Here is a 56,084-nt window from a genome sequence, read left to right as displayed (position 1 = left end):
AGCTCGTCGACGCCGTCGACCAGCTCGTTCTCGTCGAGCACGTGGTGGATCGGCTGCGGCTTGCCGGCGGCGCCGAACATCTCGTCCAGCGACAGCAAGGCGTCGTTGCAGGGGTGGTAGGCGTAGTGGCAGGTCGGGCGATATTGGACCTTGCCCTTCTTCGAGCGCACGGTGAAGAAGTCGGCGATCGAGATCGACTCATTATGCGTCACCAGCAGGCCGTATTGCGGGCCGGGCGTCGGGCACCAGCTGCGCACGCGCGTGTTGGCGCCGGGCTGTTCCAGAAAGATTGCCGCCTTGGAGCCGTGCTTGTGCTTCTTGCCGTTCTTCGGCATCCAGTTTTCATGCGTGCCCCAGCCGAGCTCGGCCGGCTGCAGGCCCTCCGAGATAAAACCTTCGACTGACCAGGTGTTCCAGAACACGTTCATCGGCTTCGGCTTCTTGGTGCGCTGGGTGTCGCGCTCGGCGATATGGATGCCCTTGACGCCGGCCTTCTTCATCAGCCTGGCCCAGGCCTCGCGGTCTTCCTGCGCGGGCTCCGAAAAGTCGAGACCAAGATCGGTGGCGAGGTTGACCAGCGCCTTCTTGACGAACCACGAGACCATGCCGGGATTGGCGCCGCAGGTGGAGACCGCCGTCGGGCCGCCCGGCTTATCCTGCTTTTCCTTGATCATCGCCTCGCGCAGCGCATAGTTGGTGCGGCTGGCATTGTCGGCCTCGGCGTCGAAATAGAAGCCGAGCCACGGCTCGACGACAGTGTCGATGTAGAGCACGCCGAGCTTGCGGCACAATTTCATCAGGTCAACCGAGCCGGTGTCGACCGACAGGTTGACGCAAAAGCCTTGGCCGCCGCCATTGGTCAGAAGCGGCGTCAGCAGCTTCTTGTAATTCTTCTCGGTCACCGCGTCCTGCATGAAGGCGATGCCGCGCTCGTCGAGCAGCTTGCGGTCGGTGTCGCGCGGGTCGATGACCGTCATGCGCGACTTGTCGAACTTGAAATGGCGCTCGATCAGCGGCAGCGTTCCCCGTCCGATCGAGCCGAAGCCGATCATCACGACAGGGCCGGTGATTTCACCGTAAACGGGCCAGTTTTCGTTCGCCATTTTTTCGCACACTCCTTCAAACACGCGCAAAACCGGGGCCTTTTGCCCGACGGCCAAGCGCTACACCACAGATCATTGTCATAAACCAGCGAAAAGCACCAATCGCCGGCCAGGCCAGGCTGGCACCTTGGTTAAGGCGTGCAGGCCATGCCGCTGAGGAATTCGACCAGCCGGTCCCGGTCCGCGGTCAGGCCCTTATAGTCAAGTTGTTGCTGGTCGAGGGCCAGGAGCTGCTCCGCGAAGGAGACGGCGAGGGCTGCCCGGTCAGGATGGCGGATGAGCAGCTTGAGCGGATCGAGATGAATGCGGATGGTGAAGAGGATGTCGCGCGACAAGGGAAGCTTGCGCAGCGTCTGGCGTTCGACGCGGATGAAGGCGCGGGCGTCGACGTCGCCGTCGGCGAAGCGGCTCGGGCGATTCGTGGCGCGGTCGGTGCGCTCGACATTGGAGAGCGGATGATAGAGCGCATCGCCGGCCTGGATCGACCAGTTGAAGCGCTCGACCGCCTGGCCCTGCAGGCCGTCGAACATACGGTTGATGAGCTCGGCCGGCCGCGTGCCGGGTCCGAATCCAGGCACCGGCTCGTGGATCTCCTGCAGCGGCTTGCCGAATTTCTCCTGCAGTGACCAGGACGAAGGGAAGCAGAGCGAGCCGGCGGCGAGCCGCCAGCCGCGCTCGTCGCGACGCATCAGGATCAGATCTTCCTGGACGAGCAGCGAAGTCTTAGCCAGCGGCGCCTCGCGCAGGGCAGGAGGCAGCCTGTCGCTTGCCGTCTCGAAACCGATCGGCTCGACGTCCACTCCGCTGCGGCGGTGCGTGCCGGGATGCGCGGCTTCGAGATGCGCGACGAGCAGGTCCAGCACTTCGCGCTGAGCGTCCCGGGTGCCGTCTTCCTCGACAAAGACCTTTTCCGGGATTTCCGTGTAAAGCCGTTGCTTCTCGGCCAGATGCGGCAGCAGCAATTCATCGACCTCGATCCAGCGGTCGAAGTCGAGCGGCTTCAGCCCGATAGTGAAGAGCTTCGAGGACCCGTCATAGGGCGTGTGGATCGGGTGGCGAACGGTCATGCCTGTTTGGGTGCTATCCATTTATGTCTCCGGCGCGGTCAGCCAAGCCGCGCCGGGATCAGCCCGCGCAGCGAGTTGCCGACGAAGATCGCCTTCGCCGCCTTCAGGTCGTCGAAGCTGTAGATCGCTTCCACGGCGCGGCCTTCGTCCAGAAGCGCGCCGCGCAATATTCCAGGCAAAAGGCCGCAATCGAGGCGGGGCGTGGCAAGCGGGCCGTCGCCGAAGTCGGCGAAGAGATTGGTGATCGTGCCCTCGCAGAGCTCGCCGCGCTCGTTGGCCAAAAGCACTTCGTCGGCGCGGGTGGCGAGATATTCGGCGCGCGCCTGCGTGTAGACCTGGCGCAGGCTTGTCTTGTGGCGCAGCAGCATGTTGGCCGAATCGATCCGTGTTCGCGCCAGCTGTAGCCGCCAGACCTTGTCGGCGGGCACCGGTTCATAGACTTGAGCCGCGACCGTCGCTTCGCCATTGCGCTGCAAGGCAAGGCGCACGCGCAAGGCAAGCTTGTTCCCGCCGACGGTGTTCGAAATCACTTCACCGATCCGTTCAGGATCGCAGACGAAGCCGAGTTCGGCGGCGGACGCATAAAGCCTCGCAAGGTGGCGCTCGAAGCGCAGGAAGCCCGAGCCAGGCTCCCAGCGCATGGTCTCGATCAGCTCGAAGCCGGCACCGTTCCCGTCGCGAAGCGGGCTTTCAACAGACACTCACGATACTCCTCCTCGGCGGTCGAATCGAAGACGACGCCGCCGCCGACATTGTAGACGGCCTCGCCGTCGGCAAAGAGCGAGATGGTGCGGATCGCCACCGAAAAACGCATCCTGCCGTCCGGCGCGATCCAGCCGATGGCGCCGCAATAGACGTCTCGCGGTGCGTCTTCCAGGTCGTGCAGGATTTCCATGGCGCGGATCTTCGGCGCACCGGTGATCGAGCCGCAGGGAAAGAGCGCGGCGAAGACCTGGCGGATGCCGATGTCGGGCAAAAGCCGCGCCCGCACGCGGCTGACCATCTGGTGCACCGTCGGATAGGTCTCGATGCGGAACAATTCCGGCACGTCGAGCGTGCCGACTTCGCTGATCAGCGAGATGTCGTTGCGCAAAAGGTCGACGATCATCCGGTTCTCGGCCTGGTTCTTCTCGTCGTTGCGCAGGAAGGCCTTCAGCCGTGCGTCCTCGGCCTTGGTCGCGCCGCGTGGCGCGGTGCCCTTCATCGGGTGCGTCTCTATCATGCCGTCGGCATCGATTTCGAAGAACAGTTCTGGCGAGCGCGACAGGACGATCGGGTCGCCGAGCGAGACCAGCGCGCCGTATTTCACCGGCTGGCGTTCCGTCAGCGCGTCGAAGGCCGCAAGCGGATCGCCGGACCACTGCGCACGGACCGGGAAGGTGAGGTTGCCCTGGTAGCAATCGCCCTTGCGGATGTGGTTGTGGAGGCGCGCGAAGCGGCTTGCATAGTCGTCGGCGGACCAGGCTGCGCGGGCATCGAAGATCGGGCCGTTGCTTGCTGACGCCCGTGACTGCGGGATCTCCTGCTCGTCCGGCGCATCGAAGACGCCAAGACAGACCAACGGCGCGCGGCGGCCTTCAGGCAGCAGCGGCACCAGTTTCGGCTCGAGCAGGTAACCTGCTTCGTAGGAGAGATAGCCCGCCAGCCATTTGCCGGAGTCGGAGGCGGCCTGGGCCCTTTCAAGCGCAGGCCCGAACTCTTCAGCCTCGTGCGCGACGATGATCTCATCCGGCCGATCGAAGACCAGCTGACGAGCGGTCGCGTCGTTGCGGAAAATGGCTGCGGGCAGGGACATGAGCCTCGGATGCGGACAAAAGCGCCGTCGACCGCTCTATATGGGGGCTCACCGAGGCGCAATCGAGAGAGCGGCGTCGAGCGGCGCAAAGGCGTCCCGTTGGCGCCGAAGCTTTTCGGTAACCGATTTTGCAGGATTGGCGAAACGCCCGAACTTCGTCATCCACGGGCGGAGCGGAAGCGAAGCGGACGCGCAGACCCGAGGATCCATTCCGCGACTTTAACCGTGGGTGCTGCGGAGCAGAATTCTGCAGCGTGGCAACGCCTCGACTTCACGGAATGGCAACTGTGTTCACGCGAATGCGGTTTTGTCGCGAACGATAGCGTTGAGGACGACCAGGAGCTTCCTGGCGACAGCGATGATGGCGAGTTTCTTGGACCCTGATCGGGTGGCAAGTGCGGTGTAGAAGGTCTTGAAGCGCTCACAGGTTCGAATGGCAGTGAGGGCTGCCATGTAGAGGGCGCGGCGCACGCGTGATCGCCCGCCCTGGATCTGGCTCCTGCGGCTGAGCTTGCCGCTCTTGTTGTCGAACGGGGCAAGGCCGACGAGCGCGGCGATCGCCTTGGGAGAGCGCTTGCCGAGCTCGGGCAGGAGCGCCAGCAGCGAGAATGCGCCGACCTTGGAGACACCGGGCACGGAGACCATGAGCGTGTAATCGCGGGCGGTGTCCTCGGCTTGACGAATGATGTCGGCGATCTGGCCCTCGAGCGCCTTGATGCGAGCATCGAGGCTGCCGATCAGGTCTTTGAGGCTGGTGATGACGATCGCCTCGAAAGCCTCGCTGAGTTGCGTCTTCAGCGTTGCCCGCATCTCGACCAGTTGATCGCGGTGACCGGTAAGCGACTGAAGCTGTTCACCTTCTTCGCGTGGCGCCGGCTCGGCGTCAGGCTGATAGCGGCGGCCGTAGTCGCTCAGCATCCTGGCATCGAGAGGATCGGTCTTGGCGCGCCGTCTGGTCGACTTCGAATAGTGGTGGGTGTGCGCCGGGTTGTGCCGCGAGAATGGCACGCCGGCCTTGGCCAGCGCATGGCGCAGCAGCCGGTCATGGACGCCTGTCGCCTCCATGACGACGAAGTCGCGGCTGGGATCAAGGCCCGCCACATAGGCCGCGATCGTGTCGGCCTGGTTGTCGATGCGTCGAAGACGGCCGCTTGTCTCATCAAAAAAGTCCAGCCACTGCTTGGAGATGTCGCAGCCGACATAGTTCTGGGCTATCATATCCACGCCTCTTCCTGTGGTGCGGGGTCTGGTTTGAGACAGCCCCGTGCAACTGTTCAGGTTGATGGTTCACCGGTGGGAAGGGACCGGGCCATTCCACGGCCTGTCCGAAAGGACGACCAAGATCCACTCGGTCTCCTTCCCACTTCAACCATACACCGGAATCAACACACAGGATCCTATGGTCTGCGCTGCGTCGCTTCGCTCCTTGCTACGCCATAGGATGACGAAGTGGCGGTGTCTCTGGCCAATCGACGGCGTTTGCCATGCCGGCTCGATGTTCAGGTGTTATTTGCGGTTCCAGCTGTTGGGAACTGCCTGGCAAACTCCGCTTCATCGCCGGCGGCGAGAAGCTTGGCCTGCTCGATCCATTTTTCGCGCTCGATGCGGCCGTCGAAATTGAGCACCTCCTCGATGCGTTTGACGTCGGCGGCGGTCCAGGCGGCGATCTGGGCGTAGGTGGTGACGCCCTGGCCTTTGAGCAGCCTTTCATTGACCGGACCTATGCCGATGAGGCGTCGCAGATTGTCTGCCTTGCCGGACTTGGCCTGCGGCGCTGCCGCCTTCTTTGCCGCGGGCGCTGCCGCCTTCTTCGGCGCGGCGGCCTTGGCCGCCGGCTTCGGTGCCGCCGCAGTCTTCGTTGCGGCCGGCTTCTTTGCAGCGGCGGGCTTTGTGGGCCCGGCCTTTGCCGCCGCCGATGTCGTCGACATCAGCGCCGCCGGGGCCGGTGTGGCGGCCTTGTCGGCGCCGGCCTTGGCGGAAGGCGTATCGCGCAGCCGGCTTTCGAGATCGGCGCGGGCACGGCCGCTGGCGTCGAGCTCGCCCTTCAATCGATCGCTATCGGCGCGCAGCCTGTCGCGCTCGCTTCGCGTGCGGTCGAGATCGCCACGCAGGCTGTCTAGCTCGCCGCGCAGGCGGCCCCAGATAAACCAGCCGACCAGGACACCCACAACGAACGCCAGGAGCATGTAGAAGAAAGTGCTCATTTCCCTCTCCAGTCCGATCTGTCGGCTGAGGCCCGGAAAGACGAGCTCACGCCAGGGATCGTCAAAGGTTCCGTGGTCGGCGCAATCGCCGGGCTTCAATCGAGCCATCGGCGTTTGGCCTTGTCCGAAGCCGACGGCCGTCATCGCATTCGCCGTGGCGGCGCGATCGGCCATCTCTGGCCTGCGCGATGCGTCCGGCTGAGCTTGAGGCCGGACGCTATCATATGGCTTGTCGAAAGCTAGTTGAAAAATGCGCCGGAGAGTTATTCAAGAACAGCTATTTAGGGTAAGAATAGATCCTGCTAATATGCGTTCCGGCTAAACTATTACGGTCGATGCCTGCGCCGTTGCTGTCGTCAATTGTCGAGCGTCTCCAATTCGTCGATCAGCGAACCGATCACGCCAAGGCCGATCTGCCAGAAAGCGGGATCGGTGGCGTCGAGGCCGAAGGGTGCCAGAAGCTCGGAATGATGCTTCGTGCCGCCGGCGCGCAGCATCTCGAAATACTTGTCCTGAAATCCGCGCTCGGCATTCTGGTAGACGGCGTAGAGCGAATTCACCAGGCAATCGCCGAAGGCATACGCATAGACGTAGAAAGGCGAGTGGATGAAATGCGGGATGTAGGTCCAGAAGACCTCGTAGCCCTCGCGCAGCTTGATCGCCGGCCCCAAGCTCTCGGCCTGCACCTCCAGCCAGAATTCGCCGAGCCTGTCCGAGGTCAGCTCGCCGTTCTTGCGCTCGGCATGCACCTTGCGCTCGAACTCGTAGAAGGCGATCTGGCGCACGACGGTGTTGATCATGTCCTCGACCTTCTGGGCGAGCATGGCCTTGCGCTCGCGGCGGTCAGCGGTCTGCTCGAGCAGTGAACGGAAGGTCAGCATCTCGCCGAAGACGGAGGCGGTCTCGGCCAGCGTCAGCGGCGTCGAAGCCATCAACGCGCCCTGGCCGGCGGCCAGGACCTGGTGCACGCCATGGCCGAGCTCATGCGCCAGCGTCATCACATCGCGCGGCTTGCCCATGTAGTTCAGCAGCACATAAGGATGCGCCGACGGCACCGTCGGATGCGCGAAGGCGCCGGGCGACTTGCCCGGCCGCACCGGCGCGTCGATCCATCTGCGATCGAAAAAGCCGCGGGCGATTTCGGCCATGTCGGGCGAGAAGCGCTGATAGGCGGAAAGCACTGTGTCCCTTGCGTCGTCCCAGCGGATCACGGCCTGCGGCGTCTCCGGCAGCGGCGCGTTGCGGTCCCAGTGGTTCATCACTTCCATGCCGAGCCAGCGCGCCTTCATCGCGTAGTAGCGATGCGACAGCCGCGGATAGGCCTCGCGCACGGCCTCGGCTAGCGCGTCGACGACGTCGCGCTCGACGCGGTTGGCGAGGTGGCGCGAGTCGGCGATGTCCTGGAAGCCGCGCCAGCGGTCGGAGATTTCCTTGTCCTTGGCTAAGGTGTTGGTGATGAGGGTGAAGGTGCGCAGGTTCTTGCGGAAGGTCGCCGCGAGCGCCTCGGAAGCACGGCGGCGCACCTCGCCATTGGCATCCTGCAATCGGTTCAGCGCCGGCTCGAGCGTCAGCTCCTCGCCGTCGACGTCGAAGCGCAGGTCGGTCATCGTCTCGTCGAACAGGCGGTTCCAGGCGCCGCGCCCGGTGACCGACTTTTCGTGGAACAACTGCTCGACGCGATCCTCGAGCTGGTAGGGCTTGTCCTTCCTGAGGTCGAGCACCCAGGGCCGGTAGTGGCCGAAGGCCTTGTCGGCGGCCAAAGCGTTCTCGATCGCCGCATCGTCGATCAGGTTCAGCTCGAGCGCGAAGAACAGGAGATGGGCGCTGGCGTCCGTCATCTTTTCCTGGACATCGCCATAGAGCTTGGCGCGCTGCGGATCGGCGGTGTTGCCGGCATAGACGAGGCCGGCATAGGAGACGATGCGGCCGATCAGCTCCTCGAGCGCCTCATAGGTTTTCAGCGCCTCGCCGAGCCGGCCGGCGCCGCCGCGCCCGGCCTCGGTGGCCAAAGTGCCCTTCCAGCGGGCTTCGAAGGCGATGGCGTCGCTGGCCGCCTTGGCGATGTCGCGCTTCAACTCGGGCGCTTCCATGCCCGAATAGAGATCGGCGAGATTCCACTCCGGCAGGTCGCCAAGCTCCGCCGCGCCCTGGCCGGACGCTGGGGCCGCAAGCCGCCGACCAAACATCATGCGCATCGACGATACCTTCTTTGAGCCAAGAGCCAGAATCAAAGGGAAAGGAGAAGCCGGTCAAATCCTAAGGAATTCGTTCACCGGGTTTTTTGAAACCTTATTTAGAACCCTGTGCCAAGATGATCCATGGGATTTTCTCGGGCGGACAACTCAAACAGTCATGACAGGTTCCATACTCATAGTCGATGACGATCCGGTACAGCGCAGGCTGGTCGAGGCCGCGTTGACCAAGTTCGGCCACACCGCGATCGTCACGGACAGCGGCGCCGCCGGCCTCGACGTGCTCGACGGGCCGAACGCGCGCGAGGTCTCCGTCGTCATTCTCGATCTCGTCATGCCCGGTCTCGACGGCATCGGCGTGCTGAGGGCGATGCGCGAGCGCGCCATCAACATTCCCGTCATCGTGCAGACCGCCCAGGGAGGCATCGAAACCGTCGTCTCGGCGATGCGGCACGGCGCCTTCGACTTCGTCGTCAAGCCGGCGTCGCCCGACAGGCTGCAGACCGCGATCTCCAACGCGCTCAAGGTAGAAGCCGTCGAGGACGAGATGAAGCGTGTGTCGCGGCGGCGCGGCGGCGGGCATCTCACCTTCAAGGACATGATCACGCGCAGCCCGGCAATGGACCGTGTGATACGCCTCGGGCAAAAGGCGGCGGCCTCCAACATCCCGATCCTGATCGAAGGCGAATCCGGCGTCGGCAAGGAACTGGTGGCGCGCGCCATCCAAGGCAGCGGCGACCGCCGCTCAAAGCCCTTCGTCACGGTCAATTGCGGCGCTATCCCCGACAATCTGGTCGAATCGATCCTGTTCGGCCATGAGAAGGGCTCGTTCACCGGTGCCACTGACAAGCACACCGGCAAATTCGTCGAGGCGCATTCGGGCACGCTGTTCCTCGATGAGATCGGCGACTTGCCGCTCGACGTCCAGGTCAAGCTTTTGCGCGCCGTGCAGGAAGGCGAGGTCGATCCTGTCGGCGGCCGCTCGACCGTCAAGGTCGACATAAGGCTGATCTCGGCCACGCACCGCAACCTTCTGCAGCAGGTCAAGGACGGCAAGTTCCGCGAGGACCTGTTCTACCGGCTGAACGTCTACCCGATCTTCGTGCCGCCGCTGCGCGACCGCCGCGACGACATTCCCTACCTGGTCCGGCATTTCATGGAAAAGGTCGCTCCGACCGATCCGCGCCGCCGCCTTGCCGGCATATCTGCCACGGCGCTTGCGATGCTCCAGGCCTATGACTGGCCGGGCAACATCCGCCAGCTGGAGAATGCGGTCTTCCGCGCGTCGGTGCTTGCCGAGGGCGATGTGCTGACCGAGGAGGAATTCCCGCAGATCCGGGCGCAAGTGGAAGGAACGGTCAATCTCGGAGCGGAACCGGCATCCGCCATCGCAGATACGGTTGCGGATGCGACCCTGCATGGGGATGAGGTTGCCGACACGACGGGACCTGCTTTGTCCGACGGCGGGGCGCCAGCCAGGCCGCAGCCGCGTTTCGGAACGCTCCGTGCGCTCGATGAGCGCGGCAATGTGCGGGCGCTGGCCGACGTCGAGCTCGAGATGATCAAGCTTGCGATCGACCATTACAACGGCCAGATGAGCGAAGTCGCCCGGCGGTTGGGCATCGGCCGCTCGACGCTCTACCGCAAGTTGAAGGAATATGGCATTGATCCCGAAGCTGGTCGCGTCGACCGGCTTGCCTCGTGACAGGCAAGGCTCGAACCAGCTTGCCTGCCTAAAATCCGAGTCAAATTGTCGCTTTTGACCTGAAAACGCTTGGTTTTCAGCGGTTGGCGTTGCCGAGGATCACGCATTAACGCTAACGGTAACAGATCGTGTTCTGAGCGAGGCCGGATTGTTGATATAAACCAGCGGTTTACCACGAAATGCTGTGCATCATTTTTGACGGGATATCGCCACGGTGTTACCGCATTTCGGCTTCAATAAACGATGATTAACCATTAGGATCGATATTCGGATGTGAAAACCACGCATCCGTTTGGTCAAATCCGGGGACAAACGGCAGCCTGCAAGGCCTTTTGATTTGAACGAAGTCGAACGACATAAAAACGGGCGGCATTTTCACATGAGCGTCTGGCCGAGGTGGCTGACGTTCGTGATTTTGGCCGTCGGTTTTCTGTCCGCGGCGACATCGGGCGCCCGGGCCGAGGTTCGTACGCTCAAGCTTTATCACCTGCACACCCACGAGAAGGCCGAGATCGTCTACAAGCGCAATGGCCGCTACGATCCCGAAGGCCTGCGCAAGATCAACATCATCCTGCGCGACTGGCGCCGCAACGAGCCGACCAAAATGGACCCGCGGCTGCTCGACCTCGTCTGGGAAGCCTATCGCGAAAGCGGCGCGACCGACTATATCCAGGTCGTCTGCGGCTATCGCTCGCCGTCGACCAACGCGCTGTTGCGCTCGCGCAGCCGCGGCGTCGCCGAGAAGAGCCAGCACATGCTGGGCAAGGCGATGGATTTCTACATCCCCGGCGTGCCGTTGAAGAAACTGCGCAACATCGGCCTTAAGATGCAGGGCGGCGGCGTTGGCTATTACCCGACTTCCGGTTCGCCCTTCGTGCATATGGATGTCGGCAACGTGCGCCATTGGCCGGGCATCAGCCGCCAGGAACTGGTCAGCCTGTTCCCCAACGGCAAGACGCTGCATGTGCCGAGTGACGGACGCCCGCTGCCCGGCTATGAGCAAGCGGTGGCAGCGTACCAGGCCCGCAAGGGAGCCGGCACCCCGAACATCGAACTGGCCAGCGCCGGCGGCTCGACCAAGCGCTCCGGCGGCCTGCTTGCGGCCTTGTTCGGCGGCGGTGCCGACGAGGCCGACGACGCCGCCGACGAAAGTGCCCCGGCGCCGCAGCGGAAAGCCGTGAAGCAGGTTCAGGTCGCGAGCGCCGCCACGGCACGCGACAGCAATCTTCCGGGCATCGCGATTGTCTCGCCGAAGGATGCCAAGCGCGCCAGCATCCCGCAGATCGCGGATGACAGCGCCGACGAGCAGCAGCAGCCGCAGCAGGATACGCCGGAGACGATCATCGCCGCCCTGCCGCCCAAGGAAATCCCGTTGCCCGACTTCGCGCCGCGTCCGAAGGTCGATGTCGGCCAGCAGACGCCGCAGAACGTGCCGTTCGCCATGGCGGATGCCTCGGCGACGACCGAGCAGGCGGTTTCGACGGCGCAGGCGCCCGTGCCCGGCAAGGTTCCGTTCGGCACGGCCAGTGCCGCTGAGGCCGCGAGCGCCGACCCGGCGCAGGTAGCGGTCAACAACATCCCGCTGCCGACTTGGCGTCCCGACCGCTCGACGCTGGCCGAACTGGTGCCGAAGGACAAGAACGTGCTTCTGGCGCTGGCCGAAACCGCTTCGCAGGACAAGAGCGCGACCGACGCGTTCTCCGTGCTGCCGACCGCGCGGCCGCAGCCCGGCAAGCAGGACGAGATCAAAGCCGTTCTCGAACAGGCCAATGCCACCGTCGGGGCCGATGGCGTCGGCGGCGCCGAATACCAGCTTGCGTCGCTGACCGAGCCGGAGCCGCGCTCCGCGTTCAACGATCCGTCGGGCGTCGATGCGGCCTCGCCGCGCCAGGCCATTGCCGCGCTCCCGGCCGGGAGCGATCCGGCGCAGGCGATTGGCGCCGGCGTGAAGACGACGGCCAAGGAAGCCAGGGCGTCTGCCCACGATCTGAAGCCCGGGCCCAAGGCCATGGTGGTGGCGACGCCGCCGCAAGCCGCGCGCTGGGCGTTAGGCAGCGGCGTCAACATTGCCGCGGTATCCGACCCGACGACAGCGCCGCGCTATGCCTACAACATCGTGCATACGCCGCCGAGCGAAGTGTATACGGCCGGCTTCCAGGCGGATGGCGGAGTGCCGGACGCAAGCCGGTTCACGGGCAACGCGGTGAAGTTCCTCTCGGTCGCGCGCTTCCAGACGAAATAGGCGAGCCCGCCAGACCCAACGCGGCCACTGATTGCATCCAGGTCCTATTCCCGGTCGGTGCAAGCCGGCCGGGTTTTTATGCTCAGTCGACTTCCAGCGCAGCCGCTTCGCCCTTGGCCAGAAGTCGCGCGGCGTCGCGCGCGGGCGGCAATCCAAACTGACGCGCATATTCGCGGCTGAACTGGGAGGCGCTTTCGTATCCGACGGTGAACGCGACATGCGCCGCGCTGCCCGGTCGGGCGATCAGCAGATGGCGCGCCTCCAATAGACGAAGCTGCTTCTGATACTGGATCGGGCTCATCGCCGTCGCCGCCTTAAAATGGCGATGAAAGGCGGCATTGCTCATATGCGACAGCTCGGCCAATTGCGTCACATCGATCGGCTCGTTGTAATGCGCCCGGATCCAGGCCGTGGCGCGGCGGATCTGCGAAAGGCGGCCGTCGGTGCGCGCGAGCTGGCGCAGCTTTTCGCCCTGCGGGCCTTGCAAAAGCCGGAACGCGATCTCGCGTTCGAGCATCGGCGCCAGAACAGGAATCTCGCCCGGCCTGTCGAGCAGCCGCAGCATCCGGCGCCACGCATCGAGCAGCAAGTCGTCGACATGATTGGTCACGAAGCTATCGCCATCGATCGCCGGCTTGTGCTCGATGAGCAGGCCGGCGATCAGCTCGGTATTGAGTGACAATGCGACGGCCATGTAAGGCTGCGCGACGCTCGCCTCGATGAGCTGACTGGTGGCGGGTGTCTCGACCGCGTAGACGAAATAGCTGCCGGCGCCGTAGGCAAGCGTGCGGTCGCCGATCAGCACCGTTTTGGTTCCCTGCAGGACAAAGAGCGTGGTCGGCTGACAGAGCTCGGGCAGCGGCGGCGTCGGGACTTCGCTGCAGCCGATCGTTACGCGCGGGATAGCGGTCTTCGTCCGCCGTCCGCGCGCATGGCGGCCGGCGATCACGATCAATTCGTGCAGCGCTTCGTTCATCGTTGCAGCATGTGCGATCCATGCAGGCCGCGCAACCATGTGACGCGGCACCTGGTGACGCGAAGACGCGCACCTGGTGACGCGAAGACGCGCACCTGAGAGGATTAGGCAAGAGGACGCGAGGATCCGGCGCGCGAAGTAGGTCGGTTGATGCCATGTCTAGGTCGCCAAGAAGGAGACCTGGAATGACGACGCAAAAGAACGCGCTGGTTACCGGCGCCAACAAAGGTATCGGGCTTGAGACCGCCCGTCGGCTGGCCGCCATGGGATTCAAGGTTTGGCTCGGTGCTCGCGACGCCGAGCGCGGCGAGGCAGCGGCGCAGGCGCTGCGCGGCGAAGGGTTCGACGTCGAGTGGCTCGAACTCGACGTTACCAGCAACGATAGCGTGGCGGCTGCGGCCAAGACAGTCGCGGCGCGGGCGCCTGCCTTGGAGGTGCTGGTCAACAATGCAGGCATTGCACCCGGCTATGTCGAGGCGCTCGGCCCGGACGGCCGCTATGAGCGGCCGCCGAGCCGCGAGAGTGTAGATGACATGAAAGCCACCTATGACGTCAACGTCTTCGGCCCGGTTCGGGTCACACAGGCGTTTCTGCCGCTGCTCCTGGCAACGCCCGCAGCCCGGGTCGTCATGGTCAGCAGCTATATGGGCTCGATCGCGCGCGCGTCCGGCGACAGCCAGTCGCCCAATCTCATGAGTTATGGCAGCTCGAAGACGGCGCTCAATGCCGTCACGGTGGCTTTCGCCAGGGAACTTTCGCCGCGCGGCATAGCGGTCAACGCCGCTGCTCCCGGTTACACTGCGACAGACCTGAACGGGGGCAGGGGGCACCGCACTGTCCAGCAGGCGGCCGAGATCATCGTGCGGCTGGCGACGCTGGAGGCCGGCGGACCGACGGGCGGCTATTTCGACGAGAACGGCCCGTTGCCCTGGTGATCCGGCGGATTAATTGGCGAGCTTGCTTGCCTCGCGTGCGAGCGCTTCGATCTCGTCCCACTTGCCGGCCTTGATGAGATCGTCGGGCGCGACCCAGGAGCCACCGACGCAGATGACGTTGGGCAGGCTCAGATAGTCGGCGGCATTCTTGGCCGTAATGCCGCCGGTCGGGCAGAATTTCACGTCGGCGAGCGGCGAGGCGAAAGCCTTCAGCGAAGCGATGCCGCCGGACTGCTCGGCCGGGAAGAATTTCAGGAAGCGCAGGCCGGCTTCGCGCGCGGCCATGATCTCGCCGGGCGTGATGGCGCCGGGCAGTAGCGGCACGGGGCTGTCCTTGGCCGCGTCGAGGAGCTGGCCGGTGATGCCGGGGCTGACGATGAATTTCGAACCGGCGCGGGCTGCTTCGTCGAACTGCTTCGCGTCTAGAATGGTGCCGGCGCCGACCAAGGCTTCCTCGACCTCGGCGGCCACACGGCGGATCGCTTCCAGCGCATCGGCGGTCCGTAGCGTGATCTCGATCGCCGGAAGGCCACCGCGCGACAAGGCACGGGCGAGTGGCACCGCGTCCGCGACATTGGCGATCTTCAGCACCGGGATGACCGGTTGACCGTTGAGAAGCGACAGGAGCTTTTCAGTCTTGCTGGTCATGTGCTGGTCTCCATCTCGATCATTTTAAACCGATTAGCAGAAGGGATATGCCAAGTCCACGAAGGCAGGCGTGTCGCGATGCCGCGCAACGGATCGCCGCCGGCCTTTGAGGCTCCTCCGCCTTGAAACCGCTTTCACCACGGTCTAGTGGCATGACCATGACAACAGCCATGGAAATTCAGCCAGTCCGCGTCGCCGCGCTCTATAAATTCGCGCGGCTCGGCGGATACGAGGCCCTTCGCGCGCCGCTTGCCGCCTTCTGCTGCGGCCGCGGCATCAAGGGCACGCTGCTTCTGGCGCATGAAGGCATCAACGGCACCGTTGCCGGCAACGAGGACGCGATTGCCGCGCTGATCGACCATCTGCAAGCCACCGAAGGCCTTACCGGTCTCGAAATCAAATACAGCGCCGCCGCCGAAATGCCGTTCCACCGCATGAAGGTGCGGCTGAAGCGCGAGATCGTCACCATGGGCGTCGAGGACATCGATCCGGCGGCGAGCGCCGGCACCTATGTCGCGCCGGCCGACTGGAACGCGCTGATATCGGATGCCGACACGCTCGTCATCGACACGCGCAACGCCTACGAAGTCTCGCTCGGCACTTTCCAGGGCGCGGTCGATCCCAAGACCACCAGCTTCCGCGAGTTCCCCGCCTGGGTCGAGCAGCATCGTGGAGAGCTCGAAGGCCGCAAGGTGGCGATGTTCTGCACCGGCGGCATTCGCTGCGAGAAGGCGACGGCCTATGTGAAATCGCTCGGCCTCAAAGACGTCTTCCATCTCAAGGGCGGCATCCTGAAATATCTGGAGGACGTGCCGGCCGAAGAGAGCCTCTGGCAAGGCGAATGTTTCGTGTTCGACGAACGGGTCTCCGTCTCGCATGGTCTGGTCGAGGGGGAGGCGGAGCTCTGCCGGGCTTGCCGGCATCCGCTGACGGTCGAGGACCGGCTGTCGCCGAAATACGCAATCGGCGTCTCATGCCCGCATTGCTTTGAGGCGCGGTCCGACGAGGATCGCGAGCGCTATGCCGAACGCCACCGCCAGGTCAAGCTGGCGCAAGCGCGCGGCGGCAAGCGCCATATCGGCAATTAGAGCGGCCAGCTCTGCGAGCGAAAAGCTGCCCCCGTCATTGTAATGTCGATGCACGGGGCCTACCTCTTGCCGGTCCGAAACCCTGCCCGGGCGCGTTCGGCCGGGCCCATTCTGGAGGCATTGATGCTCGATCCCAAGAAGCTGCTCGACGACCTTCTCGGCTCGCAAATCCCCGGGACCGGCTCGACTGTCCGCGACAAGGCGGGGCAGGCGGTGCAGATGGCAAAGGACAATCCGCTCGCCGCCGGCGCGCTGGCAGCCGTGCTGCTCGGCACCGGCACTGGCCGGCAGGTGACGGGCGCGGCCGTCAAGCTCGGCGGCCTGGCTGCGATCGGAGGCCTCGCCTGCAAGGCTTATCAGAACTACAAGGCCGGCAAGGAGCCGGCGCAGGCACCAGCAGCCGGCCAGCCGGAACTGTTACCACCGCCGGCCGACACGGCCTTCCACCCCTCGCAGGCGCCGCAGGGCGAGGCCGAGTTCACGCTGACGCTGGTCAGGGCGATGATCTCGGCGGCGAAGGCCGACGGCCATGTCGACGATGACGAGCGCAAGAAGATCGCCGACAAGCTCAAGCTCGCGGGCATCGGCGCCGAAGCGGAAAAGTTCCTGCTTGCCGAGCTCGAAAGCCCGCTCGATCTCGACACGCTGGTCGCCGGCGCCAAGACCGATGCGCAGAAGCTCGAACTCTACACCGCCTCGCGGCTTACCATCGATCCCGACACGCGCACCGAGCGCGGTTATCTCGACCTGCTCGCCGGCCGGCTCGGCCTGCCGGACGCCCTGGTCGATCATGTCGAGGCGACGGTTTCGGCGGCCAAGGTGCCGGCAGGAACGGCGCCCAATTCACCGTGGTGATTCGGCTTGGTAAACGTCTTTCGGGGACGCCTTGCCGGTCGTTAATCTTCCGTTAACCCAGCAAGCGCATCATTCTAATCAGTCGGACCGGCTTTTCCTCCTCCCAAGCGCGGTTCAGATCGGGGCGGTCGCCAATGGCCGCCCTTTTTGTTGGCCGTTTTTTATCGCCAGCAGCGGCTTGCCATCATCCCTGTCATTTGCGATGCCACGTCTTTCCATCCATGACCGGAGGACGGCGATGACAGCCATAGCAGAGAAGACCGCCATCGTTACCGGCGCCGGCACCGGCATCGGCAAGAGCGTCGCGACGGCGCTGCTCAAGGCAGGCTGGAACACGGTGTTCTGCGGCCGCCGCAAGACGCTGCTGGAAGAGGCGATCGCCGATGCGGGCAAGACGCAAGCCAAAGCATTGGCCATCGCCTGCGACATCAGCAAGGCCGACGAAGTCGACGACATGTTCGAGACCGTGCTCGAAGGCTTCGGCCGCGTCGACCTGCTCTTCAACAATGCCGGCATGGGCTACAAGTCGACACTGATTGACGAGATCCCGGTCGAGGTCTGGAACGACGTCGTCGGCGTCAACCTGACGGGATCGTTCCTGTGTGCTCGCGCAGCCTTCGGCGCCATGCGCCGGCAGAAGCCGATGGGCGGCCGCATCATCAACAACGGCTCGGTGTCTGCCTATACGCCGCGCCCGGGCTCAGCGCCCTATACGGCGACCAAGCACGCGATCACCGGGCTCACCAAGACGCTGGCGCTTGACGGCCGGCCCTTCGACATCGCCTGCGGCCAGATCGACATCGGCAATGCGCTGACCGAGATGGCGCAGCCGATGACGGTGGGCGTGCCGCAGGCCAATGGCTCGATCGCCGCCGAAGCGGTGATGGATGTGCAGCGCGTCGCCGACGCGGTGCTGCATATGGCCAGCCTCCCGCTCGACGCCAATGTGCTGTTCATGACCGTGATGGCGACGAAGATGCCGTTTGTCGGGCGCGGATGAGCCGGCGGCGCCGGGCCTAACCGCTCACACTTTTCCTGGAATTGCTTTAGTCGCCGAGCACTCGGCGGCGTTCCTCGAACTCGTTCTTGTCGATCTCGCCGCGCGCAAAGCGCTCCTTGAGAATGTCGAGAGGCATGCGACCCGGCGACGTCTGATGGGGTGGCACCGCGCCCGGCCCCCGCTGCCAGCGGGTGACGGCACCCACAAGGACGACGAAAAAGAGGATCATGAACAACGGACCGAAAATCATCGCCCAACCTCCGCCCCACCACATCATCCCAGGACCATAGGCATATCTGTCGGCATCCAATGCCTGTGCACACGCGGCCCCGGGGACAAGGGCCAAGACGCCGCTGATTGCGGCCGCCGATTTCATCAAGCCTTTGCGCATGGGGTCTGTCCTGACGTTGCATGCGTAATCCTACGACGTGGGGCAGTCCGGCACCTTGCGCTGGATCAAACACGTGCCTGCGCCCGGTCATCATGCGGTGACGATGTTTGCAAAGACCATGCCGGCGGACTCCGGCCGGCCGCAAGGATGCAATAATGGTGGCTCGGGGCGAGCCACTCACCAGAGGGGAACATCGCCGACCGAGGGAACCGAGCTCACTTTGCCAAAAACGCCTCGATCCGCTCCAGCGCGCGCAGGATGTTCTCCTCCGAATTGGCGTAGGAAAGCCGGATATAGCCTTCGCCGAGCACGCCGAAATCGGGGCCGCCGATCAGCGCCACGCCGGCATCCTCGAGTAGCGCCGAGGCAAGCTTCTTGGCCTTCCAGCCGGTCTTCGAGACATTGGGGAAGGCATAGAAGGCGCCCTTCGGCGTGATGCAGGAAATGCCCGGCAGCGCGTTCAGCCCTTCGACCACGATCTTCCTGCGGTTGTCGAAGGCGCGCATCATCTTTTCGACGTCGTCCTGCGGGCCGTCGATCGCGGCGATGCCGGCATACTGGCTCGGCGCGTTGACGCAGGACCAGCAGTTCACCGCCAGCTTGCGAACCTTGTCGTAGAGATGCGCACCCTTGTCGCCGTTCGGCCAGATCGACCAGCCCATGCGCCAGCCGGTCATCGCCCAGGTCTTCGACCAGCCGTTGAGCACGATCAGCCGGTCGCGGATCTCGGGGAAGTTGAGTAGCGAGCAGTGGGTCTCGCCATCATAGGTCATGACGTCGTAGATCTCGTCGGACATGATCGCGACCTCAGGGTGCTTCTCCAGGCCCTTGACCAGCTTCTCGATCTCGGCCCGCGGGGTGACGCCGCCGGTCGGATTGGCGGGCGAGTTGAGGATCAGCAGCCTGGTCCTGGGCGTGATCAGCGCCAGCGTCTCGTCGGCCGAGAAGGCAAAGCCGTTTTCCTCGCGGATCGGCACCGGCACCGGCGTCGCGCCGGTGAACTCGATCATCGAGCGGTAGATCGGAAAGCCGGGATCGGGATAGAGGATCTCGGTGCCGGCCTCGCCGAACATCAGGATCGCGGCGAACATGGTCGGCTTGCCGCCGGGCAGGATCATCACGTTCTCGGGCGACACCTCGACACCGGTGGTGGTCAAAGTGCGGCGTACCACGGCCTCGCGGGTGGCCAAGAGGCCGTTTGCCGGCGTGTAGCCATGGTGGCCGTCGCGCAGCGCCTTGATCGCCGCCTCGACGATGTGCTGCGGCGTCTTGAAGTCGGGCTGGCCGATGCCGAGATTGACGATATCGCGACCCTGATGGGCAAGCGCGGTAGCCCTCGCCAGCACCGCGAAGGCATTTTCCTCGCCGAGACGGTCGAAGGCCGCGATCGTGTGGAGCATTTTTCCCGTCCCTGTGGTTCTTTCTGTGAGCGAGCGTTTTTGTGACCGTCCGCCAGCAAAAGTCAAACGGATTGGAGTGGTCGTGTCGGAAGATCTGAAGAATTGGCAGCCGCGCCCGCGGCCGGAACGAAAGCCGATCGAGGGACGCACGGTCAGGCTCGAGCCGCTGAGCGCGGCAAGGCATGGCGATGGTCTTTACCAAGCGTCGTCGGTGCCCGACGCCGGCGGACGTTTCGCCTGGCTGCCGGACTATCCGCCGGAGACCCGCGCGGCCTTCCAGCCCTGGCTGGACAAGGCCGAAGCGAGCGAGGACCCGCTGTTCTTCACCGTCATCGACAGAGCGACCGGCAAGATCGCCGGGCGTCAGACGCTGATGCGCATCGACGCCAATAACGGCGTCGGCGAAATCGGCAACATCTATTGGGGTCCGCTGATCTCGCGCAAGCCGGCCGCGACCGAGGCGCAGTTCCTGTTTGCGAAATACCTCTTCGACGATCTCGGCTACCGCCGTTACGAGTGGAAGTGCAACAACCGCAACGAGCCATCGAAGCGCGCCGCCGAGCGCTTCGGCTTCAGGTTCGAAGGCATCTTCCGACAACACCTTGTGGTCAAGGGTGAAAACCGCGACACGGCGTGGTATTCGATCATCGACAAGGAATGGCCGGCCTTGCGCAACGCCTATGAGGGCTGGCTCGATCCGGCGAATTTCGACGGAGCAGGCGGCCAGAAGCGGCGGCTCGAGGATTTCCGCGCTGATTTCGGCGCGTGACAGGAGTTCAGCGATGGCGCATGACCATGGCTCGCACGATCACGGCTTGGCCGGTTCCGGCCATGTGCATGGCTCGACCGACAAGAAGCGGGTGCTGATCGCGACCTGCCTGACCGCGGGCTTCATGGTCGCCGAGGCGCTGGGCGGCTGGCTGACCGGATCGCTGGCGCTGGTCGCCGATGCCGGGCACATGCTGGCCGACGCCATCGCGCTCGGCCTTGCCTGGTATGCCTTTCACCTGACAGGCCGTCCGGCCACCGGCCGCCTCACCTATGGCTTCGCCCGGGTGAAGACGCTGGTCGCCTATACCAATGGCATCGCCATCTTCGTCATTGCGCTCTGGATCGTCTACGAGGCCTGGGGGCGGCTGATGAACCCGGCGCCGGTGCTCGGCGGGCCGATGCTGGTGGTGGCGGTGGCAGGCCTGCTGGTCAACATCGCTTCCTTCTTCGTGCTGCATGGCGGCGATCGGGAAAGCCTCAACATGCGCGGCGCCATCCTGCATGTGCTGGGCGACCTGCTTGGCTCGGCCGCGGCAATCGCGGCAGCGCTCATCATCCTGGCAACCGGCTGGACGCCCATCGATCCGATCCTGTCGGTGCTGGTGTCGCTGCTCATTCTGTCGACGGCATGGTCGCTGATGCGCCAGGCGGCCCACGTCCTGCTCGAAGGCGTGCCGGCCAGCCTCGATCGCGACCTGATCGCCAAGGACATCGAAGGCGCGGTCAAGGGCGTGCGCGAGGTGCACCATATGCATGTCTGGTCGCTCGACGGGACCAGCAACATGGCGACGCTGCATGCTTGCCTGAACGACGGCGTCGATGCGCATGCCGCGGTGAGCGCCATCAAGAAACGGCTTGCGGCCGAGCATGGCATCGAGCATGCCACTGTCGAACCCGAATTCGGCCAATGCGCGGACAGCCATGACGAGCACGACCACCATCATGATCACGACCATGCGCATGATGCGCCGCGCGATCGCCGGCACTATCACTGATCGCGGCGTGATGATGAACCCGAACAGCCTCGAACCGAAGACCGCCAGCTGATGGATCGTGACACCCGCAACGCGGCGATCGCCGCGGCCGTGATACTGCTCCTGTTCGGCCTCGCAGCCTATTTCCTGCCGGTCATCATGCTGGCCGCGGGCAAGGTATCGATGGTGTTGGCAGCCGTTATTGCCGTCATCTTCATGGTGGCGTTGTTCGTCGTCCTGTGGCTGCGCGGACGCAGCCAGCGCAAGAAAGGTCTCTGAGGATGAGAATTCTGATCACGGGCGCCGCCGGCATGGTGGGCCGCAAGCTTATCGCACGGCTGGCCAAGGACGGCGCCTTGCGCGGGCGCAAGATCACGGCGCTCGACCTGCATGACATCGCGGCGCCGCCGGCGCCGGAGATCGCCGGCGTCGATGTTTCGATCCACACCGGCGATCTTTCCGCGCCCGGCGCCATGTCCGCTCTCGTGGCTCCGCGCCCGGATGTGATCTTCCATCTGGCGGGCATCGTCTCGGGCGAGGCGGAGGCTAATTTCGACCTCGGCTACCGCGTCAATCTCGACGGCACGCGCGCCCTGTTCGACGCCGTGCGGCTGGCGGCGTTCGCGCCGCGCCTCGTCTTCACCTCGTCGATCGCCGTGTTCGGCGCGCCGTTTCCGGATGTCATCCCTGACGAATTCCATCCGACGCCGCTCACCTCCTACGGCACGCAGAAGCAGATGAGCGAAGCGCTGCTTGCCGACTATACGCGGCGCGGTTTCTTCGACGGCATCGGCATCCGGCTGCCGACGATCTGCGTCCGCCCCGGCAAGCCGAACAAGGCGGCGTCGAGCTTCTTCTCAGGCATCATCCGCGAGCCGCTCGCCGGCCAGGAGGCGATCCTGCCGGTGCCGCGATCGGTGCTGCATACTCATGCCAGCCCGCGTTCGGCGGTGAATTTCCTCATCCATGCAGCCGAGATCGACGGCGACGGGGTTGGTCCGCGCCGCAACCTCACAATGCCGGGCGTCGCCGTCACAGTCGGCGAGCAGATCGAGGCGCTGGAGCGCATCGCCGGCGCCGAGGTCGCGAAGCGGATCTGCGAGCAGCCCGACGAGACCGTCTGGTCGATTGTCAAAGGCTGGCCGACGCGGTTCGAGGCCAGGCGGGCGAGGGAACTCGGCTTCGCCGCCGAAAGCAGTTTCGACGAAATTATCCGCGCGCATATCGAGGACGAGCTGGGCGGAAAGGTGCATTGATATTCAGGTGAGGCCGGCCTGCAAATGGCAGCCTCCTGCGCTTCCGGTGCTCACGTACTTAAGTACGCTCCGCTCCGGTTCTCGGAAGCCACCATTTTCGGCTCGGCCTGACCTGAATCTCAACGCACCTTGGCGAGCCGGCCTTAAATCAGACGCCGCCAGACAGGCTGGCCGACAACAGCAGCAGGCCGACCAGGAAGATGAAGGCCGCGCCGCCGATCTCGACGATCGAATGGATGCGGTTGCCGAGGCGTCCGTCGCCGGCGAAATAGACGGCCCAGTTCTTCGCCAGCACCGCTATCGTCGCCAGCGCCGAGACGGTGATCGCGGTGCCGATCGACATCGCCAGCACCGACAGCAGTCCGCCGACCCACAGGCCGTTGAGCAGCGCGAAGCTCAGCACGATCAGTGCGCCGGAGCAGGGGCGGATGCCGACGGCGGCCACCGCCGACCAGGCCGTGCGCCAGTCGAAGCGGTCGCCCGAAAGCATCGCCGGGTCCGGCGCATGCGAATGACCGCAGGCGTCGCAGACTTCGCCTGGGCCATGGTCGTGGTGGTCGTGGTCGTGATCGGCGTGATCGTGATCGTCATGCTCGTGCAGTGCATGCGCATGAGCGTGCGAATGCCCTGCATGCCCGCCATGCGAATGACCGGCATGAGCGGCCGACAGGCTGTAGGCAGGCGTCCTGCCGAACAGGCGCAGGATCGACGGCCCGAGCTTGCGCCACAAAAGCCAGGCGCCGAACAGCGTCACCAGCACGTAGCTCGAGATTTCGAGGAACCAGGCCGCGTCGGTCATCGAGATCGCGGTGCCGCGCAGCACGAAATAGGCAAGCATCATGACGACCACCGCCGTCAGCCCCTGCAGCATCGCCGAGACGAAGGAGAGCATGATGCCTCGTCTCAACGCCACTTCGTTGGCGACCATATAGGAGGAGATCACCGCCTTGCCATGGCCGGGGCCGGCGGCGTGGAAGATGCCATAGGCGAAGGACAGGCCGATCAGCAGCCAGAGCTTGCTGCCGTCCTGGCGCATCGCCTTCATGGCGGCCGCCAGCGAATGGTAGAACTCCTGCTGACGCAGATTGATCCACATCAGGATATGGGCGAACGGACCCGTTGCGGTCGGCGCCATGCCGTCATTGGTGCCGATGCCGAGCGAACTTTGCGCGTGCGCGACGACAGGCATATGGGCGATCACCAGGGTGGCGGCCAAGAGGCCGAGCGCTAAGCGGATTTTCGTGGGATGCCCCACGAATATCCGCTTGGATTCCCTTGTTTGTCGCAGCTTCCGATCGCAAAACCGTGAGACACTTTTGCAGAACCTGCTTGCGCGCAGCGACGGTTTCATCACCAAATCATCCTTCCGGCGGGCAGTTCAACTCGAGCTTGGTGGCGAAGATCTTGCTCATGTTGGTGCCTGTCGGATCGTTGAAGAACGCCTCCGTCAGGGTCTTCTGGTTTTCCTTGATCGCCTCGTCAGGATCGGGCCGGATGACCTTTTTGGTGCAGGTCGATGGCAGGCCTTCGACGGCAAGGTTGGCGTCGTCGGTGAAGTCGATCGCCGTATAGAAGGTCGGATCGTAGACGCCGATGTCGACTTTGCCGGCGAGCTTGATCGGCGTCTTCGGCTGCGACTCGAACAGGATGATCAGCTGGTCGTTGTCGAAGTTCGCCATCAGATGCGGCGGCGGCACCATCGGCACGTCCTTGCCGTCTTGGGTGACGAGCTGGAAATAGTTGAACTCGGCCAACGAGGAATGGACGGTGTCGGCCACTTCCTTGAGCTCTTTGTCGTCAAGTTTCAGATCGGAGTTCTTGTCGAACTCCATCATCACCGTACTCGAAAAAAGGTCATCGAAGCGCCAAAGGTGACGCAGCGCCGTCACACTTTGGTGATCCTGGCTGAGGATGACGTTGAGGCGAGCCTCGGCGAAGACATGCGGGTGCACTTCGGCCTGCTCGACCGAGGCGAATGTGGCCGCGAGGACCGAAGCCAGCATGGTTGCTTGCCGTTTCAGATGCATTCCGGGCCGCGATTCCATCGACTTCGGGAGTGAGACCCGAGAGTTAACATAAAGGGGGCGAAATTGGGACGCGGGTTATCACGCTGCGTCGCGCGTCTTGAACCACTGCACCAGGAAATCGACGAGGACCCTCACCTTGGCCGGCAGATAGCGGCGGTGCGGGTAGACGGCGAAGATGCCGGTGCCCGCCAGGAGACGATCGTCGAGCGCGGTGACCAGCTTGCCGGACGCGACGTCGGGGGCGGCGACGAAATCCGGCAGCATGGCGAAGCCCAGGCCGGAGAGCGCGGCGGCTCTTGCCACGATCGGGCTGTTGACCTCGATCGGGCCCGAAACGGCGACGCTGATGGAGTCTTCGCCTTCGCCCTTGAAGCGCCAGTTGGCCAGCGAGCGGCCGTTGGTGTCGACGATGCAGGGCATGTTGGCCAGATCCTGCGGCCGTGTCGGCTTGCCGTGCCTGGCGATCAGCTCCGGCGACGCGCAAAGCCTGACCGAGAACGGCGCCAGCCGCCTGGCGATCAGCGAGGAGTTCTCCAGCCGCGAGATGCGCACGGCAAGGTCGAAACCTTCCTCGACCAAGTCGACGAAGCGGTCGTCGAGATGGATGTCGAGCACGATGTCGGGGTGCTGCCTGGCGAAGTCGACCAGCGACTGACCGATCGGCGCATCGGCGAAGGTGCGGGCGGCCGACAGCTTGATCCTGCCGCGAACGTCGCCGGAAGACTGGCGCACAGCCTCGGCGAGGCTGTCGACCTCACGCACGATCTCGGAGGCGCGCTGATAATAGGTGTGGCCGGCTTCGGTCAGCGAGAACTGGCGCGTGGTGCGGTTGAGCAGCAGCGCGCCGAGCTCGTCCTCCAGCTCGCGCACATATTTCGACAACAGCGCCTTGGAGCGGCCGATCTTGCGCGCCGCGGCCGAAAAGCCTTCCGCCTCGACCACGTCGATGAAGGCGCGCATGCGCGTCAATGTGTCCATGGTCAGACCTTTCGTGCCGCGTCGAGAATCCTGCGGCCGAGCCGTATCAGGGCAACGTCGCTGCCGGAAGGGCCGAGCAGCGAAAGGCCGAAGGGCGCGTCGTCGACGGAGCCGACCGGCAAGGTGATCTGCGGAAAGCCCGAAAGACCGGAAAGACACAGGAGATGCAGCGCCCTTTCGCGATAAGCCTGAAACTGTTCGGGCGTGCTTGAAGCGAGCGGCGCCGCGCCGGGAACGGTGGGCAGCACCAGAAAGCCATTGTTGCCGAGCAGCGCCGCGAATTCGGCCCGGAACGCCAGGCGGCGCGCGGCTTCGGTGGCGGCAGTCTTGGCGTCGATGGTGCGGCCGAAGCCGAAACGCTCCTCGACGCCCGGGCTGAGCCGGCCGCCGGCCGAAATCCAGGGACCATGCTCGCGCCAGGCCTCGAAGGCCTGCAGGCGGCGGAAGCACCAGTAAAGCTCGTCGGGGAACGAGGCGAAAGCGTATTCGGTCTCTACCGGCTGGCCGATCACGCCGGCGGCCAGCGCCTTCATGCGCGCATATTCGGCGGCTTCGGCCGGACCCGTGACGAAGGCGTCAAGCCAGCGGATCGACAGCGGCCGGTTGAGCGGGTGCTGGTGCGGGTCGCGGCCAAGCAGCAGCTTGCCGACCGTCTCATAGGTCTCGATGTCGTCGGCGAACCAGCCGAACGTGTCGAAGCTCGATGCCAGCTTCATCGCGCCGTCGAGCGGGATGCGGCCATGGCTGGTGCGCAGTCCGATCAGGCCGCAGAAGCTCGCCGGCGCGCGGATCGAGCCGCCGGTGTCGGAGCCGGTGGCGATGTTCGCCAGCCCGCCGGCAACCGCGGCCGCCGAGCCGGAGGAGGAGCCGCCGGTGACGCGCCCGGGCGCGGCGGGATTGACCGGGTAGGGGAAATGCGCGTTCTGGCCGAACAGCGAGAAAGCCAGCTCGTCGGTCTGGGTCTTGCCGACGAATCGCGCGCCGGCGTCGAGGATCGTCTGCACCGCTTGCGCCGTGCTCGAGGCAGCGTGCGCCTCCTCGAATTTTTGCGGGTTGCCGCAGCCGGTGCGGTAGCCGGCGACGTCATAGATGTCCTTGACGGCAAGGCGAAGGCCTGCGAGCGGGCCCAATTCCGCATTCGCCACAGGCATTTGGCGCAGATCGAGGAAGGCGTTGAGCGGTGCTTGAGTTCCTGGCATCGTTCGATATCCGGATACAGTGCGGCAAGCATTGTTCGATGCCAGAAATTTTACAACCTGCGCATACGATTTTTATTGATTGTGAAATCCTTCGCTCCTATATCGCGCTTGCCCAAAGTCGCACGTGCCTGTGGGTGTCCGCCGATCCTCGAATGGTGAGGGCAATCGGTAAGGTAACTGGAGCCAACCCCTCCAGTCGGTCAGTGGCCAACCACAAGACCGAGGACACCTTGAAGCAACGACGGTGCGGGCCTTTCTGGTTCTCTTCCGGTTGTCCAAAGACCGGGGTTACTAAAGAGGCACACCTTCATTGCCGGCAGTGCGGACGGGTCTCCCATCCAAGCCAAGGCAGACAAAGCGAATCGAGGCCGGGCAAGGCCAAGGTTCATCGCCGCGAGACGGCATTTCATGGTTCCGGGGTCTCCACCGGCTGGTCCCATGGAATTGACGTCCCGCCTTTGTCCACCGCGTGTTCGCGAGGCCGACAGCCCGCGTCTCGCAGCCTTATTGCGCGCCGAAAGGCGTTATGGAGAGACCCGATGGCCACCCAGCGCATCCTTGATTTCCTCGCCACCCGACGTCCGAACGGCCCCTGCCTCGTCGTCGACCTCGATGTCGTGCGCGACAATTTCCGCGCCTTCGAGAAGGCGTTGCCCGATTCCAAGATCTACTATGCGGTGAAAGCAAACCCGGCGCCGGAAATCCTGCGCCTGCTTGCTGCGATGGGCTCGTCCTTCGACACCGCATCGGTTGCCGAGGTCGAGATGGCGATGGATGCCGGCGCGCCGGCGGACCGCATTTCCTTCGGCAACACCATCAAGAAGGAGCGTGACATCGCACGCGCCTACCAGCTCGGCATCCGCCTCTACGCCGTGGACTGCGTCGAAGAGGTCGAGAAGATCGCCCGCGTCGCTCCCGGCTCGCGCGTGTTCTGCCGCGTGCTGACCGACGGCGAAGGCGCGGAATGGCCGCTGTCGCGCAAGTTCGGCTGCGTGCCGGCGATGGCCGTCGACGTGCTGCGCCATGCCAAGGGCCTCGGCCTCGACGCCTATGGCGTGTCGTTCCATGTCGGCTCGCAGCAGACCGACCTGTCGGCCTGGGATCGCGCGCTGGGCGACGCCAGGAAGGTGTTCGCGACGCTCGCCGAGGAAGGCATCGTCTTGAAGATGGTCAACATGGGCGGCGGTTTCCCGACCCGTTACCTGAAGGACGTGCCGGCGGCCCAGGCCTACGGCCAGGCGATCTTCTCGGCCCTGCGCAAGCATTTCGGCAACGCGCTGCCCGAGACGATCATCGAGCCGGGACGCGGCATGGTCGGCAATGCCGGCGTGATCAAGTCGGAAGTCGTGCTGATCTCGAAGAAGGCCGACAACGACAATGTGCGCTGGGTGTTCCTCGACATCGGCAAGTTCGGCGGTCTCGCCGAGACAATGGACGAGGCGATCCGCTATCCGATCGTCACGCGTCATGACGGCTCGGAGACCGCGCCCTGCGTGCTTGCCGGCCCGACCTGCGATTCGGCCGACGTGATGTATGAGAAGACGCCTTATCCGCTGCCCTTGTCGCTGACCATCGGCGACGAGGTGCTGATCGAAGGCACCGGGGCCTACACGACCACCTACTCGGCGGTCGCCTTCAACGGCTTCGAACCTCTCCGATCCTACGTGATCTGAGCAGTTCGCAAGAAACCGCTCAGATCAAACCGGCGCGGGCGCCTGTCGCCCGCCCGGGCTCGCTTGTGGGACAGATCTCCGCTCGTGAAGGATCGCGGACATGGAATACCTGACCAAATCGGCCTTCGCGGCCACTGAAATTGCCCCCTCGTCCGGACCGTCGGCTGAGCTTTTCTCCGCGGGGGAGAACGGCTCGACGGCAGCGCTTCTCGGCGCATTTTCTTACGGCGAACCGGTTTCCACTTCGCCTGAAAATGCGTTTGCGCCCTCCCTGGCCCTGCGGGCACAGGCTGGCTCGCGCGGCGCGCCGGACGAGGGGGCCGCCCAGGCGCCTGCCTTCGTCATCCTTGGCGAAGGCGCGGGCGACGTCGCGGCGCGCGAAGCGCTGCTCGACCGCGCCATGGGGCCGAAGCGCAAGAAGAAGTCATCCGAGAAGCTGCGGCGCGGCCGCCGGCCCTCGGAAGGCCTGGCCTTTGTCGCCCGCGATGCGTCGGGCGCGGTCGTCGGCACGGTGCGGCTGTGGGATGTGAGGCTGGGCGAAGGCGGTCCGGCAGCGCTGCTGCTCGGCCCGCTCGCGGTCGAGCCGGGCTTGAAGAGCGGCGGCATCGGCTCGGCGCTGATGCGGCATGCACTCGCTGAAGCCGCGCGGCTCGGCCACGGCGCGATCCTGCTCGTCGGCGATGCGCCCTATTACGGGCGGTTCGGCTTTTCGGCCGACCGCACGGGAGCGCTTGCCATGCCCGGCCCCTATGAGCGGCACCGGCTTCTGGCGCTGGAGCTGAAGGAAGGCGCGCTGGATGGCGCCAAAGGCACGATCAAGGCCGCCGGCCGCAAGATCAAGGGACAGGCGCTGGGCTTCGTCGCCTGAAGCCTTTGTTTTCACGCAATTCCGGACGGAAGGCTACGGCGAAGGCGCCGAGCCTAACCGCTACGCACTTTTCCTGGAATTGCTCTAGGTTCGACAAAAACAGCAACGCCGCCCATCGGGCGGCGTTGCTGTTTTTGCAAAGGGTCAGCCGAGCAACTGGCTAAGCGCCATGGCGACGGTCATGTCGCCCTCGACCTTCAGCTTGCCGGACATGAAGGCCATGGTCGGATTGAGGTCGCCGGCAATCAGCGAATCCAGATCGTCGAGCGACAGCTTGACGGTGCAGTCGGCCGGCGCATCGGTGGTCGAGACGGTCGCACCGTCGATGACGATGACGCCGTCGCTGCCGGTGTCGAACTTGACCGAATGTTCGAAGCCGGCGCTTGCCACGCGCGACTTGATCTTGTCGGCAATCTCCTGAACGCCCATGGCGGTTCTCCTCGTTGGTTGCGTTGACGCGCACCGGCGCTTGGCCGCTGGGCGAGGTAGACGCGCCGCGCTCAGCGCGACCACAGGCGCATATAGCTTCGAGTTGACGTTTACGTCAACGCGGTGACCCTGCGTCATATCGCTTAGGGGAACTGGGCCATGTCTATCGCCGCCGGACGCGGCCAGGCAGTCAATGCTCCGGCGCCGCCTGGAAAGGCTTGGTCATCGCCGCCGCGGTGTCGCCGGCATTCTTGCGGCGCCGAAGCGCGTTGTCGCGGATATCGTCCTTGGACAGGAAGTTGACCTGGTCGATCAGCACCTCGTGCACCAGCTCGACGCCGACGCGGGTGTTGATGGTGTCACGGATCGACTTGCGGAAAGCGTCGAGATCGATCGATTCCTTCTTGGTGAAATCGATCTGCGGGTTGGAATAGAGATAGGAATAGACCTGGTCGGTCATCAGCGCCTGCGCCGGGATCGACAGCTTCTTTATCTGGTCCGGCTCCACCGTGTAGACGAGCTTGGTGAGGAAATAGCCCTCGATCGTGCCGTCGCGCAGCAGCGGCACCGAGATCATGTCGGTCTTGACATAGTCGAGGCCGCCCAGCATCGGCTTCGGCGGCTCGGCCGCGCCGCGCTGGCCCGCCGCCTGGAAGGAATAGAAGACCGCGCCGAGCGTCACGGCGCAGATCCACAGCGCGGCGGCGATGAATTTTATCACCGGGTCTGTCCTTGCGCCTCGACCATCTCAATCAGGCTCGCGCCATTCCGAACTCACCGGCCGAATAGGTGCCGTCGGTATCGGCGCGCTGGATGGCATTCCTCAAAAGCGTGGCGACTTCGTTGACCGCGTTGAGATGGGCAAGGATCGCCGCCTCGTTCCTGGCCAGCTTCTGGCGCAGCCGCAGCAGGCCTTCGCGATGCTGCTCGAGGAATTCGATCTCGTTGGCGCCCTTCATGGCGCGGTTCAGCTCGTAGAGATACCGGCTCTTGCGCGCGTTCGAGGCCTTGAGATCATAGGCCGTTCCGCTGCGGATGCCGGCGGTTTCCTCGTCCACGACTTCCTCGATGCGGCCGATGATGGCGGCGAGGTTGCCGGGTCGCGCGGCGGCGTGCGCCTCCAATGCGTTGGTGCGTGTGGGAAGGTTGGAAAGGTCCGTTTGGTCGGCCATGTAGGTCCCTAGATCTTAATATCTGTTTTTATGGTCGTCTCGTCGCCGGTCATCGACCGTGCTGCTTTGCGCTCAAGCTCCTCGATCATCGAGGTCGAAAGCCGGGTCTGCCGGTCGATCTCGGTTTTCTGCGCTCCGCCGGCGACGGGGCCGACCGGCACCTTGTGCTTGCCGTCAAGATAATGGTCGGCAAGCATGGATCTGGCGATGCCGATGCCGCCATGCGCGGCCATGACATCGGCCACCTTTTCGGCGAGCTGCGACTTCCACATGTCGCCGGCCAGGCCCTTGCCGTAAACGCCCTCGGTGTCCTTGGGCATCATGTTCTGGATGAAGGTCGTCAGCACCATCGCCTCGAAGCGCTGGAACTTCTTCGCCGGATTGGCGGCTTCCGCCTTGTCCGCCGTTGCACGCGAGAGAATGGAGCCGGCATCAACCGTCGCGGGGGGATCGAGCGCGAACGGTGCCGAGGCGCCATTCGCCCTTCTCGCGAGCGCTGCCCGCGCGGCCTCGACATCGGCCGGCTCCGCTGCGCGGGCGACGTCCATGACGATGTCGCTGGGTGGGGAAATGGCCAAGAAAGTCCGCCCTTTGCCGGTTTTGTTAGTTGCACAATGACTGAAGAAGCTTGTGGCAGGCTTGCGATGATCAGCCGTCGGAGGTTCGCTTCTGCATGATCAGATCGAGGCGCTCGCGGTCGGAGCGTTCGCGCTCGTCACGGCGGCGCTCGTCCTTGTAGGCGCGCTCGACCATGTTGGTGCGCGCCGTCGCGGCGGCGATCAGCGCCGCTTCCTGGCGCGCATTATCGAGGTTCTGTTGCTGCCGGCCGAGCGCGTCGGTGATGCGCTTGTGGTAAAGCGCGGGGAAGAGGCCAGCCAGCGACCTGTCGGTGTCGAAATGCTCGATCAGCTCCTTCGCCTCCGCTTCCGCCCTGACGGCGGCGGCAAGGAAGCCGGCGTGGCGGGTCTCGTGCAGCGCCTTCAACTGTTCCTGCACCTTGACCAGTTTCTTCAGGCGGTCCTTTCGCGCGGTCATGGAGCCTATCTCGCCAGCGTGAGGTCGACGAAGCCGTCGACGAACAGCGACAGCAAGGTGCCGACGGCGAAATAGAAGATGATCATTCCGCCGGCGATGACGAAGGGCAGCGAGATGAAATAGACCGGGATCTGCGGCGTCAGCTTGTTGACGAAGCCGATCGTCAGATTGACCAGGATGGCATAGGCGACGAACGGGCTGCCGAGGCGGATGACCAGGAAGAAGGCATCCGACACGGTGTCGGTGACGTCGACCAGCGCCGCCTGCGGATTGAAGAATACGTTGACCGGAGCGACCGTGTAGGAGGCGACGAGCGCCTTGACGATCTCGTGGTCGAAGTCGAAGACGAAGAGCAGAAGCAGCGCCGAGAACGAGATGATGGCGGCAAGCGCCGCCTGCGGCTCGGGCTCCTCGATCGCCGGTCCGCCCGAGCCGCCATAGCCGATCAGCATGGCGATGGCCGAGCCCATGAAGCGCAGCGCCTCCATGTAGAGCCTGGTCATGGCGCCGATCAGCCCGCCGACCAGGAGCTCGGAGACGATCATCGGCGCCAGGACCTGCGGGCGGGGATCGACGAACGGGTAGATGCGGTCCCACAGGAAAGCGAGCAAGCCGCCGGTGGCGGCGAGCGAAACGAACAGCCGGACCTGCAGCGGCACGCGGGCGCTGGACAGGCCGGGCATCAGCATGAAGCAGGCGCCGATACGGCAGAAGGCGAGGAAGGCGGCGATGACGACGCCTTGCGAGAGCGCGTTCACGAGATCGTTCCGAGCACCTTGATCTCGACGCCCTTGGCGATCTCGACATGGCTGAGAACGGGAAGCGTCGTGAACAGCCGCTCGATGATCATGCGCACATAGGGACGGGCGTCGGGCGCGGTGACGAGCACGAAACGCTCGCCGGCCTCGAGATGCTTGCGGATCGCCTTGGTGGCGTCTTGGCCGAATTCCTCGAGCTGGCGCGGATCGATGTCGAACTCGCGCACCTCGCCCTTGGCGTCGCGCTTGAGGCTCTGATGGAAGGCGAGGTCCCAGCGGTTGCCGAGGCGCAGCACCTTGAGCGTGCCGCCTTCGGAGAGGTCGCCGCAGATCTGCTGCGCCATGCGGATGCGCACGTGCTCGACGATCTGCTCGGTGCGGCGCACATGCGGCGCGATCTCGGCGATCGCCTCGATGATCAAATGCAGGTTGCGGATCGAGACGCGCTCGGCGAGCAGCAGCTTCAGCACCGCCTGCAGCCCTGGATAGGAGATGTGCGAGGTGCATATCTCGTCGGCGAGCTTGCGGTATTCCGGGTCGAGCCGCTCCAAGAGCGCCTTCATGTCCTTGTAGGACAGGAGCTGCGGCAGGTTGTTGCGGATAACCTCGGAGAGATGCGTGAGCAGCACCGACATATTGTCGGCGAAGGTGAAGTTCTCGCGTCTCAGATCCTCGGCGAAGGTTTCGAGCACCGAATAGGCGCGCATGCCGAAGGCCGGCTCGCGGATTTCCTCTCCGGGGATTTCCGGCACGCCACGCGTGCCGAGCAGCACCATGATCTCGCCGACGCGCATCTGGTATTCGGCGACCACAGTGCCGTGCACCTTGATCTGATAGCTCTTCGGCGGGATGGCGAAGTCGTCGGCGACGCGCACCTCCGGCACCACGAAGCCGTATTGCTGGGCGAATTTCTTGCGCATCTTCGACATGCGGAACACCAGTTCCTGGTGCGCCACCATCAGCCTGGTCGAAAGCTGCTTGCCGATCAGAAGCTCGATCTCGGCGGTGACCAGCGAGGCCTTGACCGAGTTCTTCTCCTCCTCGACCTTGTTCGCCTTTTCCTGCGTCTTCAGGGCTTCGGCGGCGGCGCGCTCGCGGCTCAGGCGCAGCGGGATGATGTAGCCGAGGCCGGCCATGCCGCCGGCAAGCGCGAAGAAGGGGAACAGGGGCAGGCCGGGCATCAGGCCGAGGATGACCAGCAGCGAGGCCGCGACGTAGAGCGCGCGCGGATGCGCGCCGAGCTGGCCGAACACCGCCTGGTTGGTCGAGCCGCGCGTGCCGCCCTTGGAGACGAGCATGCCCGCGGCGAGCGAGACGATGAGCGCCGGGATCTGGGTGACGAGGCCGTCGCCGACCGACAGCTTGATGAAGACGTCGGCCGCCTGGCCAAGGCCCATGTCGTGGCGCAGATAGCCGATGGCGATGCCGCCGACGATATTGATGGCGGTGATGATCAGGCCGGCGATGGCGTCGCCGCGCACGAATTTCGAGGCGCCGTCCATCGAGCCGAAGAAGGAGCTCTCCTCCTCCAGCTCGCGGCGGCGCAGCTGCGCGGTCTTCTCATCGATCATGCCGGCGGAAAGGTCGGCGTCGATCGACATCTGCTTGCCGGGAATGGCGTCGAGTGTGAAACGCGCGCCGACCTCGGCGATGCGGGTCGCGCCCTTGGTGATGACGATGAAATTCACCACGATCAGGATCATAAAGACGATGAGGCCGATGACGAAGTCGCTCGACATCACCAATTTCGAGAAGCCCGAGATGACATAGCCGGCGGCATGCGTGCCTTCGTTGCCGTGCGACAGGATCATGCGCGTGGTGGCGATGTTGAGCGATAGCCGCAGCATGGTGGCGATGAGCAGCACGGTCGGGAAGGACGAGAAGTCGAGCGGCCGCTGGATCCACAGCGCCACCATCAGGATCAGCACCGAAAGCGCGATCGAGAAGGCGAGGCCGATATCGATGAGGAATGCGGGGATCGGCAGGAACAGCACCGCCAGGATGAAGACGATGCCCAGCGCGAAGAAGATGTCGCGGCCGTTCTTGACCGCCAGGCCGGACGGTAGTGTTTCGCTGATCGCCATGTCGTCCTCAAATCCAGGGCCGCCACGCACAGGGCAGGCCGTTGACCGTAACTCTCCAAGCTTGCGCGAAAGTGGGAGAGCGGCTACGGCGCTTCAGCCACCTGTCGGAAGGGAAAATCGCATGCTCCTGATCATCGGCACGGTCCGCTTGCCGTCCGACAGGCTCGACCAGGCAAAGCCGGCGATGCAGCGAATGATTTCGGCGAGCCGCGCCGAGCCCGGCTGCCTCGGCTATTCCTACGCGCAGGATGTGCTGGATGCCGGGCTCATCCATGTCTCGGAGGCCTGGAGCGACCGTGCCGCGCTCGAGGCGCACTTCAAAGCGGCGCATATCGCCGAATGGCGCGCGAGCTGGGCCGAGCTTGGCATCGGCGAGCGCAAGCTCACGCTTTTCGAGACGGAGGGCGGCGTGCCGACCTGATCGTCCGAGGTATCTACAGCTGTGCCGCCTCAGCGGTCGCGACGGCGACCAGCCAGCGTCGCACGGCACGTTCCTCCTCGGCGGAGAGGCCGGCGGTCAGCTCGCCTTCCAATTTATAAACCCGCTCGCGGCATTTCTTCAGCAAGGCGCGGCCGCTGTCCGAGAGGTCGAGATGCTGGATGCGGCCGTGGACGGCATGCGGCCGGCGGACAAGCGAGCCGGCCTTTTCCAGATTGCCGACAATCACGCTCACCGTCTGCGGCGTCAGCACCGCGAGTCGGGCCAGATCGGCATTGGACAGGCCGGGATAGGCCGAGATCATGGTGAGGGCCGCGAACTGCGCCTGCGTCACGCCGAATTCATCCAGGGCCCTTTCCACCTTCAGACGATAGGCGCCGGCCGCCTGGCGCAGCAGATAGCCCAGATAGCCTTGCTCGCCGCGCTTGCCTTCACCGGCGGACGGAATGGATGGGTTCCCCTTGCGCATGATGTCAGGGCTCTTATATGTTGTTCGCACTCTGATATTATAGCAGCAAGGAGCGAGAGACGATGGGCCATCGCATTTTTCTTGCGGGCGCCTCGGGCGCTATCGGTCGCCGGCTGGTGCCGCAACTGGTGGCGGCAGGTCATCAGGTGACGGCGACGACGCGCCAAGAGGCAAAAGCCGAAAACCTTCGGGCGCTTGGCGCCGATCCGGTGGTGGTCGATGTGTTTGATGCAAACGCTCTGCGCGCCGCGGTCGTGGCGGCGAAGCCTGAGATCGTCATCCACCAGCTCACAGACCTGCCGGCCGGGCTCGATCCCTCCAAGATGGCTGAAGCAACTGTACGCAACGCTCGCATTCGCGACGAGGGAACCCGCAATCTCGTCGAGTCGGCGAAGGCGGCCGGTGCCAACCGGCTGATCGCGCAAAGCATCGCCTGGGTCTATGCACCGGGCGCAGAGCCGCATGCCGAGACAGATCCGCTGGACAGCGATGCGGTAGGCGGCCGCGCCGTGAGCGTCGGCGGCGTCATTGCGCTGGAGAAGCATGTGCTCGGCTCCTCGCCGATCACCGGCATCGTGCTGCGCTACGGCCATCTCTATGGACCGGGTACCGGTGCGGACAGCGCCGCGGAGCCGGCCGTCCATGTCGACGCCGCCGCTTACGCCGCGCTGCTTGCCGTCGAGCGGGGAGCGCAGGGCGCCTTCAATGTCGCGGAGCCGAACCGCCATATCGCGACCGACAAGGCCGTCGGCGAGCTCGGCTGGCGCGCTGGCTTTCGCCTGGCCGAATGAAGGAGTTGCCCTCGTGACCTTAGCTTCCCGAGACTGCTCGGCACCGCGCGCTGAACATTCCGGTACCTGACTAAGTCTATCTCCTTGGTCGCGGCGACAAGTCTTTCGTAACGCTATTTGGCGCAACGCCAAAATGGCGCCACATGCGGTCGGCATTGCGATTGCCACGCAAAGCCGCCGCGCGTATCAGGCACGGCAGTTCTTATCTTTCGCATACCGGCGAGCCGCTCCGTTGCCTGCCAGAAACGACCCAAAAGTTTACGCCCGCCGGCTTCGCGCGGTGCTGATCAGCTCGATCCCCGTGCTCGAGGCGCGCGGCATCGTGATCGTGCTGATGGCCGGCATGGTCGGCGTCATCGCGGGCGCGCTGGTCACCGGCATGAGCGCGTTGGTGCAAGGCATGCATTACCTGCTGTTCGACGTGCAGCCGGGCGGGCGGCTTTCGGCGATGTTCTCGCTCGCCGATCCGGTGCAGGCGATGTTCCCGGCGATCGGCGGCCTGCTGCTCGGCCTTTCCGTCATCTGGCTCAGAAAGCGCAAGTTCCGCACACCTGTCGACCCGATCGAAGCCAACGCCCTCTATGGCGGGCGCATGTCGCTCACCGACACTTTCATCATCGTGGCGCAGACGATGGTCTCAAGCGGCTTCGGCGCCTCGGTCGGGCTGGAAGCCGGCTATACGCAGATCGGCTCCGGCGTAGCTTCCCGACTTGCCCGCGCTTTCCGGCTGCGCCGCAACGATGTCCGAATGCTGGTCGGCTGCGGCGCGGCCGGTGCGATCGCCGCCGCCTTCGACGCGCCGCTGACCGGCGCCTTCTACGGTTTCGAGCTGGTCATCGGCATCTACTCCGTCGCCAATGTGGCGCCGGTGATGGCGGCGGCGATAGCCGCTTCGCTGACGGCGGAAATGTTCGGCGGCGTGCCGTTCCCGCTGGAACTCTCAGGTCTGCCGAATCTGACCGCCGGCGAGTATGTGCCGTTCCTGCTGCTGGGGCTGCTCGGCGGGGCTGCCTCGATCGCGATCATGCATCTGGTGAGCATCGTCGAGCGGCTCTTTGTGCGGTTGTCGATCGACGTGTCGGTCAGGCCCTTCATCGGCGGCATCTTCGTCGGCTTGCTCGGGCTGGTCACGCCGCAGGTACTCTCCAGCGGCCATGGCGCGCTGCACCGCGAGTTCGCCATGAATTATGCCCTTCCCGTGGTGGCGAGCGTCTTCGTGATGAAGCTGGCGGCCTCCGCCATCTCGCTCGGCTCGGGCTTCCGCGGCGGCCTGTTCTTCGCTTCGCTGTTCCTGGGAGCCTTGCTCGGCAAGGTCTTTGCCGGCGTCATGGCGCTGACCGCGCCGTCGGCCGGCGTCGACCCGGCGGTCGCCGCCGTCGTCGGCATGACCTCGCTTGCGGTGGGCGTCGTCGGCGGTCCGCTGACCATGACGTTCCTGGCGCTGGAATCCACCCGCGACCTGACGCTCACCGGCGTGGTGCTGGCGGCCTCGATCATGTCGGCGATCCTGGTGCGCGAGACCTTCGGCTACTCCTTCTCGACCTGGCGTTTCCACCTGCGCGGCGAGACGATCCGCAGCGCGCATGACGTCGGCTGGATGCGCAGCCTCACCGTCGGCTCGATGATGCGCAAGGATGTCCGCACCATCCCTGCCTCGACCACGCTCTCCGAATTCCGCAAGGAGATCCCGCTCGGCTCGGCGCAGCGGGTCATCGCCGTCGAGCAGGCCGACCAATATGTCGGCATGCTGCTGGTGCCGGAACTGCACAGCGATCGCTCCGATGGCGAAACGCCGGTGAGTGCGCTCGCCCAGTTCAAGGACGCGGTGCTGGTGCCGTCGATGAATGTCCAGACCGCCGCCGAGACCTTCCAGCGCACCGGGGCCGAAGAACTGGCGGTGGTCGAGGATTTCGACGAGCGCATCGTGCTCGGCCTGCTCACCGAAAGCCATCTGATGCGCCGCTATGCCGAAGAGCTCGACAAGGCGCGGCGGGATTTGTCCGGCGAAGGCTAGCCGGCTGATCTTTGATCTTCGGCGCATGTCGTTTGCCTGAAGCACGCTTCGGACGACGTGCCGTCAGTGATCGATCGGCCCCTTCGGCGAGACAAGCGTCGTGCCGGCGGTGGTTGGACGCTCAATCATGCGGCGCACGCGCGGCGGGTTGTCGCCGCTGTGCAGCGCGCGGATGCGTTCGCCGACCACGGCGTCGGCGTGGGTGGCGCGTCGGTTGTGGCGGATATACTCGACCCAGGTCGGCGTGTGGTAGTGCTCGATCCACACCGCCGGATTTTCGAGGTCGCGGGCCAAAGTCCAGTTGCGGGCGCCGTCACGGCGGCGGATGCGGCCGCGCTCGGCCATCGTCGCCAGGAATTCCGGTACGTCCTCCTCGCGGATAATGTACTCGATCATGATGGCGATGGGGCCGCTGCGCGGCTTGAGATCGAGCGCCAGCATCGGTTCCTTGAAGCGGTTTAGTGGATCGAGGTTGAGCACCGTCTGCCGCGGCAGCGGCAGGACGAAGCCGATGGCGCCGCCGGCGAGCATCGCGACCGCCGCAGCGGTCAGCGCGGTCTCGGCGCCATGCGCGTCGGCGACGACACCCCAGATCCAGCTGCCCAGCGCGATGCCGCCGAAGGTCGCCGTCTGGTAGATCGACAGCACGCGGCCGACCACCCAGCGCGGCGTCGACATCTGCACGGTGACGTTGAAATGCGAGAGCGCGATCACCCAGCAGGCGCCGCCGATGAGCAGGCCCGCCGATGTCTGCCAGGCATTGTGGCTGACTGCGGCGTTGAAGGCGCATAGCGCGAAGCCGCTAAAGGCCATGCGCACCATCGTCTCGCTCGACAGCAGCTGCCGCAGCCGCACGCTGATCAGCGCGCCGCCAACCGCGCCGATGCCGAAGGCGCCGAGCATGATGCCGTAGGTCAGCGCGTCGCCCTTGACGACATCGCGCGCCACCAGGGGAAGAAGCGCCAGCACCGCGCCGGCGCTGAAGCCGAAGGCCGAGCCGCGGACCAGCACCTTGGCGATGTTGGGCGACATGGCGACATAGCGCAGACCGGCGCCCATTGCCGCGCCAAGCGACTCGCGCGGCAGGGTTTGCTCGGGCAGCGCCGGCTTCCAGCGGGCGAGCACGACGATCAGGCCGACATAGCTGACGGCGTTGGCGGCGAAGGCGGCCGCCGCACCCGCGGCAGCGACGATGACGCCGCCGATGGCCGGGCCGACGCTGCGGGTGATGTTGAAGCCCAGCGAATTGAGCGCGACCGCCGCCGGCACCTTGGCGCGCGGCACCATGTCGCCGACCGAGGCCTGCCATGACGGGCTATTCAACGCCGTGCCGCTGTCGATCAGGAAGGTGAAGGCAAGCAGCGTCCACGGCGTCATCCAGCCTTGCCAGGTGAACAAGGTCAGAAGCGCCGAGACGACCAGCATGAAGGTCTGCGCCACCAGCATCACCTTGCGGCGGTTGAAGCTGTCGGCGATGGCGCCGGCAACGAGCGCGAACAGCATGATCGGCAAGGTGGTCGAGGCCTGGACCAGCGCCACCTGGTAGGGCGAGGTGGCAATAGTGGTCATCATCCAGGCGGCGCCGACGCCCTGGATCAGGCCGCCGAAATTCGACACCAGGCTGGCCGACCAGACGGCGCGAAAGATGCCGTGCCGGAACGGCGCCAGCGCGGAGACGCGTTCGCTTTCCGGCTCGTCGTCGATCATGGTTGCGCCTTCGTCCGCTATAGAGGCTCGCCGCGCCCGCGGAGGCGGGCGACTCGCCAAAGAGTGCGACCCAACAATAGGATGGCAAAGGCGAAAATGCGTCGGCGAAGCTTTAAGCCAAGCATCTCGGCCGTCTGGACCAACTTTGGGTTATTTCGCGCCTCTCTCCTCGGCATGCAGGGCCTCGGTCAACGCGCCTGTTGTCTCGCCATTCATGTAAAGCCTGAGCAGCATTTCCATGCCGACGAGACGCAGGCGCGACGTTTCCTGGCTCCTTGCCATGTCGATCAAGTCGTCCAGTTCGGAAGCAGACCATTTCATCGCGTCGCGCAGCACGCCACCGCGCAGCGCGCTGCCTAGCGTCAGAAGCCGTGCTCGATGCGCTCGAAGATGACGTTGGTGAAGGCCGAGATCTGGCCGCCGATGAAGGGGCCGGTCAGCGCCACCACGAGCATGATGGCGACGATCTTCGGCACGAAGGTCAGCGTGATTTCCTGAATCTGGGTCAGCGCCTGGATGAGCGCGATGCCGATGCCGACGACCATCGCCACCAGCACCACGGGAGCGGAAGCGGTAAGAACCGTCCACACGGCGTACTGGACGATATCGAGGGCATCGGCCTCGTTCATGGCTGACCTCTCGCGAGCCCGCTAAAGCGGGTCGCATGAAAAACGGTTCACGCAACCTGTTTTAGGTTTTGATTTAAGCATGTCCTTGCCCCGAAACCGGACCCACTTTCGTGAGACATGCTCAGGCGGCCGGCTTGATCGACACGCCCGCGCCGACAGGGACCTGGGTGCCGTCCTGCAGCACGGCGATCAGGCCGCTGCTGGAGAGCGTCACCGAAGCCACCGTTCCGGTTGTTTTGCCGTCGGCCGAGGTGATCGAGCGGCCGATCAGTGCATCGGCCTGCGACAATGCCGAGGACTGCATGATCTGGTCGAGCTTGGTGTTGGTCTGCACCGACTGCTCGACCTGGGAGAAGGTGGCGAGCTGCGCGACATACTGCGTGGAATCCATCGGCTTGGTCGGATCCTGGTTCTTCATCTCGGCGATCAGGAGTTTCAGGAACGACTGGTAGTCAACCGCCGTCTTGGAAGTCTTCTGGCTGGCCTGGTTGGCGCCAACCGGGATCGTTGTCGTCATGTCCACGGCCATGTTATGCTCCTACAGCCAATGCGCGCGGCGTTTGGGGAATGTCGTCATTGTCTTCGAGCACCCTGCGCTCGAGCGGATAGAGCGCGCGGATCGCTTTCAGCGCCTCATAGATCTCATCCTCGCCGACCATGCGGTCGATCTGCTTCAGGCCCTTGCAGATGTCCTGGTTGTCGAAGCTTGCGATCAGCATCGGCAGCGAGCGGCGGAACATCTCGCGCGCCTCGGGGGCGCCGACCGGGTTGATCAGCATGATCTGCACGATGAAATAAAGCTGCCTGAGCGGCGTCGAGGCCTGATCGGCCTGGATGACGTGGCTTTCGAGCAGGAACTGCACGTCGTTCATCAGCTCGATGGTGACCTTGCGGTCGACGCGGATGACCGCGCCGTTGATATAGATCTTCTCGTTGGGCTTTAGCGAGATCTTCAGCGTGTTGGTCATTGGATGCCGTCTCGGATGATCTGGGAGACCTCGATCAGTCCTTCGAAATTGTTGGTGCGGCCCTGGCGGATGTCTTCCGTCTCGCGCAGCAGCCATAGGCCGATCGAGATCAGGTTGGCGCGCAGCTCCTTGGGCAGGGCGTTGTCGCTGGAGCCGAGATCCTCGACGAAGGTGGTCCAGATGCGGTTGGTGAAATGCAGCGCCTCGACGGCTTCCATCGACTCGGTGCCAACGGCTGCCGCCGCGGCCAGCATGTCGATCGAACGGGTGAGCAATTGCCGCTCCCGGTCCTTGGCGTCGGCGACGGAGTCGGTCTGGATGTCGGCGTAGGAGAATTGATACATCGTCGGCGCTCTGGCGTTCCGGTTTACGTGTTCAAGTCAGATAGTTCAGCAGGCTGAGCTGCTGCAGACGCGCGGTCAAGGCGAAGGAGGTCTCGATATGCTGCGTCAGGTCCGCGACCCGGGTAGCGGCTTCCGCGGGATCGACGCCCTCGAGATCGACGATATGCTTCTCGAACAGGTCGACCTGGGTTTTCATGCGGTCGCTGGCGTCGGATACGCGCTGCTGGGCAAGGCCCGTTTCGGCCCGCACCTGGGTAACGCCGCCGATGGCTTCGCCGACCAGCGCCTGCGCGCGGCTGACGACCGCGTTCTGGGCGGCCTCGCTGATGCTGCCGGTAAGCAGGCTGCTGACCATGACGGACGCCATGGCGAGCTTGCGGATACCCTGTTCGTTGGCGCTGACCGAGGTCTGGGTGGTTTCGTTGAGCGAGATGCGGCTGGTGATCTGCTCATCGGTGGCGCTCGACCAGTTGGCCTGCCAGCCGGCGCCCAGGAATTGCGGCTCGACCTTGGTGGTGATGAAGTCGTCCATCTGCGCGCCGGTGATGTTGGCCGCCGCCGGGTCGGTCTGGGCAAAGCCGAAATAGCTCGAGAAGGCCGCATCGAAGGCGGCCTTGGCCGGCGAGCCCGTGGCGTTGAAGTCGTCGATCGGCTTGACGTCGGTGTTGGTGCCGGCAAACAGATATTCGCCGTTGACGCTGGTGTTGAGGATACCCGTCATCTGTTGCAGCGCCGAGGCGCCGGCGGTTCGCAGGATGCTGGTCGAGGAGTCGCCCGACACGCCGCTGGTCAGCGCCGACAGGAAGCTCTGCGCGGCACCGGCGATCTGGCCGAGCGAATCTTGGGTCGATGTCAGGCGCGCGGTGACGAGCGCGTTGGAATCGACGATACCGTTCAGCCGGTCGAGGTCGCGCTGGAAGGTGACGGCCTGGGTCGTGCGCCCGCCCAGCGCCAGACCGACATCCGCGACCCTGCCGGTCGTGGATTCCGTCGTCGCCTTCACAAGGTCCGCCTGCATTTTCGCTTGCTGGTAACGCAGGGCGTTGGAGATGGCAGCTGAGGAAACGGCTGTCGCTTTCATGAATTATCCTACCGCGCTCATCAGGGCGTCCAGCATGTCGCTCACGGTCTTCATCATATGCGCCGAGGCCTGATAGGTGTGCTCGAGATCGAGAAGCAGGGACATTTCCTGGTCGACATTGACCCCGGTATCGTTGGACAGCGCCTCGGCCGTTCGCGCTGCCAGCGCCTGCTTGCTGTCGGCATTGGTCGAGGCCTGCTGGCGCACGCCTTCGAACCAGCCGATGGCATTGGCCGCGTAGTCGGAGACGCCGGAGCTGACGGCGATGCCGGCCGAGGCATCGAAGGCCATCGGCTGATCGAGCTTGTTGCCGTAGCTGATCAGAAGGTCCGAATAGGATGCGCCGCCGGTGTTGACGACATAGGCCACGCCGTTGGCGCCGCCGTCGCGCAACAGCGCGGGATTGCCGCCGGCGCTCGGATCGAAGGCGGCGTTGACGCCGATCGATCCGGCGAGGCCGTCGACCAGGGTGCCGGCGGCCGGGATTGCCGGGGCGCCGGACCAGGTGAACAGGCCGGCCGCATTGGGCTGCGATGGCGCGGTCTCGGCGAATGCGGTGACAAGGCCGCGCGCGATCTCGTCGAGCTGGCTCTGCATGGTCGAGGCGACGCCGTCGCGCAGCTTCAGCAGGCCCGCAAGCTTGCCGTCGGCGGAGTTGTCGCCGGTGCCGGCCGAGACTGGCACGTTGTCGATGTAGATTGTGTTGCCGGGCGTGCCAGCCGAATAGCCGGCCGACGGCGCGAAGGTCACCGAGCGCGGCACGGTCTCGAACAGCGTCGTGCCGTCCTTGGTGGTGATGACCATGTCGTTGTCGCCGCGCGTGAAGGTCGATACCGGGACATATTCCGATATCTTTTTCAGGAGGGCGTCGCGCTGATCGAGTGCGTCGGACACGTCGGTGCCAGATCGCGTGCCGGAGATGACGGCCTTGTTGGCATCCTGGAACTGGCCGAGCAGGGAGTTGAGGTCGTCGACGGCGGTGGCGATCTGGCTGTCGGCCTGGGTACGGAAGTCCTGGATCGCCTTGGTGCCGCTGTTGAGGGAATTCACCACCTGCTTGGCGGCATCGACGACGCTGGTGCCGAGGGTCTGGTTCGATGGCGTCGTGGCGTAGAGCTGCAGCTGCTGCTGCAGCTTGGCGATGGCCGTCGAGGGGGACGACGCGTTGTCGACCCCGTTGACCGACAGTTCGAGCTGATCCATGCCGTTGTAGAGCGCGCTCTGGCCGCTCCATGCCGACAGCGCCGAAAGGTTCTGGCGGAACAGGAGCTCGTTCGCGGCGCGTTGGATTTCCACCGCCCGGGCGCCCGGCGCCGTGCTGGTCACCACGGCGATGCGGCGGGTATAGTCAGGGTTCGACGCGTCGGCCACATTGCGCGATACGACACTGGTCTGCTTGGACGTGGCCAGGAGCGCCGATTGGGCAATGCTTAGTGCGGAGGAAAGCGACATGCTGATCTTTCACGGGCGGCGCCCGTCGTTTATCTCTTCAGGTTGACGAGGACGTCCATCAGGTCCGAGCCGGTCTGGAAGACCTTGGAATTGGCGGTGTAGCTGCGCTGCGCCGCAATCATGTTGGTCAGTTCCTCGGCGATATCGACGTTGGAGTTTTCAAGTGCCCCGGAGACGATGGAGCCGAGCTTGCCCTCATTGGCAAAGCCGATGTGGACGGCGCCGGAGTCGGTGCTCTGCACATAGACGTTGCCGGGCATCGCGGTGAGGTTGTCGGGGCTCTGAACGTCGGCAAGCGGTATCTTGTAAAGCGCCTTGGTCGAGCCGTCCGCGAACTGAGCGTAGATGACGCCGTCCTGGCCGATCTGGACCTTCTGGATGGAGCTCGGGGCATTGCCGTTGACCTTGGCGTCGGCGACGGTGAAGCCGGTGCCGAGCTGGGTCAGCTTGGAGAGATCGAGGTTGAGGGTCTGGCCGCCCGGAACGGTGAAGGAGACGCCCGTGGTCGCGCCGGTGAGCTTGCCTGTCGTGGTGTCGAAGGTGAGGTTGGCCGATCCCAGCGCGCCGCCGGCATAGGGGAAGGAGGTGCCGGGGGTCGCCTTCGACTGATCGAAGACCGAGACTTCCCATGTTCCGGTGCCGGTGTTGGTGAAATAGACGTCGAGCAGCTTCTTGTTGCCGAGATTGTCATAGGCGACCAGCGAGGTTTTCGACGTGTATTCGGCGGTCGCGCTGTTGCTGGACGGCAGCGGGCCGGAGGGCGGCGTCGCGCCCGCGGGCAGGTTGCCAGAGAACAGGCCCTCGGTGCTCGGCGTCGCCGTCATTTGCTGATCGGAGATCTGCACCGGCACGAGGCCCTCGAAGCCGTTGGCGGTCGCTGCCGGATCGCCATTGGCGTAGTCGTAGGCCATGAGCTGGTAGCCCGCGGCATTGACCAGCCGGCCCTGCGCATCCGGGACGAAGGAACCGGCGCGGGTGAGGTAGGGCGTGCCGCCGGCATCCTGGACGACGAAGAAGCCGTCGCCGTTGACGGCAAGATCGGACACCGAGGTGGTGTAGGTCATGACGCCTTGCGTGCCGACGGCCGAGCGGATCGTGGTGGTCACGCCGCCGGAATTATAGGCGCCGCCGGTGCCGGGCATGATCAGTGACGAGAACTCGGCCGAAGAGCGCTTGTAGCCGGTGGTGTCCGAGTTGGCGATGTTGTCGGCCACCGCGGAGAGGCGGTTGGCCTGCGCGTTCATACCGGAAACGCCGGTCCGCATCATTCCGTAGAGGCTCATCGATACATCTCCGCGTTGCCCGGGTAGGAGGCCATAAAATTATGCCTCGTGTCTTGCGCGAGGCTGGCGCGCGATGGGCCTAGACCGTGATGGCGCTTCGTTGAATCGCCATCACGCTCTGACTCTTTGTTGGAGCATGATCTTTGTCCGAAAACCGGTTCCCACTTTTTGCTTTCGCTGACCTTCGGTTCGGGATCATGCTCCAGGGCGGCCATCAAAACACCAGCCGGTAGCCGAGGAACCTCTTGGAATCGATCGGATCGTGACCGAGCTTCTCACGCAGCTTCTTGCGCAGCTTCGAGATGTGACTCTCCACCACGTTCTCCTCGACCTCCTCGTCGAAGATGCCGTAGATGGCGTTGAAGACCTGGGTCTTGGTCACGCGCCGGCCGCGGTTGCCGGCCAGATATTCCAGGATGCGCCGCTCGCGGCGCGGCAGCGGCAGCGGCTCGCCGTTGATCTCCGGATCGCGGCCGTCCATGAAGATCCGCATCGACCCGACCTCGGTATAGGCGGCCTCTTCGGAGCCGCGGCGGCGGATGGCGGTGATGCGGGCGAGAATCTCACGGATATGCACCGGCTTGCGGACGACATCGTCGACGCCGCTTTCGAACAGCCGCAGCGTGTGCTCGAGCGAGTGATGTTCGCTGAGCGCGATCACCGGCGCGCCGGTGCGGTCGCGGATCTGGCGCGGCGATATCGCGCCTTCGCGGCAGTCGCCGATGAGAAAGGCCCTGACGGATCTGAGATCGGTGTCGGCGGCGGAACTCACCCACTCGCCGAATTCGCCTGGCGCAAAGCCGGCAGTGGCCACCCCCTCGCGGTCGAAAAGTGAAGAGTAGCCCTCTGTCACGAGCTCTCGCTCGTCAACGATCACGATCATCGGCCCGCCCTCCGAATCATTTCACTTGCCCCGTGCGGAAAGGGGTACCCGGCTCGATGAATCCTGAAAAACCATCATTTCTTGTAGCTATTTTCTTGGGAGTTTTTTTGGGAACCGTAATAAAAGCGGTTGCGCTGGTGTATTCGCGCCAGCTGCTGACTGACGAATATCGGGGCCGGCGGATAGGCTGGCGAAAGTCGACCGGACCTCAAGCCAAACAACTATTGGTTGCAAAAAGTGCTGGCATTCGGCGTCCATTTGCCGAAGCCGGTGGCGACCATGTTGGCGATGACGCGGCAGACATAGACCTTCTGCGCCGGGTCGTTGTCGGGGCCGGCATGATAGCGGGCGACGGCCATCGACCAGGTCATGTGCCGGGCATGCAGGCTGACCAGGAAGCGCGCCGCGTAGTCGACATTGCGATGCGGGTCGAGCATGTCCTCGACGCTGCGGAACTGCGCGCCGTGATAGCGATGGTTTATCTGCATGCAGCCGAGATCGATCAGCGTCTTGCCCTCGCGACGCGCGTTCTCGAATGCGGCGAGCGCTTCGCCGCGACTGCGAGGAAACACGGCTTTTCCTTCTATATTCAAGGCATTAGGCTGAAGACTACCCTTCTTTCCGGTCTCGGTCAGGCCGACGGCGTACAGGATTCCGGCGGGCACTCCGTAGCGATCGGCGGCGCGCAGGATCTCCGGCTCGCAGGGATTGGCTGCGGCGCTGGCCGCGCCGGCAGCGAAACTAGATATACATATCGTCGTCAGCACGCTCGCGAAGAGGCGAAGCGGCTCGACCGAATTCCTGTGCGCCATCGCCATTGTTCCTTCCCGGTTGCCGGCCGCCGCCCGCACCGTTGCCGCCCGAGTTCCCAGGCTGGAACGAAGGCTGGTCGCGGCCTGTCGACATCGGCATGGCGCTGGTTGCGTCGGCGCGACTGGCCGCATGCGTCGCTATCGAGGGTTGCAGGATGGTGACCTTGTCGACGTCGAAGCCGAGGCTGCGCATCGACTTGACGACGGCGTCGCTGTCGGCGGTGAGACGGCGGTATGCCTCGTGTGTCTCGGGCTTCATCTCAATCGAAAGTCGCTCCCCCGAGAGCCGCAGGCTGGCGACAACCGATCCGAGCTCCGAAGGGTGCAGCTCGATCTTCAGCACATGTGTCGGAACGGCAACAGAATTGGTCGTCTGGGAGCCCGTCGAGGCGCTTGCAAAGGCTTGCTGGACGCCATTGTCGGAGGCAAGCCCTTCAACCAGCGCCGATGCCGTCTGGCCGATCGGGTTTTGCGCCGGCGCCGGGAAGCTCTGCTGGCTGACGACTTCCATGCGTCCGGCGGAAGAAGACGGCTTGCCCGGAGCCTGCTGCGCGGCCGACTGCGATTGCAGCGAAGCCTTGGATGCGGAAGCCGGCCGCCAGCCTTGCGGCGGCAACGGGCTATCGGCCGCCGGATCATCCCCTTGCGCCGGCAAGGCATCGGCATCACGCCGGCCCGGCATATCGAGAGCCATTTGCGCCTTCACCGGCTTCTGCTCAAAATCGGGCCCGGAATCGTCCGCTGCCGTCGAACGGATGGATCGCGACAGCGGCCCGGCGGAACTGTCGACCGCCGCACGCTTGCCGGCGCGCAGCGGCAGTTCCAGCGATCCGTGGTCGCCGGCAGCTTCTCCACCGTCAGCGCCGCCCGCGCCCGACGATTGCGCGAAATGCTTCATGTCGCCCAGCGCCATCAGCAACGGCAAGCGGTCCTGCAGCGGCGGGGGATCGTCGGCTTGCGCCGCGGTATCCTTATCCGCGGTCTGCTTCGCGGATAAGGATTGCCCGTCGGTCTTCGGGGACTTTCCCGTCGCCTTCTGCGAACCGGTTTTCCCCTGCGGGTCCTGGTGCGGCTCAGGCTTGCCGGCATTGGCCGGCAAGCGCCTTGCCGGATGCGCGTTCGGTATCACCGGTCCGGCCGTGTGCTTGTCCTGTGGGCTCTCGGTCCCATGCACCATCTTGCCGAAATTCTGATCCCCATCCTTGTCGCCGGTAGTGTGCTGCCGGGGCGGGGACTGTGTCGAAGCAAAGCCCGGCAAGGTCTGGTTGACGCTGGTCATTTTGGGGCTGCTCCGAGGAGTTGGTCGATCTGGTCGAGCTGACGCCGCGTGCTGGTCACCGCCGCATCGATTGGGTCTTGTGCAACGGGCGTCGCCGGTGCGGATGCCTTAACCATCGGCGCGGCGCCGGTCGGAGCCGGAGCGGCCGCCGGGGTTTCAGCCGATACTTGCGCCGGCTGCGGGACAGGGGGCAGCGAAGCGGCGGGCGCCGTGTCTTTCGCCTGGTCGCTCGGCGCGACCGCTGGATCGCCCACCGCGACCGCTGGATCGCGTGTCATGACCGGTGGCTGGTCGAGCATCGCTCCTTCCACGGGAGGCAAGTCCGCATTGGCCGGGTCGGCTGAGGCCTCGGTCGCGGATTTCCCTCCGTCGCCTCTTGCAACGATTGTCGGTGCGGCTTCGGCATTGGCGGGCGCTTTGACCGGCGCCATCACTTCGCCGGCCACGGCCTGCGCGGCGTCGAGCAGGTCGCGGTCGCTTTGCGAAAGCTTGCCGCGATCGATCTTGCCGAGCTTGGCTCGCACTTCATCGACACTGGCCGATGTCATGGTGGAAAGGCTCGAATAGAGCTGAGTGCGCGGGTCGTCCCGGTTGCCGTTGCCGTTGCGGCCCAGCTCGGCCTTCGCCGAGGCGAAAGCCGAGAGCTCCGTCATCCCGTCGATCGCGGCACGGCGCGCGATGCGCAGGTAGATCACTGTCTCGCGCTCGGGATCCATCATCGAGGTGATGTCGGCGATCTTGTCCTGGCTGATCGCCATGTGCAGCGTGATGACGCCGGAAACAAAGGCATCGGCGAACTGGCTGGCGTAAGGCGAATAGAGGTAGGACGCGACATACTGGGTCGAAGCCAGCGCGAAACGAGCGGCGTCGCCCTGCGCGGCCGCGATGCCCACGGAGCGGCGAAGCGCCGCCTCCTCGACCAGCGTGCCGGGGCTGAGCAGGCGCGCCTCGTCGAGCAGGTTCAGCGCTGCCGCAGGATCATCGGTCGCAAGCAGCGAGCCCTTGACCAGCGCCAGGAAAGCGCCGAGGTCGGCGGGCACGCCCATCGGATCGATCGGCTTCAGCATTTCGATCGCCTCGGCCGGCCGGCCGCTCAGATAGGCGACGACGCCTTTGGCGATGGCCAGGCTTTGCGGGTCGGTTGCCGCGCGCGAAGCCGCCGCCGCGACCGTCATCGGATTGCCGCCGCTCATGCCGTAGACAAGCAAAGCGCGGAAGTTCTTCGGCTCCTTGAAATCCTCGGCATCGGCATTGTGCATCCGGGCGTCGATCATTTCGAGGAGTTTTGCCTGCATCGGCAACGCAGCATGATCGCCGCCGGCAATGCGATCCTGGATCAGCTGCAGCGAACGCACGAGCTGATAGGGTTGCAGGGCGTCCTGCGCGAAGGCCGCCGATGACGGCCCGGCGACGAACAGCGCCAGCGCCAGCGCCATCCCAGGAAAAGCGTGAGGCGGTCTTCCGTTTGGAATTGCGCCAAGGCAAGGAGGTGGAGCGGCTCGCCGTTTCGCTGAAACGGCGAAGCGCTCCATCGCATGGCCGATGACGGTCCTGGCCCTCATCCGCCGGCCGCCATCAGGATTTCGATGCGCCGGTTCGCGGCAGCCATCGGATCGGAGGCGATCTTTGGCTGCCGGTCGGCGAAGCCCGCGACCTCGGTGATGCGGCTTTCGTCGACGCCCCCGCGCACCAGCATGTAGTAGGCCGAATGGGCGCGCGCGGTGGACAGCCGCCAGTTGTCGTAAGTGTCGCTGCGAAACGGCCGCGCGTCCGTGTGGCCGCTGATGGTGATGGTGCCCTTCTTCTCGTTGACGATGCGGCCGATCTTTTCCATCGCCAGCACCAGCTCGCGGCGCGGCATGGCCGAGCCGATCTCGAACATGCCGAAATCGAGCTGGTCGGTAATCGAAATGACGACGCCCTTGTCGGTGGCCTCGACCGAGACGCCGTCGGCGAGCTTTTCACCCGGCAGGAATGCCTTGGCGAGTTCCTTCTTGATATCCGCCGCTTCCTGAAGAGCGGCTTTGCTCGGCGCCTTGTCGCCTTTGTCGGCGGCTTGCTCGGGTTCAGTCTTCTCCGCCTTCGCGGTTTCGGCCTTGGTGTCGGCCGCTGCAGCCTCGCGCTTGTCGACTTCAGCTTTCCCGCCTTGGGCTATCTCGGTCTTGTCTGCTTCGCCCGACGGCGTCTCGGCCCCGGCTTGCGCGGCCTTTGGCCCGCTCTTGGCCTCGGTCTTTTGCGGAGTTGCCAGCGGCTCCAGCGGCGCGGCCGCCAGCGCAGGAGCGGCCGGAACGGCCTTCACCTTTTGTACCGCGATGGTGGCGACCTTCTCGCCGGGCTTGACCGGATCGCCTTCGATCCAGGCGCGTTCGGCGGTGGCCTCGGCGCCAGGCGCCGCCACTTGCTGCGACCAGAAATCCGGCGCGAACGGATCGCGATAGGATTCGCCGCCGGATGCGCCGGTTGCCGGACCGGCCGCCTGGGCGCCGCCTTCGCCCTTGGCGCTGACGTTCTGCATCACGCCTGTATCGGCGGCGATCTCCGCCAGCACCGCGTAGGGATCGGCGAACAGCTTTTCGTCGGAGAGCTGGGCATCCTGCGCCCCGTCCTTGGTCTGGCGGCGTTCGGAGGAACCGGCGCCGCCCTTGCCGTCGTCGCCCGCCTTGGTCGCGCCCTGCTGCGGGTTGTCCGCGGTCAATCCGACCTTGCTCGGGCCGTCGCCGAGGTCTTCCAGGCCCTTGCGGCTGGAGTTGCGATCGATCAGCTCGACCGGATTGAAATAGCTGGCGACGGCTGCCTTGGTCTGCTCGTTGGCGGCGTTGATCAGCCACATGACGAGGAAGAAGCACATCATCGCCGTCATGAAGTCGGCGAAGGCGATCTTCCACACGCCACCATGGTGACCGTCGTCATGACTGTCGTGATTGCGCTTGACGATGATGATCTCGTGCCGGGTGTCGGCATGATCGACGGCGCTCATGACAGGACCTCCGACAAGGACGCCGACCACTCGGCGATACGCGTCTCGAACACGGTCTCGTCGATGGTGATGGTCAGGTCGAAGCCCGGCGCCTCGCTGAAGGCGAGATTGGCGGCGCGGGATCCGAGCGCCGCCTGCAGCGGCTCGAACAGTGACAGCGGTCCGCGGACAGCGATGCGCACGGCCTCGCTGTCGGCGACCGCCGCACTGATGGCGCGGGAAAGGGCGGCGAGCGAACGCTCCTGCAGGTCGTCGCTGAGAAGGCCGCCGACGATACGGGCGACGGTTGCGCCGGCAAGCTCGGCAACGCGCTGCTCCATGGCCTCGATGCGCGTGGCAACAGCGGTGCCGAGATCGCCGCCGAAGCTTTCAAGGAATCTTTGCGCGGCCTGGTCGCTGGCCTGGCGCTCGGCGTCGAGCGCTGCCTGATGGGCGAGCGCGAGGCGCGCCTCGAGCGCTGCCTCCGCGTCGGCCACGGCCCCGGCGATCAGCGCGCCGATGTCGGCCTGCGGCTCCGGCGCGGCCGGCAGATGCTCGGCGTCGCGCGCGGTCGGCGCCTGATTGGCACGCGGCGTGCGCGAACCAAAATCGGGCAGGAGATCGAAGAGGGCTGCCGAGGCCATGGCCTAACCCACGGCTTCCGGGACGGCTGCCCATTTGCGCAGAATCTGCGCGGTGCGCTCCTCGTTGAGGTCGACCATGCGGGCAAGCCGGTCCTGCGGCGCCGGCCGGATTTTCTGGCGAAGATCATCGAGCGGGGTTGCACCGGCGCGCGCGCCGGACAGGGCGCCGGCCGGGGTCTCGGCGGTGATCGCGGCGACCGGCGCATCGGGCGTCGGCAAGGAACGCTGCACGTCGTCGAAGCTCGGGCCGGCAATGGCCGTAGGCCTCGCCGACGCCGTCAGCGCGGCGGCCATCGGCTTGAGGCCGAAGAAGGCCACCAGGAAGACGACAACGATGAATGCGCCGGCATTGATCAGCGTACCGGTATAGGTGCCGATCGAGGCGAGAATGCCAGGCTGATCGATCGGCTCGCCGTCGAGGCCGTTGATGAATTCGACCGCCGAGACATCGATGATGTCGCCGCGCTTGTCGTCGAAGCCGGTGGCCGAGGCGACCATCTTCTGGATGTCGGCGACGCGCTTGGCGATCTGTTCCGGCGTGGCGTCCTTGCCGAGGATGGTCTTCAGGCGATCCTGGTTGACCACGACCGCGATCGACATCTTGTTGACCGTGTAGCCGTTGGAGACAGTGGCGATCTTCTTGGAATTGATCTCGTAGTTCGTGATCTCTTCCTTGCGGTCGTTCTGCGAGGTGGATTGCGGGCCCTCGGTGCTGGTGGTCTGCGTCTCGGGCAGGTTCTGCTCGACGCTGGTCGGGGTCGAGGCCTGCTTCTGGTTGCTGGCCTCGTTGGTTTTCACCGACTGCACCGAACGCTCGACGCGCGAGTTCGGATCGAAGATCGTCTCCTCGGTCTGGCGCGTGTCGGTGTTGACGTCGGCCTTGACGCTGGCGCGGAAATTGTCCGGGCCGAGATAAGGGGTGAGCGCGCGGCGGATGTTGTCGCCGATCTGCGCCTCGACCGTCTGCTCGACGCCCAGCGTGCGCGCGGCGCTCGTGTTGGACGGGTCGTCGCCGGCGGCCAAAAGGTTGCCGTTGGAATCGAGCACGGTGACCTTGTCGGCCGAGAGGCCGGGAACGGCCGCGGCGACGAGGTGGCGGATCGACATGGCGCTCTTCTCAGCATCGCTGCCGGCATAGCGGATGACCACCGAGGCGGAGGGCTGCTGCTCGTCGCGGCGGAAATTGGCGCGCTCGGACATGACTATGTGGACTCGAGCCGCCTTGACGCCGGAAATCGACTGGATGGTGCGCGCGATCTCGCCTTCCAGCGCGCGCACGCGGGTGATCTGCTGCATGAAGGAGGTGAGGCCGAGCGAGCCGACATTGTCGAACAGCTCGTAGCCGGCATTGGCGCTGGTCGGCAGGCCTTTCTCGGCAAGCAGCATGCGCGCCTGCGCGGTGGTGCCGGCCGGCACCATCACGGATGTGCCGTCGGAGCCGACATCGAAGCCGATGCCGGCGTCGGCCAGCACCAGTCCGATCTGGTTGACGTCGGAACGCTCGAGGCCGACATAGAGCGTCTCATAGGCCGGACGGTTGAGATAGACCGACGCGATGCCGATGACGGCCATGACCAGGGCCGCGATGCCGCCCATGAGCGCCAGACGCCTCACGCCGAAGCTCTTCAAATTCGCGATGATGCTCTGGATCTGTTCCGGCACGACTCAACCGCTCCCAGCATGACTGTCCGCCGGAAGACTAGACCGCGAAGCTTGTGCGAGGATGATAGGCGTGCCGCCGAAGGTCCAGCAAAGCGTCGACCCGGCCTCTTATCGAAAAACGAAAAAGGCCGCGCCCGAGGCGCGGCCTTTCGCTGGTCGGAATGTTTCTGCCGCTTAGCCGTTCTTGAACAGCGCCAGGATCGACTGAGAGGAGCTGTTGGCGATCGACAGCGACTGGATGCCGAGCTGCTGCTGCACCTGCAGGGCCTGAAGGCGGGTCGATTCCTTGTTCATGTCGGCATCGACGAGCTGGCCGACGCCGCGGTCGATAGAGTCCATCAGGCTCTGCGTGAAGGTCTTCTGCAGGTCGATCGAGCTCTTAGCGGCGCCGAGCACGGTGGCGGCGTCGGTAAGCTGACTCATGACGTTGTCGATCTTGGTGACCATCTGCGTGATGATGTCATCGGTCACGCCCGCTGCCGTGATGTCGAGATTGAAGGCGGAAACGTTGTCGATCTTGACGGGCGTGCCCGTCACAGCTCCCTGGCCCGCGGTGTTGGCGGCGATGTCGGTGGCGCCGCCGGCGATCGAGGCCGCGTAGGCGGCATCATATGCCGACTGGTCCGCGGCGGTGGAGTAGATCGAAGTCTTGCGATCGAGAATGCCCTGGTTCTTGACGGCCGTTGCGAGGCCGGAATCGAACAGCTTGGTGCTCTCGACATTGATGTCGATGGTGCCGAGCGAGATGGCGCCGGACGAGGAGCGGTTGAACGAGGAGACGATCTGGGCGTCGGGCTGGACGCCGTCATTGGCGGCGGCGACCTGGGTTGACGTCACCGAAAGGTAATTCGAGCCGGAGAAGGTGGCGGCATCGGCGAAGGATTTCATCTGCGCTTGAAGCGTGGTGATTTCGGTCTGCGTCTTGGCCTTGTTTGCATCCGACTGGCCGACGGCCGACAGAAGCTTGGTCTTGAGTTGGCCGATCGTCGAAAGGACGTTGTTCATGCCGGTATAGGCTGTATCGACTTTCGAGGCGCCGAGGCCGAGCGCGTCCTGCACCGTGGAGAGTGCTTGATTGTCGGAGCGCATGGTGGTGGCGATCGACCAGTAGGCGGCGTTGTCGGCGGCCTCGGAAACCCGATAGCCGGTCGAAATCCGGGCCTGCGTCTGCTCGAGCGATTTGTTGGTGGCGTTGAGGCTTTGAAGTGCAGTCAACGCCGCAGCGTTCGTCATGATGCTCGCCAAGAAACTCGCTCCTTCTCAAAAGCCGGCATGCCATACAGGCCGGGTTGGGCCTGTCCATCGGTTGCGAATCGTGCCGGTCGGGCCGATTCGACAACCTAAGTGATTGGTTAACCATACCTACCGCGATATGGTTAATGGCCTATTAAAAGTAGGCTTCCGAGAGGTTAGGGAACGAGGGTTGCGCGAGCCTTGAGCAAACGCAAATCGGGCCGCGCTTTTGGCGCGGCCCGATGCTTTGGTCCGGTCAGTATGAAGTGATCAGCCGCGGAAGAGCGACAGGATCGACTGCGACGAGCCGTTGGCGATCGACAGCGCCTGGACGCCGAGCTGCTGCTGAACCTGCAGCGCCTGGAGGCGGGTCGATTCCTTGTTCATGTCGGCATCGACGAGCTGGCCGACGCCGCGATCGATGGAGTCCATCAGGCTCGAGGTGAAGGTCTTCTGCAGGTTGATCGAGCTCTTGGCCGCGCCGAGCTTGGTGGCCGCGTTCGTCATGGACTTGAGCGCGGCATCGACGACGTTCATCATCGCCTGGATCTGAGTGTCGCTGGCTGCGGTGGTGCCGGAGAAGATCTTCAGGCTGGCGACCGTGTAGGTGTCG

Annotated in this window: 56 protein-coding genes (1 of these 56 running past the window's edge); 15 read left to right on the top strand and 41 right to left on the bottom strand. The window is 64.8% G+C overall.

Annotated features, from left to right (window positions below):
• The 7 genes from FJ425_RS19390 to FJ425_RS19360 all read right to left on the bottom strand — a co-directional run.
• Positions 1-1,103, bottom strand: partial view of a homospermidine synthase gene (locus tag FJ425_RS19390; protein WP_140725458.1) — the 5' portion only. The gene continues 343 nt to the left of window position 1, outside the view; 1,103 of the gene's 1,446 nt are visible here — the first part of the coding sequence; it begins with the start codon at positions 1,101-1,103; its stop codon lies beyond the left edge, outside the window.
• 131 nt (positions 1,104-1,234) lie between these two features.
• A complete protein-coding gene (locus FJ425_RS19385; RefSeq protein WP_246677960.1) occupies positions 1,235-2,191 on the bottom strand; it encodes a DUF3445 domain-containing protein in 957 nt (318 codons plus the stop codon).
• Between the two features lie 17 nt (positions 2,192-2,208).
• The gene (locus FJ425_RS19380) at positions 2,209-2,871 is read right to left on the bottom strand and encodes an aminotransferase class IV family protein (RefSeq protein ID WP_140632403.1); all 663 of its coding nucleotides are present in this window, start codon (positions 2,869-2,871) and stop codon (positions 2,209-2,211) included.
• A complete protein-coding gene (locus FJ425_RS19375; protein WP_140632400.1) occupies positions 2,820-3,965 on the bottom strand; it encodes an aminodeoxychorismate synthase component I in 1,146 nt (381 codons plus the stop codon). Before FJ425_RS19375 ends, FJ425_RS19380 begins: the two co-directional genes overlap by 52 nt.
• A 291-nt stretch (positions 3,966-4,256) precedes the next feature.
• Positions 4,257-5,183 (bottom strand): IS110 family transposase, encoded by a 927-nt coding sequence (locus FJ425_RS19370; protein ID WP_246677963.1) that lies wholly within the window; start codon positions 5,181-5,183, stop codon positions 4,257-4,259.
• A gap of 281 nt (positions 5,184-5,464) precedes the next feature.
• Positions 5,465-6,169, bottom strand: coding sequence for a proton-conducting membrane transporter (locus FJ425_RS19365; protein WP_140725546.1), 705 nt, complete (start codon positions 6,167-6,169; stop codon positions 5,465-5,467).
• A gap of 356 nt (positions 6,170-6,525) precedes the next feature.
• Positions 6,526-8,364, bottom strand: a complete 1,839-nt coding sequence (locus FJ425_RS19360; protein WP_181175975.1) for a M3 family oligoendopeptidase — start codon at positions 8,362-8,364, stop codon at positions 6,526-6,528.
• A gap of 157 nt (positions 8,365-8,521) precedes the next feature.
• Here FJ425_RS19360 and FJ425_RS19355 point away from each other — a divergent pair, with 157 nt between their 5' ends.
• Both FJ425_RS19355 and FJ425_RS19350 read left to right on the top strand, forming a co-directional pair.
• A complete protein-coding gene (locus FJ425_RS19355) occupies positions 8,522-10,066 on the top strand; it encodes a sigma-54 dependent transcriptional regulator (RefSeq protein ID WP_140725452.1) in 1,545 nt (514 codons plus the stop codon).
• A 379-nt stretch (positions 10,067-10,445) separates the two neighbouring features.
• Positions 10,446-12,308, top strand: a complete 1,863-nt coding sequence (locus FJ425_RS19350; RefSeq protein WP_140725449.1) for a DUF882 domain-containing protein — start codon at positions 10,446-10,448, stop codon at positions 12,306-12,308.
• Positions 12,309-12,390: 82 nt separating this feature from the next.
• On the opposite strand, the gene FJ425_RS19345 is transcribed toward FJ425_RS19350, so the two are convergent.
• Positions 12,391-13,284, bottom strand: a complete 894-nt coding sequence (locus FJ425_RS19345) for an AraC family transcriptional regulator (protein ID WP_140725446.1) — start codon at positions 13,282-13,284, stop codon at positions 12,391-12,393.
• Between the two features lie 185 nt (positions 13,285-13,469).
• On the opposite strand from FJ425_RS19345, the gene FJ425_RS19340 reads away from it, so the two are divergent.
• Positions 13,470-14,219 carry an SDR family oxidoreductase gene (locus FJ425_RS19340; protein ID WP_140725443.1) on the top strand — a complete coding sequence of 250 codons (750 nt, stop codon included), beginning with the start codon at positions 13,470-13,472 and terminating at the stop codon, positions 14,217-14,219.
• A gap of 9 nt (positions 14,220-14,228) precedes the next feature.
• On the opposite strand, the gene FJ425_RS19335 is transcribed toward FJ425_RS19340, so the two are convergent.
• Positions 14,229-14,867: a 2-dehydro-3-deoxy-phosphogluconate aldolase gene (locus FJ425_RS19335; RefSeq protein ID WP_140725440.1), complete on the bottom strand. Its 639-nt coding sequence runs from the start codon at positions 14,865-14,867 to the stop codon at positions 14,229-14,231.
• A 170-nt stretch (positions 14,868-15,037) separates the two neighbouring features.
• On the opposite strand from FJ425_RS19335, the gene FJ425_RS19330 reads away from it, so the two are divergent.
• From FJ425_RS19330 to FJ425_RS19320, 3 genes are all read left to right on the top strand, one after another.
• On the top strand, positions 15,038-15,955 hold the full coding sequence (locus tag FJ425_RS19330; protein WP_140725436.1) for a rhodanese-related sulfurtransferase: 918 nt from the start codon (positions 15,038-15,040) through the stop codon (positions 15,953-15,955).
• Between the two features lie 123 nt (positions 15,956-16,078).
• On the top strand, positions 16,079-16,810 hold the full coding sequence (locus tag FJ425_RS19325; protein WP_140725433.1) for a tellurite resistance TerB family protein: 732 nt from the start codon (positions 16,079-16,081) through the stop codon (positions 16,808-16,810).
• Positions 16,811-17,048: 238 nt separating this feature from the next.
• On the top strand, positions 17,049-17,810 hold the full coding sequence (locus tag FJ425_RS19320; RefSeq protein WP_140725430.1) for an SDR family oxidoreductase: 762 nt from the start codon (positions 17,049-17,051) through the stop codon (positions 17,808-17,810).
• A gap of 46 nt (positions 17,811-17,856) precedes the next feature.
• Here the strand turns inward: FJ425_RS19320 and FJ425_RS19315 are convergent, their stop codons facing one another.
• Positions 17,857-18,201, bottom strand: a complete 345-nt coding sequence (locus FJ425_RS19315) for an SHOCT domain-containing protein (protein WP_210241696.1) — start codon at positions 18,199-18,201, stop codon at positions 17,857-17,859.
• Between the two features lie 215 nt (positions 18,202-18,416).
• Positions 18,417-19,601, bottom strand: a complete 1,185-nt coding sequence (locus tag FJ425_RS19310; protein ID WP_140725427.1) for a pyridoxal phosphate-dependent aminotransferase — start codon at positions 19,599-19,601, stop codon at positions 18,417-18,419.
• 82 nt (positions 19,602-19,683) lie between these two features.
• On the opposite strand from FJ425_RS19310, the gene FJ425_RS19305 reads away from it, so the two are divergent.
• From FJ425_RS19305 to denD, 4 genes are read left to right on the top strand one after another with little or no spacing between them, the layout of a single operon-like run.
• Positions 19,684-20,370, top strand: a complete 687-nt coding sequence (locus tag FJ425_RS19305; RefSeq protein ID WP_140542833.1) for a GNAT family protein — start codon at positions 19,684-19,686, stop codon at positions 20,368-20,370.
• Positions 20,371-20,383: 13 nt separating this feature from the next.
• Complete coding sequence (locus FJ425_RS19300; RefSeq protein WP_140542834.1) at positions 20,384-21,367, top strand: cation diffusion facilitator family transporter; 984 nt, start codon at positions 20,384-20,386, stop codon at positions 21,365-21,367.
• Positions 21,368-21,418: 51 nt separating this feature from the next.
• The gene (locus FJ425_RS19295; RefSeq protein WP_140725424.1) at positions 21,419-21,625 is read left to right on the top strand and encodes a hypothetical protein; all 207 of its coding nucleotides are present in this window, start codon (positions 21,419-21,421) and stop codon (positions 21,623-21,625) included.
• A 2-nt stretch (positions 21,626-21,627) separates the two neighbouring features.
• Positions 21,628-22,602: a D-erythronate dehydrogenase gene (denD, locus tag FJ425_RS19290; RefSeq protein WP_140725421.1), complete on the top strand. Its 975-nt coding sequence runs from the start codon at positions 21,628-21,630 to the stop codon at positions 22,600-22,602.
• Positions 22,603-22,750: 148 nt separating this feature from the next.
• Here denD and FJ425_RS19285 read toward each other — a convergent pair whose 3' ends face one another.
• The 4 genes from FJ425_RS19285 to FJ425_RS19270 form a co-directional block, all read right to left on the bottom strand.
• Entirely contained in the window at positions 22,751-23,857 is a 1,107-nt protein-coding gene (locus FJ425_RS19285; protein WP_140632361.1) for a nickel/cobalt transporter, read from the bottom strand.
• Between the two features lie 103 nt (positions 23,858-23,960).
• Positions 23,961-24,629 carry a DUF1007 family protein gene (locus FJ425_RS19280; RefSeq protein ID WP_140632359.1) on the bottom strand — a complete coding sequence of 223 codons (669 nt, stop codon included), beginning with the start codon at positions 24,627-24,629 and terminating at the stop codon, positions 23,961-23,963.
• A gap of 78 nt (positions 24,630-24,707) precedes the next feature.
• Positions 24,708-25,607, bottom strand: a complete 900-nt coding sequence (locus tag FJ425_RS19275) for a LysR family transcriptional regulator (RefSeq protein ID WP_140632356.1) — start codon at positions 25,605-25,607, stop codon at positions 24,708-24,710.
• Between the two features lie 2 nt (positions 25,608-25,609).
• The gene (locus FJ425_RS19270; RefSeq protein WP_140632354.1) at positions 25,610-26,806 is read right to left on the bottom strand and encodes an amidase; all 1,197 of its coding nucleotides are present in this window, start codon (positions 26,804-26,806) and stop codon (positions 25,610-25,612) included.
• Positions 26,807-27,345: 539 nt separating this feature from the next.
• Here FJ425_RS19270 and odc2 point away from each other — a divergent pair.
• Positions 27,346-28,479: an ornithine/lysine decarboxylase gene (gene odc2 / locus FJ425_RS19265; RefSeq protein WP_140632351.1), complete on the top strand. Its 1,134-nt coding sequence runs from the start codon at positions 27,346-27,348 to the stop codon at positions 28,477-28,479.
• Positions 28,480-28,822: 343 nt separating this feature from the next.
• Positions 28,823-29,347, top strand: a complete 525-nt coding sequence (locus FJ425_RS19260; protein WP_246673401.1) for an N-acetyltransferase — start codon at positions 28,823-28,825, stop codon at positions 29,345-29,347.
• A gap of 144 nt (positions 29,348-29,491) precedes the next feature.
• Here the strand turns inward: FJ425_RS19260 and FJ425_RS19255 are convergent, their stop codons facing one another.
• The 7 genes from FJ425_RS19255 to flhA form a co-directional block, all read right to left on the bottom strand.
• Positions 29,492-29,776, bottom strand: coding sequence for an SCP2 sterol-binding domain-containing protein (locus tag FJ425_RS19255; RefSeq protein WP_140632349.1), 285 nt, complete (start codon positions 29,774-29,776; stop codon positions 29,492-29,494).
• A 190-nt stretch (positions 29,777-29,966) separates the two neighbouring features.
• The gene (locus tag FJ425_RS19250) at positions 29,967-30,497 is read right to left on the bottom strand and encodes a hypothetical protein (RefSeq protein WP_095766351.1); all 531 of its coding nucleotides are present in this window, start codon (positions 30,495-30,497) and stop codon (positions 29,967-29,969) included.
• A gap of 31 nt (positions 30,498-30,528) precedes the next feature.
• Complete coding sequence (locus FJ425_RS19245) at positions 30,529-30,948, bottom strand: hypothetical protein (RefSeq protein WP_140725418.1); 420 nt, start codon at positions 30,946-30,948, stop codon at positions 30,529-30,531.
• A gap of 8 nt (positions 30,949-30,956) precedes the next feature.
• On the bottom strand, positions 30,957-31,526 hold the full coding sequence (locus FJ425_RS19240) for a rod-binding protein (RefSeq protein WP_224707822.1): 570 nt from the start codon (positions 31,524-31,526) through the stop codon (positions 30,957-30,959).
• 70 nt (positions 31,527-31,596) lie between these two features.
• The gene (locus tag FJ425_RS19235) at positions 31,597-31,983 is read right to left on the bottom strand and encodes a hypothetical protein (protein WP_140725415.1); all 387 of its coding nucleotides are present in this window, start codon (positions 31,981-31,983) and stop codon (positions 31,597-31,599) included.
• Positions 31,984-31,988: 5 nt separating this feature from the next.
• The gene (fliR, locus tag FJ425_RS19230) at positions 31,989-32,741 is read right to left on the bottom strand and encodes a flagellar biosynthetic protein FliR (protein ID WP_140632344.1); all 753 of its coding nucleotides are present in this window, start codon (positions 32,739-32,741) and stop codon (positions 31,989-31,991) included.
• Positions 32,738-34,825: a flagellar biosynthesis protein FlhA gene (gene flhA, locus FJ425_RS19225; RefSeq protein WP_140725413.1), complete on the bottom strand. Its 2,088-nt coding sequence runs from the start codon at positions 34,823-34,825 to the stop codon at positions 32,738-32,740. The genes fliR and flhA overlap by 4 nt, the downstream gene beginning before the upstream one ends.
• A gap of 121 nt (positions 34,826-34,946) precedes the next feature.
• Here flhA and FJ425_RS19220 point away from each other — a divergent pair, with 121 nt between their 5' ends.
• On the top strand, positions 34,947-35,246 hold the full coding sequence (locus FJ425_RS19220; RefSeq protein ID WP_140725410.1) for a putative quinol monooxygenase: 300 nt from the start codon (positions 34,947-34,949) through the stop codon (positions 35,244-35,246).
• A gap of 13 nt (positions 35,247-35,259) precedes the next feature.
• On the opposite strand, the gene FJ425_RS19215 is transcribed toward FJ425_RS19220, so the two are convergent.
• Entirely contained in the window at positions 35,260-35,733 is a 474-nt protein-coding gene (locus tag FJ425_RS19215) for a MarR family transcriptional regulator (protein ID WP_140725407.1), read from the bottom strand.
• 62 nt (positions 35,734-35,795) lie between these two features.
• Between FJ425_RS19215 and FJ425_RS19210 the strand changes: the two genes are divergently transcribed.
• Both FJ425_RS19210 and FJ425_RS19205 read left to right on the top strand, forming a co-directional pair.
• On the top strand, positions 35,796-36,524 hold the full coding sequence (locus FJ425_RS19210) for an NAD(P)-dependent oxidoreductase (protein ID WP_140725404.1): 729 nt from the start codon (positions 35,796-35,798) through the stop codon (positions 36,522-36,524).
• 232 nt (positions 36,525-36,756) lie between these two features.
• A complete protein-coding gene (locus FJ425_RS19205; protein WP_140725401.1) occupies positions 36,757-38,538 on the top strand; it encodes a chloride channel protein in 1,782 nt (593 codons plus the stop codon).
• A 63-nt stretch (positions 38,539-38,601) separates the two neighbouring features.
• Here the strand turns inward: FJ425_RS19205 and FJ425_RS19200 are convergent, their stop codons facing one another.
• From FJ425_RS19200 to FJ425_RS19115, 18 genes are all read right to left on the bottom strand, one after another.
• A complete protein-coding gene (locus FJ425_RS19200) occupies positions 38,602-40,245 on the bottom strand; it encodes an MFS transporter (RefSeq protein ID WP_140632328.1) in 1,644 nt (547 codons plus the stop codon).
• A gap of 150 nt (positions 40,246-40,395) precedes the next feature.
• On the bottom strand, positions 40,396-40,581 hold the full coding sequence (locus FJ425_RS19195; protein WP_140632326.1) for a hypothetical protein: 186 nt from the start codon (positions 40,579-40,581) through the stop codon (positions 40,396-40,398).
• A 26-nt stretch (positions 40,582-40,607) separates the two neighbouring features.
• The gene (gene fliQ, locus FJ425_RS19190) at positions 40,608-40,874 is read right to left on the bottom strand and encodes a flagellar biosynthesis protein FliQ (RefSeq protein WP_095766361.1); all 267 of its coding nucleotides are present in this window, start codon (positions 40,872-40,874) and stop codon (positions 40,608-40,610) included.
• A gap of 121 nt (positions 40,875-40,995) precedes the next feature.
• Positions 40,996-41,403: a flagellar hook assembly protein FlgD gene (gene flgD, locus FJ425_RS19185; RefSeq protein WP_140632323.1), complete on the bottom strand. Its 408-nt coding sequence runs from the start codon at positions 41,401-41,403 to the stop codon at positions 40,996-40,998.
• Position 41,404: 1 nt separating this feature from the next.
• Positions 41,405-41,842, bottom strand: a complete 438-nt coding sequence (gene flbT / locus FJ425_RS19180) for a flagellar biosynthesis repressor FlbT (RefSeq protein ID WP_140632321.1) — start codon at positions 41,840-41,842, stop codon at positions 41,405-41,407.
• Entirely contained in the window at positions 41,839-42,186 is a 348-nt protein-coding gene (gene flaF, locus FJ425_RS19175) for a flagellar biosynthesis regulator FlaF (RefSeq protein WP_040989989.1), read from the bottom strand. The genes flbT and flaF overlap by 4 nt, the downstream gene beginning before the upstream one ends.
• Positions 42,187-42,217: 31 nt before the next feature.
• Complete coding sequence (locus tag FJ425_RS19170; RefSeq protein ID WP_140632318.1) at positions 42,218-43,267, bottom strand: flagellar hook-associated family protein; 1,050 nt, start codon at positions 43,265-43,267, stop codon at positions 42,218-42,220.
• Positions 43,268-43,270: 3 nt separating this feature from the next.
• Positions 43,271-44,719 carry a flagellar hook-associated protein FlgK gene (gene flgK / locus FJ425_RS19165; protein ID WP_140632315.1) on the bottom strand — a complete coding sequence of 483 codons (1,449 nt, stop codon included), beginning with the start codon at positions 44,717-44,719 and terminating at the stop codon, positions 43,271-43,273.
• Positions 44,720-44,748: 29 nt separating this feature from the next.
• On the bottom strand, positions 44,749-46,002 hold the full coding sequence (locus FJ425_RS19160) for a flagellar hook protein FlgE (protein ID WP_140542855.1): 1,254 nt from the start codon (positions 46,000-46,002) through the stop codon (positions 44,749-44,751).
• A gap of 214 nt (positions 46,003-46,216) precedes the next feature.
• Positions 46,217-46,885 (bottom strand): response regulator transcription factor, encoded by a 669-nt coding sequence (locus tag FJ425_RS19155; protein WP_095766367.1) that lies wholly within the window; start codon positions 46,883-46,885, stop codon positions 46,217-46,219.
• A gap of 221 nt (positions 46,886-47,106) precedes the next feature.
• Positions 47,107-47,697 carry a transglycosylase SLT domain-containing protein gene (locus FJ425_RS19150; RefSeq protein ID WP_140632709.1) on the bottom strand — a complete coding sequence of 197 codons (591 nt, stop codon included), beginning with the start codon at positions 47,695-47,697 and terminating at the stop codon, positions 47,107-47,109.
• Positions 47,627-48,976 (bottom strand): flagellar hook-length control protein FliK, encoded by a 1,350-nt coding sequence (locus FJ425_RS19145; RefSeq protein WP_140632312.1) that lies wholly within the window; start codon positions 48,974-48,976, stop codon positions 47,627-47,629. The genes FJ425_RS19150 and FJ425_RS19145 overlap by 71 nt, the downstream gene beginning before the upstream one ends.
• Positions 48,973-50,412 carry a chemotaxis protein MotC gene (locus FJ425_RS19140; RefSeq protein WP_140632310.1) on the bottom strand — a complete coding sequence of 480 codons (1,440 nt, stop codon included), beginning with the start codon at positions 50,410-50,412 and terminating at the stop codon, positions 48,973-48,975. Before FJ425_RS19140 ends, FJ425_RS19145 begins: the two co-directional genes overlap by 4 nt.
• 122 nt (positions 50,413-50,534) lie before the next feature.
• Positions 50,535-51,953, bottom strand: a complete 1,419-nt coding sequence (locus FJ425_RS19135) for a MotB family protein (protein ID WP_140632307.1) — start codon at positions 51,951-51,953, stop codon at positions 50,535-50,537.
• A complete protein-coding gene (locus FJ425_RS19130) occupies positions 51,950-52,576 on the bottom strand; it encodes a hypothetical protein (RefSeq protein ID WP_140632305.1) in 627 nt (208 codons plus the stop codon). Before FJ425_RS19130 ends, FJ425_RS19135 begins: the two co-directional genes overlap by 4 nt.
• A gap of 3 nt (positions 52,577-52,579) precedes the next feature.
• Positions 52,580-54,238: a flagellar basal-body MS-ring/collar protein FliF gene (fliF, locus tag FJ425_RS19125; protein ID WP_140725398.1), complete on the bottom strand. Its 1,659-nt coding sequence runs from the start codon at positions 54,236-54,238 to the stop codon at positions 52,580-52,582.
• 174 nt (positions 54,239-54,412) lie between these two features.
• Positions 54,413-55,483, bottom strand: coding sequence for a flagellin (locus tag FJ425_RS19120; protein ID WP_140632299.1), 1,071 nt, complete (start codon positions 55,481-55,483; stop codon positions 54,413-54,415).
• A gap of 258 nt (positions 55,484-55,741) precedes the next feature.
• On the bottom strand, positions 55,742-56,084 hold a 343-nt coding region (locus tag FJ425_RS19115; protein ID WP_281407509.1), incomplete at its 5' end, for a flagellin.

Source organism: Mesorhizobium sp. B2-7-2, from assembly GCF_006440775.1.
GTDB lineage: Bacteria > Pseudomonadota > Alphaproteobacteria > Rhizobiales > Rhizobiaceae > Mesorhizobium.
This window is presented reverse-complemented; position numbering and strand designations above follow the sequence as displayed.

Excerpts from the sequence above, each read along its gene's own strand:
- FJ425_RS19385 (WP_246677960.1), bottom strand. The coding sequence starts at position 2,191 with ATGGATAGCACCCAAACAGGCATGACCGTTCGCCACCCGATCCACACG.
- FJ425_RS19375 (WP_140632400.1), bottom strand. The coding sequence starts at position 3,965 with ATGTCCCTGCCCGCAGCCATTTTCCGCAACGACGCGACCGCTCGTCAG.
- FJ425_RS19370 (WP_246677963.1), bottom strand. The coding sequence starts at position 5,183 with ATGATAGCCCAGAACTATGTCGGCTGCGACATCTCCAAGCAGTGGCTG.
- FJ425_RS19365 (WP_140725546.1), bottom strand. The coding sequence starts at position 6,169 with ATGAGCACTTTCTTCTACATGCTCCTGGCGTTCGTTGTGGGTGTCCTG.
- FJ425_RS19360 (WP_181175975.1), bottom strand. The coding sequence starts at position 8,364 with ATGCGCATGATGTTTGGTCGGCGGCTTGCGGCCCCAGCGTCCGGCCAG.
- FJ425_RS19355 (WP_140725452.1), top strand. The coding sequence starts at position 8,522 with ATGACAGGTTCCATACTCATAGTCGATGACGATCCGGTACAGCGCAGG.
- FJ425_RS19350 (WP_140725449.1), top strand. The coding sequence starts at position 10,446 with ATGAGCGTCTGGCCGAGGTGGCTGACGTTCGTGATTTTGGCCGTCGGT.
- FJ425_RS19345 (WP_140725446.1), bottom strand. The coding sequence starts at position 13,284 with ATGAACGAAGCGCTGCACGAATTGATCGTGATCGCCGGCCGCCATGCG.
- FJ425_RS19340 (WP_140725443.1), top strand. The coding sequence starts at position 13,470 with ATGACGACGCAAAAGAACGCGCTGGTTACCGGCGCCAACAAAGGTATC.
- FJ425_RS19335 (WP_140725440.1), bottom strand. The coding sequence starts at position 14,867 with ATGACCAGCAAGACTGAAAAGCTCCTGTCGCTTCTCAACGGTCAACCG.
- FJ425_RS19330 (WP_140725436.1), top strand. The coding sequence starts at position 15,038 with ATGGAAATTCAGCCAGTCCGCGTCGCCGCGCTCTATAAATTCGCGCGG.
- FJ425_RS19325 (WP_140725433.1), top strand. The coding sequence starts at position 16,079 with ATGCTCGATCCCAAGAAGCTGCTCGACGACCTTCTCGGCTCGCAAATC.
- FJ425_RS19320 (WP_140725430.1), top strand. The coding sequence starts at position 17,049 with ATGACAGCCATAGCAGAGAAGACCGCCATCGTTACCGGCGCCGGCACC.
- FJ425_RS19315 (WP_210241696.1), bottom strand. The coding sequence starts at position 18,201 with ATGCGCAAAGGCTTGATGAAATCGGCGGCCGCAATCAGCGGCGTCTTG.
- FJ425_RS19310 (WP_140725427.1), bottom strand. The coding sequence starts at position 19,601 with ATGCTCCACACGATCGCGGCCTTCGACCGTCTCGGCGAGGAAAATGCC.
- FJ425_RS19300 (WP_140542834.1), top strand. The coding sequence starts at position 20,384 with ATGGCGCATGACCATGGCTCGCACGATCACGGCTTGGCCGGTTCCGGC.
- FJ425_RS19295 (WP_140725424.1), top strand. The coding sequence starts at position 21,419 with ATGGATCGTGACACCCGCAACGCGGCGATCGCCGCGGCCGTGATACTG.
- denD (WP_140725421.1), top strand. The coding sequence starts at position 21,628 with ATGAGAATTCTGATCACGGGCGCCGCCGGCATGGTGGGCCGCAAGCTT.
- FJ425_RS19280 (WP_140632359.1), bottom strand. The coding sequence starts at position 24,629 with ATGCATCTGAAACGGCAAGCAACCATGCTGGCTTCGGTCCTCGCGGCC.
- FJ425_RS19275 (WP_140632356.1), bottom strand. The coding sequence starts at position 25,607 with ATGGACACATTGACGCGCATGCGCGCCTTCATCGACGTGGTCGAGGCG.
- FJ425_RS19270 (WP_140632354.1), bottom strand. The coding sequence starts at position 26,806 with ATGCCAGGAACTCAAGCACCGCTCAACGCCTTCCTCGATCTGCGCCAA.
- odc2 (WP_140632351.1), top strand. The coding sequence starts at position 27,346 with ATGGCCACCCAGCGCATCCTTGATTTCCTCGCCACCCGACGTCCGAAC.
- FJ425_RS19255 (WP_140632349.1), bottom strand. The coding sequence starts at position 29,776 with ATGGGCGTTCAGGAGATTGCCGACAAGATCAAGTCGCGCGTGGCAAGC.
- FJ425_RS19245 (WP_140725418.1), bottom strand. The coding sequence starts at position 30,948 with ATGGCCGACCAAACGGACCTTTCCAACCTTCCCACACGCACCAACGCA.
- FJ425_RS19235 (WP_140725415.1), bottom strand. The coding sequence starts at position 31,983 with ATGACCGCGCGAAAGGACCGCCTGAAGAAACTGGTCAAGGTGCAGGAA.
- flhA (WP_140725413.1), bottom strand. The coding sequence starts at position 34,825 with ATGGCGATCAGCGAAACACTACCGTCCGGCCTGGCGGTCAAGAACGGC.
- FJ425_RS19220 (WP_140725410.1), top strand. The coding sequence starts at position 34,947 with ATGCTCCTGATCATCGGCACGGTCCGCTTGCCGTCCGACAGGCTCGAC.
- FJ425_RS19215 (WP_140725407.1), bottom strand. The coding sequence starts at position 35,733 with ATGCGCAAGGGGAACCCATCCATTCCGTCCGCCGGTGAAGGCAAGCGC.
- FJ425_RS19210 (WP_140725404.1), top strand. The coding sequence starts at position 35,796 with ATGGGCCATCGCATTTTTCTTGCGGGCGCCTCGGGCGCTATCGGTCGC.
- FJ425_RS19200 (WP_140632328.1), bottom strand. The coding sequence starts at position 40,245 with ATGATCGACGACGAGCCGGAAAGCGAACGCGTCTCCGCGCTGGCGCCG.
- fliQ (WP_095766361.1), bottom strand. The coding sequence starts at position 40,874 with ATGAACGAGGCCGATGCCCTCGATATCGTCCAGTACGCCGTGTGGACG.
- flgD (WP_140632323.1), bottom strand. The coding sequence starts at position 41,403 with ATGGCCGTGGACATGACGACAACGATCCCGGTTGGCGCCAACCAGGCC.
- flbT (WP_140632321.1), bottom strand. The coding sequence starts at position 41,842 with ATGACCAACACGCTGAAGATCTCGCTAAAGCCCAACGAGAAGATCTAT.
- flaF (WP_040989989.1), bottom strand. The coding sequence starts at position 42,186 with ATGTATCAATTCTCCTACGCCGACATCCAGACCGACTCCGTCGCCGAC.
- FJ425_RS19170 (WP_140632318.1), bottom strand. The coding sequence starts at position 43,267 with ATGAAAGCGACAGCCGTTTCCTCAGCTGCCATCTCCAACGCCCTGCGT.
- flgK (WP_140632315.1), bottom strand. The coding sequence starts at position 44,719 with ATGTCGCTTTCCTCCGCACTAAGCATTGCCCAATCGGCGCTCCTGGCC.
- FJ425_RS19160 (WP_140542855.1), bottom strand. The coding sequence starts at position 46,002 with ATGAGCCTCTACGGAATGATGCGGACCGGCGTTTCCGGTATGAACGCG.
- FJ425_RS19155 (WP_095766367.1), bottom strand. The coding sequence starts at position 46,885 with ATGATCGTGATCGTTGACGAGCGAGAGCTCGTGACAGAGGGCTACTCT.
- FJ425_RS19150 (WP_140632709.1), bottom strand. The coding sequence starts at position 47,697 with ATGGCGCACAGGAATTCGGTCGAGCCGCTTCGCCTCTTCGCGAGCGTG.
- FJ425_RS19145 (WP_140632312.1), bottom strand. The coding sequence starts at position 48,976 with ATGACCAGCGTCAACCAGACCTTGCCGGGCTTTGCTTCGACACAGTCC.
- FJ425_RS19140 (WP_140632310.1), bottom strand. The coding sequence starts at position 50,412 with ATGGCGCTGGCGCTGGCGCTGTTCGTCGCCGGGCCGTCATCGGCGGCC.
- FJ425_RS19135 (WP_140632307.1), bottom strand. The coding sequence starts at position 51,953 with ATGAGCGCCGTCGATCATGCCGACACCCGGCACGAGATCATCATCGTC.
- FJ425_RS19130 (WP_140632305.1), bottom strand. The coding sequence starts at position 52,576 with ATGGCCTCGGCAGCCCTCTTCGATCTCCTGCCCGATTTTGGTTCGCGC.